54 protein-coding genes are annotated in these 56,284 nt (G+C 71.2%); 24 read left to right on the top strand and 30 right to left on the bottom strand.

The window, feature by feature from the left end; translation table 11 throughout:
• Positions 1–93 precede the first annotated feature (93 nt).
• The gene (locus ACFY0K_RS17520; RefSeq protein WP_390640588.1) at positions 94–1,725 is read left to right on the top strand and encodes a phospho-sugar mutase; all 1,632 of its coding nucleotides are present in this window, start codon (positions 94–96) and stop codon (positions 1,723–1,725) included.
• Positions 1,726–1,870: 145 nt separating this feature from the next.
• The gene (locus tag ACFY0K_RS17515) at positions 1,871–3,055 is read left to right on the top strand and encodes a hypothetical protein (RefSeq protein ID WP_390640587.1); all 1,185 of its coding nucleotides are present in this window, start codon (positions 1,871–1,873) and stop codon (positions 3,053–3,055) included.
• An 82-nt stretch (positions 3,056–3,137) separates the two neighbouring features.
• Here ACFY0K_RS17515 and ACFY0K_RS17510 read toward each other — a convergent pair whose 3' ends face one another.
• Together ACFY0K_RS17510 and ACFY0K_RS17505 are read right to left on the bottom strand one after the other, a co-directional pair.
• The gene (locus ACFY0K_RS17510) at positions 3,138–3,824 is read right to left on the bottom strand and encodes an alpha/beta fold hydrolase (RefSeq protein ID WP_390640586.1); all 687 of its coding nucleotides are present in this window, start codon (positions 3,822–3,824) and stop codon (positions 3,138–3,140) included.
• A 120-nt stretch (positions 3,825–3,944) separates the two neighbouring features.
• Entirely contained in the window at positions 3,945–4,919 is a 975-nt protein-coding gene (locus ACFY0K_RS17505; protein ID WP_390640585.1) for a zinc-binding alcohol dehydrogenase family protein, read from the bottom strand.
• A 103-nt stretch (positions 4,920–5,022) separates the two neighbouring features.
• Between ACFY0K_RS17505 and ACFY0K_RS17500 the strand changes: the two genes are divergently transcribed.
• Positions 5,023–5,361 (top strand): ArsR/SmtB family transcription factor, encoded by a 339-nt coding sequence (locus ACFY0K_RS17500; RefSeq protein ID WP_390640584.1) that lies wholly within the window; start codon positions 5,023–5,025, stop codon positions 5,359–5,361.
• Positions 5,362–5,440: 79 nt separating this feature from the next.
• Here ACFY0K_RS17500 and ACFY0K_RS17495 read toward each other — a convergent pair whose 3' ends face one another.
• Complete coding sequence (locus ACFY0K_RS17495) at positions 5,441–6,082, bottom strand: nucleotidyltransferase domain-containing protein (protein WP_390640583.1); 642 nt, start codon at positions 6,080–6,082, stop codon at positions 5,441–5,443.
• A gap of 111 nt (positions 6,083–6,193) precedes the next feature.
• Between ACFY0K_RS17495 and ACFY0K_RS17490 the strand changes: the two genes are divergently transcribed.
• Complete coding sequence (locus ACFY0K_RS17490; protein WP_390640582.1) at positions 6,194–6,673, top strand: hypothetical protein; 480 nt, start codon at positions 6,194–6,196, stop codon at positions 6,671–6,673.
• A gap of 465 nt (positions 6,674–7,138) precedes the next feature.
• The gene (locus ACFY0K_RS17485) at positions 7,139–7,903 is read left to right on the top strand and encodes an SDR family NAD(P)-dependent oxidoreductase (RefSeq protein ID WP_390640581.1); all 765 of its coding nucleotides are present in this window, start codon (positions 7,139–7,141) and stop codon (positions 7,901–7,903) included.
• Here ACFY0K_RS17485 and ACFY0K_RS17480 read toward each other — a convergent pair.
• The 3 genes from ACFY0K_RS17480 to ACFY0K_RS17470 form a co-directional block, all read right to left on the bottom strand.
• Positions 7,890–8,522, bottom strand: coding sequence for a TetR/AcrR family transcriptional regulator (locus ACFY0K_RS17480; RefSeq protein WP_390640580.1), 633 nt, complete (start codon positions 8,520–8,522; stop codon positions 7,890–7,892). The genes ACFY0K_RS17485 and ACFY0K_RS17480 overlap by 14 nt on opposite strands.
• A gap of 60 nt (positions 8,523–8,582) precedes the next feature.
• Positions 8,583–8,732 (bottom strand): hypothetical protein, encoded by a 150-nt coding sequence (locus tag ACFY0K_RS17475; RefSeq protein WP_390640579.1) that lies wholly within the window; start codon positions 8,730–8,732, stop codon positions 8,583–8,585.
• A 238-nt stretch (positions 8,733–8,970) separates the two neighbouring features.
• On the bottom strand, positions 8,971–9,651 hold the full coding sequence (locus ACFY0K_RS17470) for a PH domain-containing protein (RefSeq protein WP_390640578.1): 681 nt from the start codon (positions 9,649–9,651) through the stop codon (positions 8,971–8,973).
• Positions 9,652–9,855: 204 nt separating this feature from the next.
• Here ACFY0K_RS17470 and deoC point away from each other — a divergent pair, with 204 nt between their 5' ends.
• From deoC to ACFY0K_RS17455, 3 genes are read left to right on the top strand one after another with little or no spacing between them, the layout of a single operon-like run.
• Entirely contained in the window at positions 9,856–10,806 is a 951-nt protein-coding gene (gene deoC, locus ACFY0K_RS17465) for a deoxyribose-phosphate aldolase (RefSeq protein WP_382726449.1), read from the top strand.
• Between the two features lie 20 nt (positions 10,807–10,826).
• Entirely contained in the window at positions 10,827–12,263 is a 1,437-nt protein-coding gene (locus ACFY0K_RS17460) for an aldehyde dehydrogenase family protein (protein WP_351959392.1), read from the top strand.
• A complete protein-coding gene (locus ACFY0K_RS17455) occupies positions 12,256–13,143 on the top strand; it encodes an aldehyde dehydrogenase family protein (RefSeq protein WP_351959391.1) in 888 nt (295 codons plus the stop codon). Before ACFY0K_RS17460 ends, ACFY0K_RS17455 begins: the two co-directional genes overlap by 8 nt.
• 77 nt (positions 13,144–13,220) lie before the next feature.
• Here the strand turns inward: ACFY0K_RS17455 and ACFY0K_RS17450 are convergent, their stop codons facing one another.
• Positions 13,221–13,616 (bottom strand): hypothetical protein, encoded by a 396-nt coding sequence (locus ACFY0K_RS17450; RefSeq protein WP_390640577.1) that lies wholly within the window; start codon positions 13,614–13,616, stop codon positions 13,221–13,223.
• 127 nt (positions 13,617–13,743) lie between these two features.
• On the opposite strand from ACFY0K_RS17450, the gene ACFY0K_RS17445 reads away from it, so the two are divergent.
• Positions 13,744–14,388, top strand: coding sequence for a uridine kinase (locus tag ACFY0K_RS17445; protein ID WP_390640576.1), 645 nt, complete (start codon positions 13,744–13,746; stop codon positions 14,386–14,388).
• A 245-nt stretch (positions 14,389–14,633) separates the two neighbouring features.
• Here ACFY0K_RS17445 and ACFY0K_RS17440 read toward each other — a convergent pair whose 3' ends face one another.
• Positions 14,634–15,371, bottom strand: coding sequence for a SigE family RNA polymerase sigma factor (locus tag ACFY0K_RS17440; RefSeq protein WP_390640575.1), 738 nt, complete (start codon positions 15,369–15,371; stop codon positions 14,634–14,636).
• A gap of 253 nt (positions 15,372–15,624) precedes the next feature.
• Here ACFY0K_RS17440 and afsQ1 point away from each other — a divergent pair, with 253 nt between their 5' ends.
• The 5 genes from afsQ1 to ACFY0K_RS17415 all read left to right on the top strand — a co-directional run bounded on the left by afsQ1 (position 15,625) and on the right by ACFY0K_RS17415 (position 19,437).
• Positions 15,625–16,302 carry a two-component system response regulator AfsQ1 gene (gene afsQ1 / locus ACFY0K_RS17435; protein ID WP_174855921.1) on the top strand — a complete coding sequence of 226 codons (678 nt, stop codon included), beginning with the start codon at positions 15,625–15,627 and terminating at the stop codon, positions 16,300–16,302.
• A complete protein-coding gene (locus ACFY0K_RS17430) occupies positions 16,299–17,873 on the top strand; it encodes an ATP-binding protein (protein ID WP_390640574.1) in 1,575 nt (524 codons plus the stop codon). Before afsQ1 ends, ACFY0K_RS17430 begins: the two co-directional genes overlap by 4 nt.
• Positions 17,873–18,475 carry a hypothetical protein gene (locus ACFY0K_RS17425; RefSeq protein ID WP_390640573.1) on the top strand — a complete coding sequence of 201 codons (603 nt, stop codon included), beginning with the start codon at positions 17,873–17,875 and terminating at the stop codon, positions 18,473–18,475. Before ACFY0K_RS17430 ends, ACFY0K_RS17425 begins: the two co-directional genes overlap by 1 nt.
• A 114-nt stretch (positions 18,476–18,589) precedes the next feature.
• Positions 18,590–19,141, top strand: coding sequence for a VanZ family protein (locus tag ACFY0K_RS17420; RefSeq protein ID WP_390640572.1), 552 nt, complete (start codon positions 18,590–18,592; stop codon positions 19,139–19,141).
• Between the two features lie 95 nt (positions 19,142–19,236).
• Positions 19,237–19,437: a PspC domain-containing protein gene (locus ACFY0K_RS17415; RefSeq protein ID WP_093499458.1), complete on the top strand. Its 201-nt coding sequence runs from the start codon at positions 19,237–19,239 to the stop codon at positions 19,435–19,437.
• A gap of 82 nt (positions 19,438–19,519) precedes the next feature.
• Here the strand turns inward: ACFY0K_RS17415 and ACFY0K_RS17410 are convergent, their stop codons facing one another.
• Complete coding sequence (locus ACFY0K_RS17410) at positions 19,520–19,870, bottom strand: ATP-binding protein (RefSeq protein WP_093499459.1); 351 nt, start codon at positions 19,868–19,870, stop codon at positions 19,520–19,522.
• Between the two features lie 151 nt (positions 19,871–20,021).
• On the bottom strand, positions 20,022–21,179 hold the full coding sequence (locus tag ACFY0K_RS17405; RefSeq protein ID WP_382718766.1) for an adenosine deaminase: 1,158 nt from the start codon (positions 21,177–21,179) through the stop codon (positions 20,022–20,024).
• A 123-nt stretch (positions 21,180–21,302) separates the two neighbouring features.
• On the opposite strand from ACFY0K_RS17405, the gene ACFY0K_RS17400 reads away from it, so the two are divergent.
• Entirely contained in the window at positions 21,303–22,064 is a 762-nt protein-coding gene (locus ACFY0K_RS17400; RefSeq protein ID WP_390640571.1) for an alpha/beta hydrolase, read from the top strand.
• A gap of 85 nt (positions 22,065–22,149) precedes the next feature.
• On the opposite strand, the gene ACFY0K_RS17395 is transcribed toward ACFY0K_RS17400, so the two are convergent.
• Positions 22,150–23,103, bottom strand: a complete 954-nt coding sequence (locus tag ACFY0K_RS17395; protein ID WP_390640570.1) for a LysR family transcriptional regulator — start codon at positions 23,101–23,103, stop codon at positions 22,150–22,152.
• A 62-nt stretch (positions 23,104–23,165) separates the two neighbouring features.
• On the opposite strand from ACFY0K_RS17395, the gene ACFY0K_RS17390 reads away from it, so the two are divergent.
• Entirely contained in the window at positions 23,166–24,440 is a 1,275-nt protein-coding gene (locus ACFY0K_RS17390) for an MFS transporter (RefSeq protein WP_390640569.1), read from the top strand.
• A 210-nt stretch (positions 24,441–24,650) separates the two neighbouring features.
• Positions 24,651–25,664, top strand: coding sequence for a sigma-70 family RNA polymerase sigma factor (locus ACFY0K_RS17385; protein WP_390640568.1), 1,014 nt, complete (start codon positions 24,651–24,653; stop codon positions 25,662–25,664).
• Here ACFY0K_RS17385 and ACFY0K_RS17380 read toward each other — a convergent pair.
• Positions 25,548–25,823, bottom strand: coding sequence for an STAS domain-containing protein (locus ACFY0K_RS17380; RefSeq protein ID WP_390640952.1), 276 nt, complete (start codon positions 25,821–25,823; stop codon positions 25,548–25,550). The genes ACFY0K_RS17385 and ACFY0K_RS17380 overlap by 117 nt on opposite strands.
• 295 nt (positions 25,824–26,118) lie before the next feature.
• Between ACFY0K_RS17380 and ACFY0K_RS17375 the strand changes: the two genes are divergently transcribed.
• Complete coding sequence (locus ACFY0K_RS17375) at positions 26,119–27,039, top strand: AEC family transporter (protein ID WP_390640567.1); 921 nt, start codon at positions 26,119–26,121, stop codon at positions 27,037–27,039.
• Between the two features lie 8 nt (positions 27,040–27,047).
• Here ACFY0K_RS17375 and ACFY0K_RS17370 read toward each other — a convergent pair whose 3' ends face one another.
• The 9 genes from ACFY0K_RS17370 to ACFY0K_RS17330 all read right to left on the bottom strand — a co-directional run bounded on the left by ACFY0K_RS17370 (position 27,048) and on the right by ACFY0K_RS17330 (position 37,777).
• Positions 27,048–27,632, bottom strand: coding sequence for a Uma2 family endonuclease (locus tag ACFY0K_RS17370; RefSeq protein WP_390640566.1), 585 nt, complete (start codon positions 27,630–27,632; stop codon positions 27,048–27,050).
• 95 nt (positions 27,633–27,727) lie between these two features.
• Positions 27,728–29,005: a thymidine phosphorylase gene (locus ACFY0K_RS17365; protein WP_390640951.1), complete on the bottom strand. Its 1,278-nt coding sequence runs from the start codon at positions 29,003–29,005 to the stop codon at positions 27,728–27,730.
• 71 nt (positions 29,006–29,076) lie between these two features.
• Positions 29,077–29,481, bottom strand: a complete 405-nt coding sequence (locus tag ACFY0K_RS17360; protein ID WP_390640565.1) for a cytidine deaminase — start codon at positions 29,479–29,481, stop codon at positions 29,077–29,079.
• Positions 29,478–30,740, bottom strand: a complete 1,263-nt coding sequence (locus ACFY0K_RS17355; protein ID WP_390640564.1) for an ABC transporter permease — start codon at positions 30,738–30,740, stop codon at positions 29,478–29,480. The genes ACFY0K_RS17360 and ACFY0K_RS17355 overlap by 4 nt, the downstream gene beginning before the upstream one ends.
• On the bottom strand, positions 30,740–31,861 hold the full coding sequence (locus ACFY0K_RS17350) for an ABC transporter permease (RefSeq protein ID WP_390640563.1): 1,122 nt from the start codon (positions 31,859–31,861) through the stop codon (positions 30,740–30,742). Before ACFY0K_RS17350 ends, ACFY0K_RS17355 begins: the two co-directional genes overlap by 1 nt.
• Entirely contained in the window at positions 31,858–33,561 is a 1,704-nt protein-coding gene (locus ACFY0K_RS17345; RefSeq protein WP_390640950.1) for an ABC transporter ATP-binding protein, read from the bottom strand. Before ACFY0K_RS17345 ends, ACFY0K_RS17350 begins: the two co-directional genes overlap by 4 nt.
• 327 nt (positions 33,562–33,888) lie before the next feature.
• Positions 33,889–34,938: a BMP family protein gene (locus ACFY0K_RS17340; RefSeq protein ID WP_390640562.1), complete on the bottom strand. Its 1,050-nt coding sequence runs from the start codon at positions 34,936–34,938 to the stop codon at positions 33,889–33,891.
• Between the two features lie 244 nt (positions 34,939–35,182).
• On the bottom strand, positions 35,183–36,214 hold the full coding sequence (locus ACFY0K_RS17335) for a BMP family protein (protein ID WP_390640561.1): 1,032 nt from the start codon (positions 36,212–36,214) through the stop codon (positions 35,183–35,185).
• A gap of 345 nt (positions 36,215–36,559) precedes the next feature.
• On the bottom strand, positions 36,560–37,777 hold the full coding sequence (locus ACFY0K_RS17330) for a M20 family metallopeptidase (RefSeq protein ID WP_390640560.1): 1,218 nt from the start codon (positions 37,775–37,777) through the stop codon (positions 36,560–36,562).
• A 260-nt stretch (positions 37,778–38,037) separates the two neighbouring features.
• Here ACFY0K_RS17330 and ACFY0K_RS17325 point away from each other — a divergent pair, with 260 nt between their 5' ends.
• Entirely contained in the window at positions 38,038–38,694 is a 657-nt protein-coding gene (locus tag ACFY0K_RS17325; protein ID WP_390640559.1) for a class I SAM-dependent DNA methyltransferase, read from the top strand.
• A 25-nt stretch (positions 38,695–38,719) separates the two neighbouring features.
• On the opposite strand, the gene ACFY0K_RS17320 is transcribed toward ACFY0K_RS17325, so the two are convergent.
• The 9 genes from ACFY0K_RS17320 to ACFY0K_RS17280 all read right to left on the bottom strand — a co-directional run bounded on the left by ACFY0K_RS17320 (position 38,720) and on the right by ACFY0K_RS17280 (position 48,248).
• A complete protein-coding gene (locus tag ACFY0K_RS17320; protein WP_390640558.1) occupies positions 38,720–39,808 on the bottom strand; it encodes a glutamate--cysteine ligase in 1,089 nt (362 codons plus the stop codon).
• 205 nt (positions 39,809–40,013) lie between these two features.
• Positions 40,014–41,096 carry a hypothetical protein gene (locus ACFY0K_RS17315; protein ID WP_390640557.1) on the bottom strand — a complete coding sequence of 361 codons (1,083 nt, stop codon included), beginning with the start codon at positions 41,094–41,096 and terminating at the stop codon, positions 40,014–40,016.
• A gap of 15 nt (positions 41,097–41,111) precedes the next feature.
• Positions 41,112–42,245 (bottom strand): SPFH domain-containing protein, encoded by a 1,134-nt coding sequence (locus tag ACFY0K_RS17310; protein ID WP_390640556.1) that lies wholly within the window; start codon positions 42,243–42,245, stop codon positions 41,112–41,114.
• Between the two features lie 153 nt (positions 42,246–42,398).
• A complete protein-coding gene (locus tag ACFY0K_RS17305; RefSeq protein ID WP_390640555.1) occupies positions 42,399–42,905 on the bottom strand; it encodes a carboxymuconolactone decarboxylase family protein in 507 nt (168 codons plus the stop codon).
• 101 nt (positions 42,906–43,006) lie between these two features.
• Positions 43,007–43,411 (bottom strand): IclR family transcriptional regulator C-terminal domain-containing protein, encoded by a 405-nt coding sequence (locus ACFY0K_RS17300; RefSeq protein WP_390640554.1) that lies wholly within the window; start codon positions 43,409–43,411, stop codon positions 43,007–43,009.
• A 78-nt stretch (positions 43,412–43,489) separates the two neighbouring features.
• A complete protein-coding gene (locus tag ACFY0K_RS17295) occupies positions 43,490–44,629 on the bottom strand; it encodes a hypothetical protein (protein WP_390640553.1) in 1,140 nt (379 codons plus the stop codon).
• Between the two features lie 38 nt (positions 44,630–44,667).
• The gene (locus ACFY0K_RS17290) at positions 44,668–45,603 is read right to left on the bottom strand and encodes an N-acetylneuraminate synthase family protein (protein WP_382718802.1); all 936 of its coding nucleotides are present in this window, start codon (positions 45,601–45,603) and stop codon (positions 44,668–44,670) included.
• A 15-nt stretch (positions 45,604–45,618) separates the two neighbouring features.
• Positions 45,619–46,869 (bottom strand): cytidylyltransferase domain-containing protein, encoded by a 1,251-nt coding sequence (locus ACFY0K_RS17285; protein WP_390640552.1) that lies wholly within the window; start codon positions 46,867–46,869, stop codon positions 45,619–45,621.
• 56 nt (positions 46,870–46,925) lie between these two features.
• Positions 46,926–48,248 carry a DUF6716 putative glycosyltransferase gene (locus ACFY0K_RS17280; RefSeq protein WP_390640551.1) on the bottom strand — a complete coding sequence of 441 codons (1,323 nt, stop codon included), beginning with the start codon at positions 48,246–48,248 and terminating at the stop codon, positions 46,926–46,928.
• A gap of 198 nt (positions 48,249–48,446) precedes the next feature.
• On the opposite strand from ACFY0K_RS17280, the gene ACFY0K_RS17275 reads away from it, so the two are divergent.
• The 5 genes from ACFY0K_RS17275 to ACFY0K_RS17255 all read left to right on the top strand — a co-directional run bounded on the left by ACFY0K_RS17275 (position 48,447) and on the right by ACFY0K_RS17255 (position 56,124).
• Positions 48,447–49,424, top strand: a complete 978-nt coding sequence (locus ACFY0K_RS17275; protein ID WP_390640550.1) for a glycosyltransferase family 2 protein — start codon at positions 48,447–48,449, stop codon at positions 49,422–49,424.
• On the top strand, positions 49,421–50,755 hold the full coding sequence (locus ACFY0K_RS17270) for an alpha-2,8-polysialyltransferase family protein (protein WP_390640549.1): 1,335 nt from the start codon (positions 49,421–49,423) through the stop codon (positions 50,753–50,755). The genes ACFY0K_RS17275 and ACFY0K_RS17270 overlap by 4 nt, the downstream gene beginning before the upstream one ends.
• A gap of 305 nt (positions 50,756–51,060) precedes the next feature.
• Entirely contained in the window at positions 51,061–53,748 is a 2,688-nt protein-coding gene (locus ACFY0K_RS17265; RefSeq protein WP_390640548.1) for a glycosyltransferase family 4 protein, read from the top strand.
• 201 nt (positions 53,749–53,949) lie between these two features.
• A complete protein-coding gene (locus tag ACFY0K_RS17260; protein WP_390640547.1) occupies positions 53,950–55,059 on the top strand; it encodes an acyltransferase family protein in 1,110 nt (369 codons plus the stop codon).
• 144 nt (positions 55,060–55,203) lie between these two features.
• Entirely contained in the window at positions 55,204–56,124 is a 921-nt protein-coding gene (locus ACFY0K_RS17255) for a class I SAM-dependent methyltransferase (protein WP_390640546.1), read from the top strand.
• Positions 56,125–56,284 lie beyond the last annotated feature (160 nt).

Raw genomic sequence — 56,284 nt, 5'->3', positions numbered from 1 at the left:
CCCCGACTCACCCACCGCCCGTAGGCGCTACGCGCACCCCCACCGAAGCCGCGGATGCGCCGCAGGCACACCACGAGAGGTTGGACGACGACCGTGCACGACGATCTCATCGCCCGGGCCCGAGCCTGGCAGACCGAGGACCCCGACCCGGACACCCGCGACGAGCTCGCCAAGCTCATCGACTCCGGTGACGTCACCGAACTGTCGGCCCGCTTCAGCGGCACCCTCCAGTTCGGCACCGCAGGCCTCCGCGGCGAACTCGGCGCCGGCCCGATGCGCATGAACCGCGCCGTCGTCATCCGCGCCGCCGCCGGCCTCGCCGCGTACCTGAAGAGCCACGGCCATGCCACCGGCACCGTCGTCATCGGCTACGACGCCCGCCACAAGTCCGCCGACTTCGCCCGCGACACCGCCGCGGTCATGACCGGCGCCGGCCTCAAGGCCGTCGTACTCCCCCGCCCCCTCCCCACCCCCGTCCTCGCGTTCGCCATACGGCACCTCGGCGCGGTCGCCGGCGTGGAGGTCACCGCCAGCCACAACCCGCCCCGCGACAACGGCTACAAGGTCTACCTCGGCGACGGCTCCCAGATCGTCCCGCCCGCGGACGCGGAGATCGCCGCCGAGATCGAGGCGATCACCACCCTCCACGACGTCCCCCGCCCCGACACCGGCTGGGAAACCCTCGACGACACGGTCCTGGACGCCTACCTGGCCCGTACCGACGCGGTCCTGGCCGAGGGCTCCCCCCGCACCGCCCGCACGGTCTACACGGCCATGCACGGCGTCGGCAGGGACACCCTCCTCGCCGCCTTCGCCCGCGCCGGCTTCCCCGCCCCCGTCCTCGTCACCGAACAGGCCGACCCGGACCCGGACTTCCCGACCGTCGCCTTCCCCAACCCGGAAGAGCCCGGCGCGATGGACCTCGCCTTCGCGAAGGCCCGCGAGACCGACCCCGACCTGATCATCGCCAACGACCCCGACGCCGACCGCTGCGCCGCGGCCGTCAAGGACGACGGCGCATGGCGCATGCTCCGCGGCGACGAGGTCGGCTCCCTCCTCGCCGCCCACCTGGTCCGCCGCGGCGCCACCGGCGTCTTCGCCGAGTCGATCGTCTCCTCCTCCCTCCTCGGCCGCATCGCCGAGAAGGCGGGCCTCCCCTACGAGGAGACCCTCACCGGCTTCAAGTGGATCGCCCGCGTCGACGGCCTGCGCTACGGCTACGAGGAGGCCCTCGGCTACTGCGTCGACCCCGACGGCGTCCGCGACAAGGACGGCATCACCGCGGCCCTCCTGATCACCGAGCTGGCCTCGGTCCTCAAGGAGGAGGGCCGTACCCTCCTGGACCTCCTCGACGACCTCGCCGTGGAGCACGGCCTGCACGCCACCGACCAGCTCTCGGTCCGCGTCGAGGACCTCTCCGTCATCGCCGACGCGATGCGACGCCTCCGCGAGCAGCCCCCGACCGACCTCGCGGGCCTCCCCGTCACCAAGGCCGAGGACCTCACCCAGGGCACCGCCACCCTGCCCCCCACCGACGGCCTCCGCTACACCCTCACCGGCGCCCGCGTCGTCGTCCGCCCGAGCGGCACCGAACCGAAGCTGAAGTGCTATCTGGAGGTGGTGGTCCCGGTGGCCGCGCACGCCGACCTCCCGTCGGCCCGCGCCACCGCCACCGCCCTGCTCGCGGCGATCAAGCACGACCTGTCCGCCGCGGCCGGCATCTGACGCCCGCCGGGGTGCCTCTCCGCCAGGGGCACCCCTACGGGTGATTTCGCGACGGCGACCGACCCACCCACCGCGCCCCGCCCCGGCTCCCGGGGAACGGTGATCCGGTACCGCCCGCCGCAGCCGTCGTACTGGAGCCGCCGCCGTGTCCTCGACCGCCCCCGACACCGCCTCCCGCGGGCACATCCCGGGCACCCGACGACCCCGCCTCCCCACCGCGGCCGTGCCCCGCCACGCCCTGCGCCGGGCGGCTCCGGCGCTCGCCGCGTACCTCGCCGTACGCCTCACCGGCCTGGTGTTCCTGACCGTCTGGGCGCACCGGCGCCACCACGGCGTGTGGCCGATGCTGGCCACGCAGTGGGACTCCCGCTGGTACCTCGGCATCGCGGACCACGGGTACACGCACACTCTCGGCACCGCGTACGACCACAACAACCTGGCGTTCTTCCCGCTGTACCCGCTCCTGGTGAAGGCCGTCGCGGTGCTGACCCCGGGCACCCGGGCCAGCACCGGACTGGCCCTCGCGTGGCTGGCGTCCCTGGTCGCCGCCTGGGGGGTCTTCGCGGTGGGCGACCGCCTTGCCGGCCGCCGGGTCGGCGTTCTCCTCACCGTGCTGTGGGCGGCGTACCCGGTGGGCCTGGTCCAGTGGATGGGCTACACCGAATCCCTGTTCACGGCGTTCGCCGCGTGGACGCTGTACGCGGTGCTGACCGAGCGCTGGCTGTACGCGGCGGCCGGCTCGGTCCTCGCCGGCCTGACCCGGCCGACCGGCATCGCCGTGGCCGCCGCGGTCACCGTCACCGCCCTGCTCTCCCTCCGCGCCCGCTTCTCGCCGCGTGCCCTGACGGCTGCCCTGGTGGCCCCGCTCGGCTGGTGCGCGTACGTCGGCTGGGTGGGCGTCAGACTCCACCGCTGGGACGGCTACTTCGCCGTACAGCGGATGTGGCACAACGAGCTGGACGGCGGCGCGGAGACCCTGCGCTGGCTGCGGCACCTGTTCGGGCAGGTCTCGCGCCCGGAGCTGTTCCTGGTCGTGGTGAGCCTGACGATGCTGGCCTCGGTCGTCCTGTTCGGACTGGCCGCGACGGACCGGCAGCCGCTTCCGCTGCTCGTCTTCAGTGCGGTCCTGCTGCTGATCGTGGTGGCCAGCGGCGGCGTCTACTTCCCCCGTGCCCGCTTCCTCCTCCCCGGCTTCCCGCTGCTGCTGCCGGTCGCCGGGTATCTCGCCCGCGCCTCGGCACGCGTGCGCGTCCTCGCCCTGACGGCGGCCGTCGCGGGCTCGGCGTACTGCGGCGCGTACATGCTCCTGGTGTGGCCGAGCGCGCCGTGACCTGACCGCCGAGGCCGCGCTTCATGCCCTGGGCAACCCCCGGACAACCTCGCCCAGGGGGGCGCCGGCCCCTCGGACCCCTTCAGGCCTCCGCCAGGAACGCCGAGACCGCCTCGGTGAACGCCTCGGGCGCCGCGCGGTGGATCAGGTGTCCGACCGGGACCGTGACCAGGCGCCCGCGAGGGATGCGGCGGGCGAGTTCGGCGACGCCGTCCTGGGGGACATGGCTCTGCGGACCGCCGGCGAGCACGAGGGTCTCGGCGGTGATCCGGCCGAGCCGCTCCAGCCACCCGGGGTCGGGCCGGTCGATCTGCCGCCTGACGGCCGGCACCACTTCCCAGTCGAAGCCCAGGGGGCCGTCCGGCCTGGCCGGGGTGACCGGCTCCCGGGGGCGGGGGACCGGCACGTCCTCCAGGACGAGCCGGCTCACCCGCCGCGGACGGTCCGCGGCGAGCAGGTAGGCGACGACCCCGCCCATGGAGTGCCCGATCAGCTCCACCGGTCCGGATCCCAGCGCGTCCAGGAACCGGAACACGTCGTCCCGCATGAGTTCGAGCGAGTACTCCCCCGGCCAGTCGCTGCGGCCATGACCGCGAAGATCGAGGGCGTACACCCTTCGGCTCCGGGCGAGCGCGGGCACCACCGCCGCCCAGTCGGCGGCGTCCTCGCCCAGCGCGTGCAACAGGACGAGCGGCGGGGCAGCCGCGGGACCCCACGTCCGGCAGGCCAGCCGGACCCCGCCGACGCCGATCGCGCGTTGCTCAGCCATGTCCGGAGGATATGCGGACGGCTCCCGCCCCGGCCCGGTGTTCACCAGCGGCCGAACCACCCTCGGTCAGCCGCCCGGCCGCGCGGTTCCGGGCCCGACCGTCGACAGCGGGCGCCGCCGTCAGCCCGCGACCCGCAGCAGGAGCTTGCCGGTGCTGGTGCGGCCGCCCATCAGACGGTGGGCATCCGCCGCCTCCTCCAGGGCGAACTCGGCCGTGACCGGAAGGGTCACCGTGCCGTCCGCGGCCTTCCCGAAGGCCCGGGCGGACAGCTCCCGCAGCACGTCCGGCGCCGTCTGGGCCAGCGTCAGGACGGAGAACCCGGCGACCGACAGGCCCCGCGGATACAGCTCCGGCTGGCCCGCCGTCCAGGCCGGTTCGCCGCTCGCGTTGCCGTAGGAGACCAGGCGGCCGAAGCGGGCCAGGGCCGACAGGCTCGCGCGCAGCGTCCTGCCACCGACGGGGTCGAGGGCCAGGTCGACGCCCCGGCCGCCGGTGGCCTCCCGCACCGGCTCCTCGAAGTCGCCGACGAAGACCTCGTCGTAGCCGTGGTCCCGCGCGTACGACGCCTTCGCCGCGCCCGACACCACGCCGTACACCGCGGCCGCGCCCGCCGCCTTCGCCAGTTGCCCGGCCGCCGTGCCGACCCCGCCGGCGGCGCCCTGCACGAGGACGGTCTCGCCGGGCTGGAGGCGGCCGACGGTGTGGACGAGGGCGTACGCCGTCGGCAGGACGGACGGGAGCGTGGCTCCAGTGCGCAGGTCCGCCCCCGCCGGCAGCGGGAAGACCATGGCCGCCTCCGTCACGACCACGTCCGCGTAGCCGCCGCCCTGCGTCAGCGCGGCCACCTCCTGGCCGACGGCGAGGTCCGTGACACCGGCACCGAGATCCCGGACGCGGCCCGAGACCTCGAGTCCCGGACGGAACGGCAGGCCCGGCACCCGGTAGCCCTCCGAACGGGCCTTGAGGTCGGCGAAGTTCACGCCCGCGTACGCCACGTCGATGCCCACCTCACCGGGGCCCGGTTCGGGGACCGCCGCCTCGACGGTCTTCAGGACCTCCGGACCGCCGTATTCCTGCAACTCGACCGCGCGCACGGCTCACACCCCTCAGCAAGTGTTCAACACGAATCGAACACTCGGGAGTGTATGGTTTTCATCGAACACTCGGCAAGCGGACCACGGCGACGAGGAGGACGGCATGACCGGCACGAGCCCCGGCCACCGGGCCGCCCCCGAGCACACCCACCCCGACGAGGTGCCCGTCCTCACCGCGCTCGCCGCCCTCGCCGACCCGGTACGCCTCACGCTCGTCAGGGAGCTGGCCGCCGGCGCCGACTGGACCCGCAGCTGCGGCAGCTTCGACGTGCCCGTCGGCAAGGCCGCCCTCAGCCACCACTTCGCCGTACTCCGGGCGGCCGGCCTCGTCGAACAGCGGGACGAGGGCCCACGCCGCGTCAACCGCCTCCGCCGCCCGGAGTTCGAGGCCCGCTTCCCGGGCCTCCTCGACCTCGTCCTGCGACCGGAGCCGCACCCGTAGCCGGGAGGGGAACCGATCGGAAAACGTGTCGCGTGCCGTCGGCCCGACCGGGCGTCAAAGGAATCAGGTCGACGACGACTCACCGCTCCGTCAGTTTCGCCGCCCACGGGTGTCCGGGATGTGCGCGCGTCAGCCACGCCCTGAGAGCGTCCCGCCGTGCCCGGCTCAGCAGCGGCAGGACCCCGTCGAAGTCGGCGTGATCCTTGGCCCGCGGCTCCTTCGCCTTGAACAGCAGCACCAACTCCGGTACCAGGTACGGGATGCCGTCCGCCGTCCGTTCGGTGATCGCGTCGTACGGCAGCCGCAGGCTCTCGTCCCGTCGGCAGATCCAGGTGCCGCCCTCGTGCGGCTCGCGGAAGACGTCGAAGAGGAACCGGCCGCTCACCGGATCCCGGGCCCACGTCTGGTGCGTCGCCGCGAGCACCTCCTCTCCCGCCGCTGCCCAGACGCGTCCCGAGCCCACCGCGTCGAACACGTACTCGGGGAAGCGGTCACGAACCTCCGCGAACCCCGCCACGGGTACGGCGATCTCCAGGTCGCCGTGGGGCCGCGACTGCTCCCCGCGGAACAGGTCCAGCGCCCACCCGGCCGCGACGCACCAGGGCACGCCGACCCCGCCCAGCCGGTCCGCGACCTGCTCCGGCCGCCACGGGTCCGCCCAGCGAGCGGTCAGTTCACCGGCGCCGGGAACAGCACCGCCGGGCGGCAGGGAATCAGGCACCACCGCAACGTACCGCCACACATCACAAGATCCTTCACGCCGGATCAGCGCAGGCACGATCACCCGTACGCGCGATGGTGCCTCAGTAAGTTTCGAAGTAATTTCAAAGTCATGAGTGCCGAGAGTGCGGCCGTGAACTTCTCCGAGCTGGTGAACAAGAACAAGCAGACACTTGCCCGGCTCCGGGATTCGCCGAGACTGCTCCTGCACCGCAGGGACGGTGAGGACCTGGTTCTCACCACCGTCGCGCGGGCCGAACAGGACCAGACCGTGGTGTCCGCGGCCACCCGGATGCTGGCCGCGATCGCGCGCCGGGAACCCGGCACCATGGAACTGCTCCTCGACATCCTGCCGGACGCCTTCCCCTGGGTCCGCTTCCTGCCCGAGCCCGATCTCCATGCCTTCGCCGTCGAACTGGTCGACACCATGCGCGCCGCCGACTCGGTCGGCAACAGTGCCTCCGTCGCGCAGTTGCTCATCGCCTGGCAGCACACCGCCGAGATCCACTCCGACCCCGAGCTGCTGGCCGCGCTGACCAGGGATCACGGCGAGGACTACGGCCCGGTCCCGGACCCTCGGGACGTCCCATGACCGCGGGCCGCGGTGACCGCGTCGCGCCACCGGCGCCGGACAGCCACTGGGAAGTCCGCTTCGCCGACGCCGCTTCGGCCAAGGGCTGGGAGAACCTCGCTCAGCAGGCCCGCCAGGACACCTACCGCGCCTGGGTCACCCTGCGCACCGCCCCCCCGGCCAGCCGTCGAGACACCTCGGCACCACCGGCTCAAGGGCGGTCTGGCCCACGGCACCCACCGCGGGCAGACCTGTGAGCAGTGGCAGATCGAGGTGGCCGGCGCCGGCCGCATCTGGTACCTCCTCGACACCGGCCGGGAGACCTGCTGGATCACGTTCGCAGGCACAGGGCACCCGCGCGCCACCGACCGACACTGAAAACCGGCCGGATCCGAGCTTCCGCATTTTCTGGACTTGCCGGTCCATTTCCCTCGGCGCACAGTGGTCCGCACCTGACGACGGACCACGTGACACGGAGGGTTGATCATGACCATGCGGCTGACCGGCAAGACCGCGCTGGTGACCGGTGCGACCAGCAATATCGGGCGGGCGATCGCGGAGGCGTTCGCCGCGGAGGGGGCGCATGTCGTCGTCTCGGGGCGGAGCGCGGAACGAGGGGCGGAGGTGGTCGAGGGGATCAGGGCCCGGGGCGGCCGGGCCGACTTCGTACGGGCCGACCTGGACGGCAGCGCCGCCGCGTCGCGGGCCCTCGCCGAGGAGGCGACGCGGGTGCTGGGCGGTCATGTCGACGTGCTCGTCAACAACGCGGGCGTCTATCCCGGCGACGCGACCCCCGCCACCGACGAGAAGACCTTCGACCAGGTCTACGCGGTCAACGTCAAGGCCCCGTTCTTCCTGACCGCGGCCGTCGCACCCGCCATGGCGGAGGTCGGGGGCGGGGCGATCGTCAACCTGGGGTCCTGGATCGCGCGGCTGGGTGTGCCCGTGGGCGCGCTGTACAGCTCCACCAAGGGGGCGATGGAGACGCTGACCCGGGCGTGGGCGGCGGAGTTCGGGGCGCAGGGGGTGCGGGTGAACGCGATCTCGCCGGGCGTGGTGCTGGCGGCGGACGCCGAGCACGCCGGGGTCGCCGAGGCGATGATGACGGGGACACCGGCGGGCCGGATGGGCACGCCGGAGGAGATCGCGAGCGCGGCGGTGTACCTGGCGGCCGACGAGTCGTCGTTCGTGCACGGGGTCGTGCTCGACGTGGACGGCGGCCGTACCACCGCGGCGGTCATCGCGGCGTAGCCGCCGGGGCGGGGTCCAGGTCGCGTCGCAGGTCCGCGATCCCCTGGTCGAGGGCGGCCCGCAGGTGGGCGGAGCGTCCCGTCGACAGCAGGATGGACGCACCGCCCTGGATCGCGGCGAGCAGGGCGGCGGCCCGCGCGTCGACGTCCACGTCCGCGTCGGTCCCGGGGCCGCTGTTGGCCCGTACGGCGCGGATGCCCGCCGCGAGGCTCTCCTGCCACTGCCGCAACAGCTCGACCACGATCGCCCGCGCGCCCGGCGTCGACCGTCCGACCTGGAGGAACAGCGACCCGAGCGGACAGGTGTCGCCCTGCGTCTCGTAGCGGGCGACCACCACGTCCCGCCACCGCTGCCAGTCCTCCCAGGATTCGAGGCGGCCGAGATACGGCTGCTGGTCCTCCAGCACCTGCTCCGCCTCGAACCGCGCGACGGCGAGCAGCAGCTCGTCCTTGCCGTCCGGGAAGTAGTGGAACAGCTGACTCTTGCTGGTGCCGGACCGGGCCATGACGTCGTCCAGCGTCACCGTGCCGACGCCACGTTCCCGCAGCACCTCGGCGGCCCCCTCGACGATCCGGCGCCGGGTGGCCTTCCCCTTCGCCGTCAGCACCTTGTGCCGCATCGCACCCGCCTCCGCACAGTGGACCGCACAGTCCACTCTAGCTCCACGGGCTCCACGTGCTCAGCCGGCGAGGGCCACGCTGCCGACGGCGCCGCCGACGCTGCTGCTGAGCAGGCCGTTACGGCGCCACAGGTGCAGTCCGACGCCCACCGCGAGCACGGCGAGGCGCGCGTGACGCGCGACCGGCTCAGCGGCAGGTCGCGCAGGCACGGGGCCCCCTCGCCACACGGCACCGACACCCCTTAGGGCGCGGGACCTCCTCGCCACACGGCACCGACACCCCCCTAGAGGCTGCGGCGCCTCCTCGCCCCACGGCACCACCAACCCCCTAGAGGCTGCGGCGCCTCCTCGCCCCACGGCACCACCAACCCCCTAGGGGCGCGGGGAACTGCGCGAACACCCCCACCGGGCCGCACCCGGCCGACCACCCGCGCCCCCCACCACGGCCCTACCCCACCACCAGCAGGATCGCCAGCAGCACCGCCCCCGCCACCGCCGGCGCAGCCACCTCGTACGCCCACCGCACCGTGACCTCACCCTGCGCCGACTCCGCCGGCCCCCTGCTCTCCAGCATCTCCCGCAGGTCGTCCATGACCTTGTCGGTCTCCGCACGCATCGGCCCGTCCGCCTGCTCGGCCGCGGCCTGCCCCCCGAATCCCCCGAAGCCGCCGAACCCCCCGAGCCCGCGTCCGGCGCCCCCGGCCCCCGGCCCGGTCCGCCCGCGCCGCGCGTCCGCCTCCGACTTCGCCTGCTGCCGTGCCGCCTTCTTGCGGCCCCGCAGGGACACCGGGATCGCCCACAGCTGGTACTTCGCGCCGGACTTGACGACCACCTCGTTGGAGAACCCGGACCGCAGCGAGGCGATCTCCCCCCACGGCAGTGTGATCACCCGGAACGGGTTCCGTACCCGCAGCCGGTCCTCGCCCGCGAACACCGCGGGGCGCAGGGTGAATGCGACGACCAGCGGCACGATGAGGATGAGTGCGGCGAGGGCCAGCCAGGGGGTGTGGCCGTGCCCCCGGATCAGCGCGTCGATACCGAGCCAGAGGACGATGACGAGGAGCAGTACGCCACCGATCAGCGCCTGGGGCGAGCGGTAGATGCGGTCCTTGACGAGAGGCGTGGTCATAGCGCCGATTCTGCACCAGACGTTCGCATCGGCGCGGTGGGGGCATCATGGCCGTACGCGAGTGCGGGTCGTACGTGGTCGCTCGCGCGGTTCCCCCGCGCCCCTTCGTCGCCCCTTCGGGGCGCGAGCTCGGCCGCCGCCGAGAAGAACCGTTCCCTCGGGGTGTACAGCCGCTACGCGCGTAGATATGCTCGGCTGGTGACCATGCCCACCACCGCACCCCACGCACTTGCTGACGTCACCGCGTCCGACAGCACGCTGCGCCGCTTCCTCCACGGGCTGCCCGGCGTCGACGCGGTCGGCCTGGAGGCGCGTGCCGCCTCCCTCGGCACCCGTTCCATCAAGACCACCGCGAAGGCGTACGCCATCGACCTCGCCATCTCGATGGTCGACCTGACGACGCTGGAAGGCGCGGACACCCCGGGCAAGGTCCGGGCGCTCGGCGCCAAGGCGGTCCACCCGGACCCGACGGACCGGACGACCCCGGCCACGGCCGCCGTCTGCGTCTACCCCGACATGGTGGCCACCGCGAAGGAGGCCGTCGCCGGTTCGTCCGTCAAGGTCGCCTCCGTCGCCACCGCCTTCCCGGCCGGCCGCGCCGCACTCGACGTCAAGCTCGCCGACGTACGCGACGCCGTGAGCGCCGGCGCCGACGAGATCGACATGGTCATCGACCGGGGCGCGTTCCTCGCGGGGAACTACCTGAAGGTGTACGACGAGATCACCGCCGTGAAGGAGGCCTCGGGCGCGGCCCGCCTGAAGGTCATCTTCGAGACCGGCGAGCTGTCGACGTACGACAACATCCGCCGGGCCTCCTGGCTGGGCATGCTCGCGGGCGCCGACTTCATCAAGACGTCGACCGGCAAGGTCGCGGTGAACGCCACCCCGGCGAACACCCTCCTCATGCTGGAGGCCGTGCGCGACTTCCGGGCGCAGACCGGCGTCCAGGTCGGGGTCAAGCCCGCCGGCGGGATCCGGACCAGCAAGGACGCGATCAAGTTCCTCGTCCTCGTCAACGAGACCGCCGGTGCGGACTGGCTGGACAACCACTGGTTCCGCTTCGGTGCCTCCTCGCTCCTGAACGACCTGCTGATGCAGCGTCAGAAGCTGGCCACCGGCCGCTACTCCGGCCCCGACTACGTGACGGTGGACTGATCACCATGGCCAAGGAAAAGATGACCACCGCATTCGAGTACGCACCGGCGCCCGAGTCCCGCTCCGTCGTCGACATCGCGCCCTCCTACGGCCTCTTCATCGACGGCGAGTTCACGGACGCGGCCGACGGCAAGGTCTTCAAGACGGTCAGCCCGTCGACCGAGGAGGTCCTCTCCGAGGTCGCCCGCGCCGGCGCCGAGGACGTGGACCGGGCCGTCAAGGCCGCCCGCAAGGCGTTCGAGAAGTGGTCCGCGCTGCCGGGCTCCGAGCGCGCCAAGTACCTCTTCCGCATCGCCCGCATCATCCAGGAGCGCAGCCGTGAGCTGGCCGTCCTGGAGACGCTGGACAACGGCAAGCCGATCAAGGAGACGCGCGACGCCGACCTCCCGCTGGTCGCCGCGCACTTCTTCTACTACGCGGGCTGGGCCGACAAGCTCGACCACGCCGGCTACGGCGCGAACCCGCAGCCGCTCGGCGTGGCCGGCCAGGTCATCCCCTGGAACTTCCCGCTCCTGATGCTGGCCTGGAAGATCGCCCCGGCGCTCGCCACCGGCAACACCGTGGTCCTGAAGCCCGCCGAGACGACTCCCCTCTCCGCCCTCTTCTTCGCGGACATCTGCCGCCAGGCGGGCCTGCCCAAGGGTGTCGTCAACATCCTCCCGGGCTACGGCGACGCGGGCGCCGCGCTCGTCGCCCACCCCGACGTCAACAAGGTCGCCTTCACCGGCTCCACCGCCGTCGGCAAGGAGATCGCCCGGACCGTCGCGGGCACCCGCAAGAAGCTCACCCTCGAACTGGGCGGCAAGGGCGCGAACATCGTCTTCGACGACGCACCGATCGACCAGGCCGTCGAAGGCATCGTCACCGGCATCTTCTTCAACCAGGGCCAGGTCTGCTGCGCGGGCTCCCGCCTCCTCGTGCAGGAGTCGATCCACGACGAGCTGCTCGACTCCCTCAAGCGCCGCCTGTCCACGCTCCGCCTCGGCGATCCGCTGGACAAGAACACCGACATCGGCGCGATCAACTCCGCGGAGCAGCTGGCCCGCATCACCGCCCTCGCCGACCAGGGCGCGGCCGAGGGCGCCGAGCGCTGGTCCCCGGCCTGTGAACTGCCCTCCGCCGGCTACTGGTTCGCGCCGACGCTCTTCACGAACGTCACCCAGGCCCACACCATCGCCCGCGACGAGATCTTCGGCCCCGTCCTGTCGGTCCTGACCTTCCGGACGCCGGACGAGGCGGTCGCCAAGGCCAACAACACCCAGTACGGCCTCTCCGCCGGCATCTGGACCGAGAAGGGATCGCGGATCCTGGCGGTCGCGAACAAGCTGCGCGCCGGTGTCGTCTGGTCCAACACGTTCAACAAGTTCGACCCGACCTCGCCGTTCGGCGGGTACAAGGAGTCGGGCTTCGGCCGCGAGGGCGGCCGCCACGGCCTGGAGGCATACCTCGATGTCTGATCGCCTGTCTGTCTTCAAGACCTACAAGCTGTACGTCGGCGGGAAGTTCCCGCGTTCCGAGAGCGGCCGGGTGTACGAGGTGACCGACTCCAAGGGCAACTGGCTGGCCAACGCACCGCAGTCGAGCCGCAAGGACGCCCGGGACGCGGTGGTCGCCGCCCGCAAGGCGTTCGGCGGCTGGGCGGGCGCCACCGCCTACAACCGGGGCCAGGTCCTCTACCGCGTCGCGGAGATGCTGGAGGGCCGCCGCGACCAGTTCGTGCGCGAGGTCGCCGACGCGGAGGGCCTCGGCAAGTCCAAGGCGGCCGCGGTCGTGGACGCGACCGTCGACCGCTGGGTCTGGTACGCGGGCTGGACCGACAAGATCGCCCAGGTGACCGGCGGCGGCAACCCGGTCGCGGGCCCGTTCTTCAACCTCTCCTCCCCCGAACCCACGGGCGTCGTCGCCGTCCTGGCCCCGCAGGAGTCGTCGTTCCTGGGCCTGGTGTCGGTGGTCGCGCCGGTGATCGCGACCGGCAACACCGCGGTCGTCGTCGCCAGCGAGAAGGCGCCGCTCCCGGCCCTGTCCCTCGCCGAGGTGCTCGCGACGTCCGACGTGCCGGGCGGAGTCGTCAACGTCCTCTCCGGCCGTACGGCGGAGATCGCCGCGCCGCTGGCCGCCCATCAGGACGTCAACGCGATCGACCTCGCGGGCGCCGACGAGGTGCTGGCCAAGGAGCTGGAGATCGCGGCGGCCGACAACCTCAAGCGAGTCCTGCGTCCACAGCCTGTGGACGACTGGACGGCGACGCCCGGGACCGACCGCATGACGGCGTTCCTGGAGACGAAGACGGTGTGGCACCCGACGGGGGCACTGGGCGCGTCCGGTTCTTCTTACTGACGCGCACCGCAGCGCCCGAAAGGGGGGTGGGGAACTGCGCGACCAGCAACGGCCGGGCCCGCAGTTCCCCACCACGCTCAGCCCTTCAGGATCCGCCCCGCCACCGGCAACGCCCCGACCGACGGCGCCTGCGCCACCGGGCCCGTCACCATCTTCGACGTCAGCGGCTTGAAGTCGGCCAGCTGCGTGCCCAGCCCGTTGTCCAGCGGGTCGACTCCCGTGCCCGCGAGGGGGTTGGGCTTCAGGCCCGCCACCGGGCCGGTGACGTACGGCAGCATGGCGGTGAGCACCCGTACGCCCGCCTGCGGGTCGATGTGACCGAGCGAGGTGGGGCGGGTGTGGACCACGTCCACCGCGGGCCGGGTGTCCGCGGCCGCCGTCGCGGCGCCCGCGCCGAGCGCCACACCCGCCGTGGCAAGGGCGGTGAGAGCGCGCCGGGCGGTCGGGGTCGGGGGGGACGCGTGTCGGGCCATCAGTGGTGCCACCTTCTGGTGCGCAGGGTAATCATGTCGGCACACAGGGTAGTTGAGGTGTGACTCACGCTCCAAAGCCGACCCGCGGGGTCGGCAGGAGGCCCCCCATACGTCAAACTGGTGTTCCGTGAGCATTCATCCCCCGTCCCCCGCCCGCGTCGTGCTGCTGTGCGGCCCCTCGGGCTCGGGCAAGTCACTGGTCGCAGCCCGTTCCGGGCTTCCCGTCCTGCGCCTCGACGACTTCTACAAGGAGGGCGACGACCCGACTCTGCCGCTGGTGCCGGGGAGTTCGGACATCGACTGGGACCACCCGGAGTCCTGGGACGCGGAGGTCGCGGTCGAGGCGATCGGGCGGCTGTGCGCGACCGGTTCGGCGCCGGTACCGGTGTATGACATAGCACTGAGCGCCCGCACCGGCGCCGAGACGCTGGACATCGGGCGCACCCCGCTCTTCATCGCCGAGGGCATCTTCGCCGCCGAGATCGTGGAGCGCTGCCGTGAACTGGGGTTCCTGGCCGACGCTCTGTGCCTCAGCCGGGGCCCGGTGAAGACGTTCCGGCGCCGGTTCCTGCGCGATCTCAAGGAGGGCCGCAAGTCGGTCCCGTTCCTGCTGCGGCGCGGCTGGCGGCTGATGCGGGCGGAGCGCACGATCGTGTCCCGCCAGGTGGCGCTGGGCGCGTACGCGTGCGACCGGGACGAGGCGCTGGGCCGGATGGCCGCCGCTGCCGTGGGCCGGCAGGGGACGGGGAAGACCACCGCAACCATCAATTGAGGAACCACGACGGCGAGCAACCGCCTCCGCGAGAGCGGCGCCGGTCCAGGCACAAAAGGTGCGGGACTGGACGGACCCCCCGGCCCTCCAGTCCCGCTTCCCCCGTTGCTCCGCCGAACACCCCCGTGTCCCCCGTGGCGGAGCTCCCCCGTGCTTTCCCCCCCCGGGTCCCCCCGGACCCGTTCCCCCGTGGTCCCCCGTCCCCCGGTTCTCCCCCGTCAGGATCCCCCCGGATCCCCTCACCTTCAGGCGACGAGCTCCCCGAAGGCGTCCTCCTCGTCACGGCCGAAGCTGAGGACCTCGTCCTCGCGCAGCCGGCGGAGCGACCGCCAGATGCTGGACTTCACCGTGCCGACACTGATGTCGAGGATCTCCGCGATCTCCGGGTCCGTGCGGCCCTCGTAGTAGCGCAGGACCAGCATGGTGCGCTGGAGTTCGGGGAGCCGGGACAGCGCCTGCCACAGGACCGCGCGCAGCTCGGTGCCGCTCATCGCGTCCGTGTCGCCGGGCGTCTCCGGCAGTTCCTCGGTCGGGTACTCGTTGAGCTTGCGGCGCCGCCAGGCGCTGATGTGCAGGTTGGTCATGGTGCGGCGCAGGTACCCGCCCACGGCCGCCTTGTCGCTGATCCGGTCCCACGCCCGGTACGTCGAGAACAGCGCGCTCTGCAGCAGGTCCTCGGCCTCGTAGCGGTCGCCGGTCAGGTGGTAGGCGGTCGCGTACAGGGAGGCGCGGCGCTCCTGGACGTAGGCGGTGAACTCCGCCTCGGTCAGCGAGCGGCGCTCCCCCGTGTCCTCCCTGTAGGCGGATCCCCCGTGTGCTTCCCCCGTGCAGCTGTCAACCACCGTCATGTAACCGGTGTGCTGACGTCCGGTGCCGCGAGCGCACCCCCGCCCGCTCACGGCACCGGACTTCTCGGAACCCCGGTTCACGTCGTGCAGACGCGTGATCACTGCGCTGGTGCTGTGGCTGATCAGCGTGTTCATCTCGCGCCCCCCGTCGTGGACTTCCGGTAGTTCGGCTTGCTCAGGCCGCTCGCCGTGTTCGCTCGCTTGCCTGTGCCGAAAAGACTGCCGGGCCACCTTCACGGCCGTATCCGCCGACTGTCACAGACCTGTCACAGGGGTCCGGCACAGAACGTCCACAGAGAGTGCACAGGCGGTGACGGTACGGAGCTCTGCGGGGAGCTGCGCGCCGCACAGGTCGTACGACGGGGCCCGCATGGGCCAGAATGAGCCCGTGCCTTCCCTGTTGCTGATCGAGGACGACGACGCCATCCGCACGGCCCTGGAGCTCTCTCTGACGCGCCAGGGGCACCGGGTGGCCACCGCTGCGACCGGTGAGGACGGTCTGAAGCTGTTGCGTGAGCAGCGGCCCGATCTGATCGTCCTCGATGTCATGCTGCCCGGCATCGACGGGTTCGAGGTGTGCCGGCGGATCCGGCGCACGGACCAGTTGCCGATCATCCTGCTGACCGCGCGCAGCGACGACATCGACGTGGTGGTCGGGCTGGAGTCCGGTGCCGACGACTATGTCGTCAAGCCGGTCCAGGGCCGGGTGCTCGACGCCCGGATCCGGGCCGTGCTGCGCCGCGGGGAGCGGGAGTCCAGTGACTCGGCGACCTACGGCAACGTCGTCATCGACCGGTCCGCGATGACCGTGACGAAGAACGGCGAGGATCTCCAGCTGACGCCGACCGAGCTGCGGCTGCTGCTCGAACTGAGCCGGCGGCCGGGGCAGGCGCTGTCCCGGCAGCAGTTGCTGCGGCTGGTCTGGGAGCACGACTACCTCGGTGACTCGCGGCTGGTGGACGCGTGCGTGCAGCGGCTGCGCGCCAAGGTGGAGGACGTGCCCTCGTCCCCGACCCTCATCCGTACCGTGCGTGGTGTCGGCTACCGCCTGGACGCCCCTCAGTGACGGACGTGCAGGGGGGTTTCCGCGGCTGGGCCGCGGATCGCAAGGGAGCCATGTCCCGGCTGCGCTTCACCAGTCTGCGACTGCGGCTCGTCGTCGTCTTCGGGCTCGTCGCGCTGACCGCCGCCGTGTCCGCGTCCGGCATCGCGTACTGGCTCAACCGCGAGGCCGTGCTCACCCGCACCCAGGACGCGGTGCTGCGCGACTTCCAGCAGGAGATGCAGAACCGCGCCGGGGCGCTGCCCGTGCACCCGACGCAGGACGAACTGCAGCGCACGGCCGGGCAGATGGCCAACAGCAGCCAGCGGTTCAGCGTGCTGCTGGTCGGCCGGGACAGCAACGGCAAGACGGTGTATGGCAGTTCGGACGGGCTCAGCGCGTTCGCGCTGGATGACGTGCCGACCTCGCTGCGCAAGGCCGTCGACAGGCAGCAGAAGGTGACCGACAGCAACAAGTCGGCCTACCACCTGTACTGGCAGCGGGTCGTCGACCACGGCACGCCGTATCTCGTCGCCGGCACGCGGCTGATCGGCGGCGGCCCGACCGGCTACATGATGAAGTCCCTGGAGCCGGAAGCGAAGGACCTCAACTCGCTGGCCTGGTCGCTGGGGATCGCCACGGGGCTCGCGCTCATCGGGTCGGCGCTGCTGGCGCAGGCCGCCGCCACGACCGTGCTGAAGCCGGTGCACCGGCTCGGGGTCGCCGCCCGGCGGCTCGGCGAGGGCAAGCTGGACACCCGGCTGCGGGTCTCCGGGACGGACGAACTCGCGGATCTGTCGCGGACGTTCAACGACGCGGCCGAGGCGCTGGAGAAGCGGGTCGACGACATGGCGGCGCGCGACGACGCCTCGCGGCGGTTCGTCGCGGACATGAGCCACGAACTGCGCACCCCGCTCACCGCGATCACCGCCGTGACGGAGATCCTGGAGGAGGAGCTGGAGGCGGAGTCCGGGTCGATGGACCCGATGATCGAGCCCGCCGTCCGGCTGGTCGTCAGCGAGACGCGCCGCCTCAACGACCTCGTCGAGAACCTGATGGAGGTCACCCGCTTCGACGCCGGTACGGCCCGGCTCGTCCTCGACGACGTCGACATCGCCGACCAGATCACCGCCTGCATCGACGCCCGCGCCTGGCTGGACGCGGTGGACCTGGACGCCGAGCGCGGCATCCACGCCCGCCTCGACCCGCGCCGCCTCGACGTCATCCTCGCCAACCTGATCGGCAACGCGCTCAAGCACGGCGGTTCGCCGGTACGGGTGTCGGTGCGGATAGACGGAGACGAACTGGTCGTCGCCGTACGGGACCACGGTCCGGGTATCCCGGAGGACGTGCTGCCGCACGTCTTCGACCGGTTCTACAAGGCCAGCGCCTCCCGGCCGCGCTCCGAGGGCAGCGGCCTGGGCCTGTCCATCGCGACGGAGAACGCCCGCATCCACGGCGGCTCGATCACCGCCGCGAACTCCCCCGAGGGCGGCGCGGTGTTCACCCTCCGACTGCCCCGGGACGCCTCACGGCTGACGGAGGAGAACAAGGACGCCGGGAAGGCCGGGGACACCGGGGAGAAGAGCGCCTGATGCACGTACGAAGACTCCTGGCCGTCGCCGGGCTGGCGCTGGCGCTCTCCGGGTGCGGGATCCGGGCCACCGAGGTGCCGACCGACTTCGGCGGGGCGCCCTCGCGGGTGCCGTGCTCGATGACGCAGCCGGACGTGTCCGCGCAGGACGAGCGCGGGGTTCCGGTGCAGGTGTTCCTGCTGTGCGGTTCGTCGCTGGTGACCGTCGACCGCCAGGTGCGGGTGCCGGACGGGTCGGCGGACGCCAAGCGGCGGGTCATCGTCGCCCAGGGGCTGCTCGACCAGCTCGCCGAGACGCCGTCGGCCGCCGAGAAGGAGGCGGGCTACACGACGTACGTGCGGGGCGGGATGAGCGTGTGGGGGCCGCGGGCCGGGGATCCCGACGACACGCTGCGGCTGAGCACGTCGCCGCCGCAGCTGACGTCGTACGCGCTCGCCCAGATCGTGTGCACGCTGTCCGACTCGGCGGCCGCGGAGGGGGACGGGTCGGTGATCCTGGGCGGGCCGGGTCGGGAGCCGTTGCGGCGGTACGCGTGCACGGACGCGGTGCGGAACGCACCGAGCGGAAACCGCCCGCCGTCCACCGAGGTCGCCTCCGGGTGAGGGGCAGCGCCCCGTAAGCGACGTGACGGGCAGCGCCCCTGCAGGGCGCCGTGTGGCTGAGGCCTCACCGCTGTATCCGGAACCGATCGTGTGCGCGGGCGCGTCTACGGGGGCGTGCAGCGTCAAGGCTCCATCGGCGGCAGCGCCGCGATCCGCGTCCGTGTGGCAGGGGGTGTCCTCCTTGCCGCACACCTCGCGTTCGTCGCCTGGCTGATGCTGCGGCCGCTGGACGTGCCCTGGGTGATGCCCGCCAACCTGCACCCCCTCGCCGGTATCCGCGCCGACCTGGCGCTCGGTGGGTGCGAGGCGGCGCACCGGATCGGTGAGGGGCTCGCGCTGCTCGCGCCGCTGGGTGTGCTGCTGCCGATGACGCACGGCAAGCTCCGGGTCTCGACGTTCGCCTCGCTGTCCAGTTCGGCCGCCGCGGGCGCGCTGATCTCGACGGGCATAGCCCTGCTGCAGACCGGGGTGCCCGGCCGGGTGGTGGACGTCGACTCGATCCTGCTCAACACGGCGGGCGTGGTGATCGCGCATCTGGCGGTGGTGCCCGCGGCACGCGCCCGGCTCCGCCGTCGGGGTGAGCGGCGGCGGCCCGCCGCCCTCCCCCAGGAGGAAGGGGCTCAGGGTCGTACCCCGACGATTCCCAGGGTCGGGATCGCCCCGTAGAGCGACGCTTCGACCCGGTTCGTCTCCGTAGTGTTGAGGGCAGACGAGAGGCCGCAAGGGCCGTCTCGCACCGGACGCTCACGAAGGAGCCGCAGATGTCCAGCCTCGCCCGCCCCACCCATGGCCGCATGATCGGCGGAGTGTGCGCCGCGCTGGCCCGGCGCTTCGGCACCTCCGCGACCACGATGCGGGTGATCTTCCTGCTGTCCTGCCTGCTGCCGGGACCGCAGTTCCTGCTCTACATAGCGCTGTGGATCCTCCTCCCCTCGGAGGAGAAGGCCTCCGCCGCCTGGTGATCAAGCGGTACGGCAACGCCGTTGGGGCGCCCCGGAAACGTCCGGAGCGCCCCAACGGCGTTGCCGATCGGCCGGGGAGAGGTCAGCCGAGCGGAATCCCGTTCACCGGCAGGCCGTGCGTGGGCAGGCCCTTGACCGGCAGGCCGCCGAGGAGGCCCGCGACGGGCTTGGTCGGGCCGCCGGCGACGACCTGCTCGACGGCCGGCTGGACGGCGGTCAGTCCGGCAGCGAGGGCGCTCTGCCCCTGCGCCACGGCCTCGCCGGCACCCGGCAGCGCCTTGGAGACGTTCTCGGCCGGCAGCGTCTTGGTGACGGTGTCCAGGGCCTGGGAGTCCGGGACGGCCGGGGCCGCGTTGGCCGCGCCAGCGCCGACAGCGGCGAAGGCGGCACCGAGGGCGGCGACACCGAGGGTCTTGGCAGCAGACTGCTTCATCGTCAATGCGTCCTTGGAATACGGAGACGGGGATCAATAACACGCTGAGCGGTCCACGACCGTAAACATGCCGGGTGGTCCGCCGCAAACACCGAAATGCGGACGGCCGGTGAAGGCCTGTCCGCATTCCGTGCCCCGCCGAGACGGCCGATCAGCCCTCCGGATCGGCAGAACCGCTGGTGGAAGCGGTCTGCCGGAACAGCCATTCGGATTTCAGCTCCGCATACCCGGGCTTCACAACGTCATTGATCATGGCAAGTCGTTCATCGAAAGGAATGAACGCTGATTTCATCGCATTGACGGAGAACCACTGCATGTCGTCGAGCGTGTAACCGAACGCCTCGACGAGATGCTCGAATTCCCGGCTCATACTGGTCCCGGACATCAGCCGGTTGTCGGTGTTCACGGTGGCCCGGAAGTGCAGCCGGCGCAGCAGCCCGATCGGGTGCCCGGTGTAGGAGTCGGCGGCGCCGGTCTGGAGGTTGGAGCTGGGGCACAGCTCCAACGGGATCCGCTTGTCGCGGACGTACGACGCGAGCCGGCCGAGCTTGACCGTGCCGTCCTCGTGGAGCTGGATGTCGTCGATGATCCGCACCCCGTGCCCGAGCCGGTCGGCGCCGCACCACTGCAACGCCTGCCAGATGGACGGCAGCCCGAAGGCTTCCCCGGCATGGATGGTGAAGTGGTTGTTCTCCCGCTTGAGGTACTCGAAGGCGTCCAGGTGCCGGGTGGGCGGGTAGCCCGCCTCGGCGCCGGCGATGTCGAAGCCGACGACGCCCAGGTCCCGGTAGCGGTTGGCGAGCTCGGCGATCTCCAGGGAGCGGGCCGCGTGCCGCATGGCGGTGAGCAGGGCGCCGACCCGGATCCGCCGGCCGTTCTCCCGTGCCAGGGCCTCGCCCTGCCGGAAGCCCTCGTTGACGGCCTCGACGACGTCCTCGAGGGTCAGCCCCTGCTCCAGGTGCTGCTCGGGGGCGTACCGCACCTCGGCGTAGACGACGCCGTCCTCGGCGAGGTCCTCGGCGCACTCGCGGGCGACCCGGATCAGGGCGTCCCGGGTCTGCATGACGCCGACGGTGTGCGAGAAGGTCTCCAGGTACCGTTCCAGCGAACCGGAGTCGGCGGCCTCGCGGAACCAGATGCCGAGCTTGTCCGGGTCGGTCTCGGGGAGGCCGGGATACCCGGTCTCGCGGGCGAGGTCGGCGACGGTGCCCGGACGCAGGCCGCCGTCGAGGTGGTCGTGCAGCAGAACCTTCGGCGCCCGGCGGATCTGGTCCGGCGTCGGGGTGTTCGCGGTGCTCTGGCTCGTCATTTCCGCACTGTAACTCCTACGCGCGTAGATCGCTCGGTACTCGGAGATTTCCGTTTCCGTCGATACGCAATGGTGACCGCACGGACGGGTCGCGTACACCGCCTCTTCTGACACTGTTCTGTCATGGCACAGCAAGCGACGCCGGCCCGAACGGCCAGCCTGAGCAGGGCAGTCGGCCAGGAGCCGACGACGGTGAGCGGCGCGGTCCTGCTCCTCCCCGGCGGGGAGGAGGTGTCCGCGCGACGGCCGTCCCTCGTATGGGCGACGGCCTTCGTCCGCGCCCTCGGCCGCCGGCTCGCCCGGGACGGCCGGGACGAGGGGCTGGCCGCGCACGTCGTCCACTACCGCTACCGCGGGTGGAACGGCAGTGAGGCGAACCTCGCCGGGGACGCCGGCTGGGCGGCCGACGAGGTCGTACGGCGGTACGGCGACGTCCCGGTGTGCCTGCTCGGCGTGGGGATGGGCGGCCGGGCCGCGCTGCACGCGGGCGGGCACGAGGCCGTCAACTCCGTGGTCTCCATCGCCCCCTGGCTGCCCGAGAACGATGTGGCGGCGCCCGAGGAACCGGTTCGGCAGCTGGTGGGGCGGCGGGTGCTGATCGTGCACGGCACGAACGACGAACGGACCGATCCGGAGCTGTCGTTCCGGCTGGCGGCGCGGGCGAAGAAGGCGAACCGGGAGGTGTGCCGGTTCGAGGTGCACTCGGACGGCCACGGGTTGCATCAGCACCGGGACGAAGTCCTCGCGCTCGCTTCGGACTTCGTGATGGGGGCGTTGTACGGGCGGGCGGTGTCGCGGCCGGTGGAGGATGCGCTTGCCGCGCCGCCGCCGATCGGATTGCGGATGCCGTTGGCTGCGGGGTTCGGTAAGTCGTTGAGACGGTAGGGGGTGGGGGGGCGGTGGTGTTCGGGTGCGGGTGCGTTGTGGTTGAGTGCGCAGTTCCCCGCGCCCCTGGAGGGGCGCGCTGTCGCTAGGTAGGGAGCAAGTTGCCCCTTCTCGACAGCAGGAACTTCTTGAAGGCGGCCACCGGGGGTGTGTCCGGGTGGCCCTCCAGCCATGCCAGGCCGATCTCTCGCACCGCTCTCGGGGCGGTGACCGTCAGTTCCACGACTCCCGGGCGGGGGAAGGCGGGTGGGGGGAGCAGCGCGACCCCCAGCCCGGCAGCGACCAGGCCCCTCAGCGTCTCCGCCTCCTCCCCCTCGAAGGCGACCCTGGGCTTGAAGCCCGCCTCCCTGCACACGTCGTCGGTGATGCGGCGCAGGCCGTAGCCCGGTTCCAGGGTCACGAAGGTCTCGTCGGCGGCCTCGGCGAGGCGGATGCGTTTGCGGGTGGCCAGCGGGTGGTCGGCGGGCACCACCAGGCGCAGCTTCTGTTCGTCGAGGCGGCGGGCGGCCAGGTCCGGGGCGTCCGGTACCGGGGAGGTGAGACAGAGGTCCAGCTCGCCCGCCCGCAGCTTCTCGATCATCGCCTCGCCGTAGTTCTGGACGAGGCTGAAGCGGATCCGGGGATGGTCGACGCGGAAGGCCTGGAGGAGGCCGGGCACGGTCTCCGCGCCCATGGTGTGCAGGAATCCGAAGGCGACCTTGCCCGTGGTCGGGTCGGCGTCGGCGCGCACCTCGTCGGCGGCGCGCCGGACCTCGCCGAGGGCACGCTCGACCGAGGTGAGGAAGGTGCGCCCGGCCGGGGTGAGGGAGACGGTGCGGCCGTGCCGGGTGAAGAGGTCCACGCCCAGGTCCTGTTCCAGCCGGGCCATCGCCCTGGAGAGGGTGGACTGGGGGACGTTCAGCTCCTGGGCGGCCCTGGTGACATGCTCCGTGCGGGCCACGCCGGCGAAGTACGCGAGGCGTGGGGCCAGCAACATCGTCATGTCTTCTGTGTCACTGTCCGGTGACAGGCGCCTCGCTGGCCTCTGCTGATGCTCCATGGGAACGATTATGACGATTCCATGCATTGGACGGATCAAGGAGGGCTCCGTACGTTCGAAGCATGTCTCCCGCCAGTACCGGGGCGTCCACCACCGTGGACGCCGTCCCGTCCGTCCCCGCCCCCGTCGCCGACTCCCGTCTGACCCCGGGCGGTCCCGGCTACCGCCGGATGAGCTTCGCGCTCTTCCTCGCCGGTGTCGCGACCTTCGCCCTCCTCTACTCCACGCAGGCCCTGCTCCCGCTGATCTCGGACGGCTACGGCGTCTCCGCGAGCGACGCGAGCTGGACGGTGGCGGCGGCGACCGGCGGTCTGGCGCTGTTCGTCATCCCGATGAGCGCCCTCTCCGAGCGGTTCGGACGCCGTACGGTCATGACGGCCTCGCTGGCGGTCGCGGTGACCGTCGGACTGCTGGTGCCCTTCGCGCCGTCCCTCGGCGTGCTGATCGTGCTCCGCGGCGTCCAGGGCGCGGCGCTGGCCGGTCTGCCGGCGTCGGCGCAGGCCTATCTGGCCGAGGAGGTCCGGCCGAAGGCGCTGGTCACGGCGATCGGCCTGTTCGTCGCGGGCAACAGCGTGGGCGGGATGAGCGGCCGGGTCATCACCGGCTGGGTCGCGCAGGAATGGGGCTGGCGGGTGGCCGTGGGCACGATCGGCGTCATCGCGGTCGGCTGCGCCGTCGCCTTCCGGCTGCTCCTCCCCGCGCCCCGGCACTTCAAGGCGGGCTCACTGCACCCGCGCCGGCTGCTCGGCACGGTCCGCGACCACCTGGCCGATCCGCTGCTGCGCCGCCTGTACGCGATCGGCGCGCTCTTCATGACCGTCTTCGGCGGCGTCTACACGGTGATCGGCTACCGCCTGACCCAGGAGCCCTTCTCGCTCCCCCAGGGCATCATCGGCTCGATCTTCCTGGTGTACCTGGTCGGCACGGTGTCCGCGTCGACCGCGGGCCGTCTGGTCGGCCGCCTGGGCCGCCGCGGTGCCCTCTACCTGGCCGGCGGCACCACGGCCGGCGGCCTCCTCCTCTCCCTGGCCGACTCGCTCCCCTTGGTCCTGCTGGGCCTGGTCCTGATCACCGCGGGCTTCTTCGCGGGCCACGCGGTCGCCTCCTCCGCCGTCAGCAAGACGGCCACCCACGGCAGGGCCCAGGCCTCCGCCCTCTACCAGTCCGCGTACTACATCGGCTCCAGCGCGGGCAGCACGGTGGGCGCGATGGCGTTCCACGCGAGCGGCTGGGCGGGAACGGTCGGCGTCGGCCTCCTCGCGATCCTCGGCGTGGTGACGATCACGGTCCTCGGCTCAGTGGCAGCCCGCAGGCAGATCCCGGCCAACGCTCACTGAATGTTTTCAGGGGCGCGGGGAACTGCGCGACCAGCCACGACGATCCCGCACCCGCCACGAGACCCCCGCGCCACCCCCTTAGGCACGGCCCCCTCCCCACCTGCACGTTTCCTCACTCCGGGGGCCGTTGTCAGTCCCCTGCGCTAGCTTCAAGTGCTGGAGCGCAACGTCGCGCGAACAGGAACGGCCACAGGGGTGGGTGGACGGAAGATGACCGACGGCACGGCGACGGCGGAGCTGGACGTCGCACTGGAGAAGCACCGGACCGAGCTGACCGGGTACTGCTACCGCATGCTCGGCTCGTCCTTCGAGGCCGAGGACGCGGTCCAGGACACGATGGTGCGGGCCTGGCGGAGCTACGAGAGGTTCGAGGGCCGCTCCAGCCTGCGGTCGTGGCTGTACCGGATCGCGACGAACGTGTGCCTGGACATGCTCACCGCGGGCAACAAGCGGGCCCGGCCGATGGATCTCAGCGAGTCGACGCCGCTGGCCCAGGCCGCGCTCGCGCCCCGGCCCGACAACACCTGGCTGGAGCCGGTGCCGGACGCGCGCGTGCTGCCGACCGTGGACGACCCGGCGGAGGCCGCCGTGGCCAAGGAGTCGATCCGGCTCGCCTTCATGGCCGCGCTCCAGCAGCTGCCGCCCAAGCAGCGCGCGGTGCTGATCCTGCGCGAGGTGCTCGCCTGGAAGGCCACCGAGGTGGCCGAGCTGCTCGGCACCACCGTCGCCTCGGTCAACAGTGCGTTGCAGCGGGCCAGGGCCACGCTGGCCGAGCAGCGGCAGTCGGGCGCCGCCGCCGACGTCTCCGACCCGCTCGACGAGGAGCAGCAGAAGCTCCTGGAGCGCTATGTCGCGGCCTTCGAGGGCTACGACATGACGGCACTCACGGCGCTGCTCCACGAGGACGCCGTCATGACGATGCCGCCGTTCGACCTGTGGCTCACCGGTCACGACGACATCACCGGCTTCATGACCACCCTCGGCTCCGCCTGCGAGGGCTCGCGGCTGTTCCCGGTCCGGGTGAACGGCCTGCCCGGGTTCGCCCAGTACAAGCCCGACCCGGACACCGGCGGCTGGAGCCCCTGGTCCATCCAGGTCCTGGAGATCTCAGACGGCCGGCTGACCGGGTTCCACTTCTTCCTCGACACCAAGCGCTGGTTCCCGCTCTTCGACCTCCCCCTCCACCTGGAGGCGAAGGCCGAGGAAGCGGAGGAGGGAGCGTAGGGCGGGGTCGGGGTCGCGGAGCCGGATCCGCCCTCCGGCCCGCCGGGCCGTCAGCTCAAGGCGGGCCAGCAGGTCGACGGCGCCGAGCCCCGGCGGCCCGAGACCGCCCACCTCGCACACGACAACCCGGCCTTCGCCCGCCGCGAGCAGCTCACGCACGTCGTCGCAGAGCCCCGGCACCTCGTCCCTGGCGACGGGGCCCGACAGCACGAGCACAGCGGGGGTCACGGCATCCACGAGGCGGTAGACCGGCGACGGCCCGACAACTCATCGGTGGGGCACCCCGCCCTCCGCACGGTCGCGAGACGGTCGCGAAGATCACAGGGGCCCCAACGTTGACCTGCACCTGACCAGCCCAGAGGGTTGGCTGTATGCCCCACGGATCAGCAGCGCCCGCTCCACCCGACGGTCTCCTCCCCCGCGACGGTCTCCTCCCCCGCGAGGGGGTCGTCCCGTGCAGGGGGTGCTGAGCGGTTTCGCGGTCATCGCGATCGTCATCGCCGTCGGCTACGTTCTCGGCCGCGGCGGCCACCTGGGGGCGAACGGCCGCGAGGTGCTCACCAAGCTCGCCTTCCACGTCGCCTCCCCCGCCCTCCTCTTCACCACCCTCGCCAGGGCCGACCTGGCGGTGATCTTCTCCAGCCGCCTCCTGGTGACGGCCCTGAGCACGGCCGCGGCGGCGGGCGCCTTCGTGGCGGTGGGCGTCGTACGCCACTGGGGCGTGGGCCGTACGACGATCGGCGCGCTGTGCTCCAGCTACGTCAACTCGGGCAACCTCGGCATCCCGATCGCGGTGTACGTGCTGGGCGACGCGTCACTGGTGGCCCCGGTGCTGCTCTTCCAGGTGGTGATCCTGACCCCGGTCGCGCTCACGATCCTCGACGTGTCCGGCATGGGCGAGAAGGGCCCCTGGTGGCACCGGCTGCTGACGCCGCTCCGCAACCCGATAGCCGTCGGCTCCCTCAGCGGAGTGGCGGTCTCAGGGCTCGGGATCCACGTCCCCGGCCCGGTGATGGACCCCCTGACCCTGATCGGCAACATGTCCGTGCCGGCGGTCCTGCTCGCCTTCGGCATCTCGCTGCGCGGCAGCACCCCGCCGGGCCGGGGCCGCGACCGCCACCCGGTGTTCCTGGCGGTCGCCCTGAAGTCGGTGGGCCAGCCGCTCGCCGCCTGGGCCCTGGCGTCGGCGGTCTTCGGCCTGCGCGGGGCACCCCTGCTGGACGTGACGGTGACCTCCGCGCTGCCGGCCGCCCAGAACCTGTACACGTACGCCAGCACCTATTACGTCGGCGAGGAACTGGCCCGCGACTCGATCCTGCTGTCGACGGTGCTGGCGGTGCCGGTGCTGGTGGTCGTGGCGGCGCTGCTGGGGTGACGTGCCGGTCAGTCGACGGGGAACTCGCCGGTGTCGATCGTGAGGTCGAACGGCTCCGGCAGCTTGATCGGGTCACCGAACTTGACGGCGCTGAGGACTCGGTAGACATCCCCCTTGGGCTCGCCATAGAGCGTCGCGGTGGGGCCACCGGGAGCCCAGCGGTCGACGAGGAGGTAGAGCGGGATGCCCGCGGTGGCGTAGGCGGCCGGCTTGCTGACACGGTCGTGGCGGGCGTTTGCCTTGGAGGTCACCTCGACGACGAGTTCGGCAAGTCCCGCGGGGATATGGCTGTCCACATCCGAATCGGTCTGCCGAGGGGCCACCACAATGTCCGGAATGAACATACCGAGGCGCGACGGCACAGCGATCGACAGCGTCTGGTAGACCCCCCAATCCTCCGGAATCACGGAATACAGGCGACGCTGGATACGCTCCGCGATGTCGTTGTGTCGGTAGGCGGGAGCAGGTGACACGGTGACGATCCCCTCGATGATCTCCACCTTGCTGCCCTCGGGCCATTCCATCTCCTCCCAGAACTGGACGAGTTCGTCCCAGCTCTGCTCGGGGTCGTGGCCCACGGTGAGTGCGCTCATGGCGGTCTCCTTCGGTTGCGTCACCGATCCCAGCATGCCGAACGGGACCGGCGCAGGTCCACCGATCCCGTTCACCCGATCGAGAAATCCCCTGGTCAGGCGATACGTTCCAGCACGACGGGCGACGCCGTGAAGGCCGTACCCGCCGCCGCGACGTCGTACGAACCCTCGACCGCCTGGAGCGCGTACTCGAAGCGCTCCGGGGTGTCCGTGTGCAGGGTCAGCAGGGGCTGGCCCGCCGTGACCGTGTCGCCCGGCTTGGCGTGGAGTTCGACGCCCGCGCCCGCCTGCACCGGGTCCTCCTTGCGGGCGCGCCCCGCGCCCAGGCGCCAGGCGGCGACGCCGATGCCGTAGGCGTCGAGGCGGGTCAGGACGCCGGACGACGGCGCCTTGATCACGTGCTGTTCCTTCGCCACCGGGAGGGCCGCGTCCGGGTCGCCGCCCTGGGCCGCGATCATCCGGCGCCAGACGTCCATCGCCGAGCCGTCGGCGAGTGCCTTCGCCGGGTCGGCGTCCCGGACGCCAGCCGCGTCGAGCATCTCGCGGGCCAGGGCGAGGGTCAGTTCGACGACGTCGGCGGGGCCGCCGCCGGCCAGGACCTCCACCGACTCGCGGACCTCCAGGGCGTTGCCGGCCGTCAGGCCCAGCGGGGTGGACATGTCGGTGAGGAGGGCGACCGTCTTCACGCCGTGGTCGGTGCCGAGGCCCACCATGGTCGAGGCCAGCTCGCGGGCGTCCTCGATGGTCTTCATGAAGGCGCCGGTGCCGACCTTCACGTCCAGGACCAGGGAGCCGGTGCCCTCGGCGATCTTCTTCGACATGATCGAGGAGGCGATCAGGGGGATCGCCTCGACCGTGCCGGTGACGTCGCGGAGCGCGTAGAGCTTCTTGTCGGCGGGGGCCAGGCCGTCGCCCGCCGCGCAGATCACCGCGCCGGTGGTGTCCAGCACCGACAGCATCTCCTCGTTGGAGAGCAGGGCGCGCCAGCCGGGGATCGACTCCAGCTTGTCCAGGGTGCCGCCGGTGTGGCCGAGGCCCCGGCCGGAGAGCTGGGGTACGGCCGCGCCGCAGGCCGCCACGAGGGGCGCCAGCGGGAGCGTGATCTTGTCGCCGACGCCGCCCGTGGAGTGCTTGTCGGCCGTCGGGCGGGACAGCGAGGAGAAGTCCATGCGCTCGCCGGACGCGATCATCGCGGCGGTCCAGCGGGCGATCTCCCGGCGGTTCATGCCGTTGAGGAGGATGGCCATCGCGAGCGACGACATCTGCTCGTCGGCGACCTCGCCGCGCGTGTACGCGTCGATGACCCAGTCGATCTGGTGGTCGCTGAGCTCACCGCGGTCGCGCTTGGTGCGGATGACGGAGACGGCGTCCATGGTGGCCATGGCATTCCCTTCGAGAAGTGCGATGCGTACGGCCCCTCCCAACCGGAAGGGGCCGTACGGGATTACTTGGTGAGATGGGCCGGGCCGAAGGCCTGGGGCAGCATCCCGGAGAGGGGCAGGACGCCCTCCGGGGTGTCCAGGAGGAGGTCCGGGCCGCCGAACTCGTAGAGCAGCTGGCGGCAGCGGCCGCACGGGACGAGGAGGGCGCCCGTGCCGTCCACGCAGGTGAAGTGCGTGAGCCGGCCGCCGCCCGTGCGCTGCAGCTCGGAGACCAGTCCGCACTCGGCGCACAGGCCGAGGCCGTACGACGCGTTCTCCACGTTGCAGCCGGAGACCCTACGACCGTCGTCGACCAGGGCGGCGGCCCCGACCGGGTAGCCGGAGTACGGGGCGTAGGCGTGGGACATGGCCTCCCGCGCCTGGGCCCGCAGGGCCTCCCAGTCGAAGCCGGCGGCCTCGGCGGTCACTTGCCCTGCCCCTTCCGGTACGGCAGGCCGTCCGCCTTCGGCATCCGCAGGGACTGCGCGGACAGCGAGAGGACGAGGAGGGTGACGATGTACGGGGTCGCGGTCACCAGCTGACGCGGCACGTCGTTGGTGGAGGCGTACCAGACGAACATCAGGACCGAGATGACGATCGTGATGACGGCCGGGACGTACTTCCTCTTCCAGGCCAGGTACGCGGCGCCGAACACCAGCAGGATCGCGAGGAGCAGGATCAGCGCGTGGACGTTCACCGTGCCGCCGCGCAGGTTGAGGCTGTCGGTGTAGCCGAACAGGCCGGCGCCGAGGGCGAGGCCGCCCGGCATCCAGTTGCCGAAGATCATCGCGGCGAGACCGATGTAACCGCGGCCGGCGGTCTGGCCGTCCAGGTAGACGTTCGAGGCGACGATGGACAGGAACGCACCGCCGAGGCCCGCGAAGCCGCCGCTGATGATCACCGCGATGTACTTGTACTTGTAGACGTTGACGCCGAGGGACTCGGCCGCGACCGGGTTCTCACCGCAGGAGCGCAGGCGGAGACCGAAGGCCGTGCGCCACAGCACCCACCAGGTGATCGGGACGAGGGCGACCGCGATCACCGTGAGCGGTGAGAGGTCGGTGAGCAGACCGCCGACCAGGCCCGCGATGTCGGAGACGAAGAACCAGTGCTTCTGGTTGAGCGTGTCCAGCCAGTCGGACAGGCCCGGCACACTGAAGGTGCCCAGTGAGTCGATCGGCGGGGACTGCTTGGAGGAGCCGCCCGCGGCGTTCTCGAAGGTGAACTTCGAGAGGTAGCGGGTGGCGCCCAGGGCGAGGATGTTCAGGGCCACACCGGAGACGATGTGGTTGACGTTGAAGGTGACGGTGGCGACGGCGTGCAGCAGGGCGCCGAGCGCGCCGCCGAGGATGCCGAAGACGACGCCGACCCAGGGGCCCCACTGGTAGCCGGCCCAGGCGCCGAACCAGGTGCCGAGGATCATCATGCCTTCGAGGCCGATGTTGACGACGCCCGCGCGCTCGGCCCACAGACCGCCGAGACCGGCGAGACCGATCGGGACGGCGAGGCGCAGCGCGGTGGACATCTGGCCGGTCGAGGTGATGCCCTCGGCGCCGGTGATGATGCGCACGGCCGAGGTGAGGACCAGTACGCCGGCGATGACCAGCAGGAGTACCGGGAGCGACATTCGGCGGCCGCCCTTGCCGGGCTGCTTCGCCTGCGGCTTGGCGATGGTCGCGGTGGACATCAGGCCGCCACCTCCTTCTTGGTGTTCTTGGCGGCGGCCGCGGCGAGCTCCGCGCCGACCTGGCGCTGCTGGCGGCGCAGCCCCCACTGCCGTACGGCTTCGTAGGAGATGACGACGGAGAAGACGATCAGGCCCTGCATGATCGTGGCGATCTCCTTCTCGTACGCCACCGGGGTCGCGTAGTCGAGGGCGGGCGAGGCCTTGTCGAGGAAGGCCCACAGCAGGGCGGCGAAGGCGATGCCGCCGGGGTTGTTCCGGCCGAGCAGGGCGATGCCGATGGCGGTGAAGCCGAGGCCGGCCGGGAAGTCGAGGCTGTAGGTGTGGGAGTCGCCGAGCAGCAGCGGGAGGCCCGCGAGGCCGGAGACGGCGCCGGAGATCAGCATGGAGACGAGAACCATGCGCTTGGCGTCGACGCCGGAGGCGGCCGCGGCGGACTCGGAGGCACCGGTGGCGCGCAGGTCGAAGCCGAAGCGGGTCCGGTTGAGGACGACCCAGTAGCCGATACCGAGGGCGATGGCGACGAAGACCATGCCGTAGATCTCGCCGACGTCGGCGCCCAGGTTGATGCCGGGGAACCAGCCGGACTTCTTCATCACGCCGGTCGTCATGTTGTTGCCGACCTGGACGCCCCACACGTTGGAGAGGGTGACGTAGCCGATGACGCTGGTGGCGATGGCGTTCAGCATGATCGTGGCGACGACCTCGCTGACCCCCCGGGTGACCTTGAGGACGCCCGCGATGCCGGCCCAGAAGGCGCCGGTGAGCATGGCGACCAGGAGCAGCATCGGGATCTGCAGGAAGGCGGGCAGCCCGACGTTGGCGCCGACCACGGCCGTCATCACGGCGGCTAGGCGGTACTGGCCGTCGACGCCGATGTTGAACAGGTTCATCCGGAAGCCGAGGGCGACCGCGATGGCCGCGATGTAGTACATCGCCGCCTGGTTGACGATCAGGACCTGGATGTCGGAGTACGGCAGCTGCTGGAGCATCAGCACGTACGGCTCGAACGGGTTGCGGTTCGAGGCCAGCAGGACGATCGAGGTCAGGGCGATCGCGAGGACGAGCGCGATGACCGGGCCGGCCACCGCGAGGAGCACCCGCTCCTTGTCGAACTTCTTCATCGGGCCTCGTCCTCCGGACCGTCGGCGCCTTCGTCGGTGGTCTCTACGTGTTCCAGGTGGCCGGACGCGGCACCCGTCATGGCGGAGCCCAGCTCCTCCGGGGTGATGGTGGCCGGGTCGGCGTCCGCGACCAGCCTTCCGTCGAAGATCACCCGCAGGGTGTCCGACAGGCCGATCAGCTCGTCCAGGTCGGCGGAGATCAGCAGCACGGCCAGGCCCTCGCGGCGGGCCTCCCGGATGCGGTCCCAGATCTGCGCCTGGGCGCCGACGTCCACACCGCGGGTGGGGTGGGCGGCGATCAGGAACTTCGGGTTGTGGCTCATCTCGCGGCCGACGATCAGCTTCTGCTGGTTGCCGCCGGAGAGGGAGGCGGCGGTGACGTCGATGCCGGGGGTGCGGACGTCGTACTCCTCGACGATCCGGCGGGTGTCGGCCTGTGCGCCCTTGATGTCCAGCCAGAAGCCCTTCGCGTTGGGCTTCTCGGTGACGTGGCCGAGGATGCGGTTCTCCCAGAGCGGGGACTCCAGGAGCAGGCCCTGGCGGTGCCGGTCCTCGGGGATGTAGCCGACGCCGGCCTCGCGGCGCTTGCGGGTGCCCCAGGCGGTGACGTCCTCGCCGAGGAACTCGATCGTGCCCGAGTCGGCGTTGCGGGTGCCGATCAGCGCGTCGATCAGCTCGGTCTGGCCGTTGCCCTCGACGCCGGCGATGCCCATGACCTCGCCGGCGTGGATGGTGAAGGTGACGTCGTCGAGGACGCGCTTGGCGGCGCCGGGGGTGGTGGCCTCGTCGAGGACGTCACCGCGGGCGGTGGCGCCGGACGAGCCGACCGTGGCGGTCTCGGGCTGCGCGCCGACCTCGCCGAGGGAGGGGCCGCCGGCGTAGACGGTGAGGTTCTGCACCGTGACGACGGCCTTGTCGGTGACCGTGGACTCGGCGGTCTCCGGGGTGGGCAGCTCGCTGCCGACCATCAGCTCGGCGAGCTGGCGCGGGGTGGTCTCGGACGGGATCGCCGTGCCGACCGTGGTGCCGCGCCGGATGACGGTGATGTCGTCAGCGACGGACAGCACCTCGCCGAGCTTGTGGGAGATGAAGATGACCGAGAGGCCCTCGGACTTCAGCTCGCGCAGGTTGTCGAAGAGCGCGTCGACCTCCTGCGGGACGAGGACCGCGGTGGGCTCGTCGAGGATCAGGGTGTTGGCGCCGCGGAAGAGGACCTTGAGGATCTCCACGCGCTGCCGGTCGGCGACGCCGAGGTCCTCGACCAGGGCGTCCGGGCGGATGCCGAGGCCGTACCGGTCGGAGATCTCCCTGATCTTCTTCCGGGCGATGCCGCCGATGCCGTAGAGCTTCTCGCTGCCGAGCACGACGTTCTCGAGGACCGTCAGGTTGTCCGCCAGCATGAAGTGCTGGTGGACCATGCCGATGCCGCGTGCGATGGCGTCGGCCGGGGACGAGAAGGAGACCTGCTCGCCGTCGATCGCGATGGTGCCCTCGTCCGGCTTCTGCATGCCGTAGAGGATCTTCATCAGGGTCGACTTGCCGGCCCCGTTCTCGCCCACCAGGGCGTGCACGGTGCCCTTGCGGACGGACAGGTGGATGTCGTGGTTGGCTACGACACCCGGGAATCGCTTGGTGATCCCCGCCAGCTCGACCGCGGCTGTCGTCTCTGCGGTGAGCGGAGGGCTGCTGGACGCGTCGATGGCGCACTCTCCTCGGAAAAGGGGTCGCTCTACGCGCGTAGCGCCCCTGCTTTAAATAGTGCCCGGACCTGACCGAGCTTTTTCGACTCTCGATCCGTTCCGAGCATTCTGCCGCGCGAACGGGGGTTGCCCCTGCCGCCGATCCACCGGACCCGTACCCGAGCTTCCTGACCGAACTCTCGGATCCGCGCCAGGGCCCCGTCCGGGTCCCCGGATCATGGCAGGGGGCGCGGGAAGAACATCCTTCCCGCACCCCGTTCCGTGGCCGTAACGCTGCCATTACAGCGTCTCTTTGACCATGCCTACGACAGGGTCATGACCGCCGGGTCAGGAGGTCTTGACCGTGATCGAACCGTCCTTGATGCCGGCCTCGGCCTTCTTGAGCGCGGCCTGCAGGGCGGCGTTGTTCTTGAAGACCGGGTTGGAGTCGGCCAGGCCGACGCCACCGTTGTTCAGGGAGCCGCGAACGTCGCCGGACAACGGCTTCTTGTCCTTGACGACCGACTTGGCCAGGTCGTACACCGCGCCCTCGACGTTCTTGAGGGCCGAGGTCAGGATGTAGCTCTTGTACTTCGACAGCGCGGCCTGGTTGTACTGGTCGGAGTCGACGCCGATCGCCCACACCTTGTGCGTGGCGGCGGCCTTGATGACGCCCTGGCCGGAGAGACCGGCGGCCGCGTAGACGACGTCGGCACCGGCGCTGATCTGGCCCTCGGCGGCGGCCTCGCCCTTGTCGGGGCTGGAGAAGCCGCCCTCCTGAGGGGTCTGAGTCAGGTACTGGGCCTTGACCGTGACGTTCTTCTTGGTGTCCTTGACACCCTGCTCGAAGCCCGCCTCGAACTTGTGGATCAGCGGGACGTCCACGCCGCCGATGAAGCCGACGGTGTTCGACTTGGTGGTCAGCGCGGCGGTGACACCGGCCAGGTACGAGGACTGCTCCTCGTGGAAGACCATGTCCGCGACGTTGCTCGCCTGGTCCTGGTTGTCGTCGATGATGCCGAAGGTGACCTTCGGGAACTTGGCGGCGGCTTCCTTGACGGCGGGCGCGTAGGCGAAGCCGACGCCTATCACCGGGTTGTAGCCCGACTTGGCCAGGGTCTCCAGACGCTGGACCTTGTCCGCGTCCGACTCGCCGTCCTGCGGCTCGATGTCCCGGCCGGTGACGCCGAACTCCTGGTTGGCCTTCTGGAAGCCGGCGTACGCGGCGTCGTTGAAGGACTGGTCGCCCTTGCCGCCGACGTCGTACGCGAGACCGACGCCCTTGGACGCGCCGGCCTTGCCGGTGGACGAGCTGGACGAGCTGCCGCACGCGGAAACGGTGACGGCAAGGGCTGCGGTTGCAACGCCCGCAACGGCGATTCGGGACACCCGGCGCATGGAACGAGACTCCTTCGTGCAAGCGCCCAAACCAGGCGCTGGTTCCGCGGCAGCGTAACGCGCGTAGACCAGACGGAAAACCCCCAATGTCCGGTCCGTTATCTAGCTGTGGCCACAGTCACCACCAAGGCTACGGACAGCAGTGCGCCCCTTGCAGGAGGCAAGGGGCGCACGGACTGCAACGACGCGCTGGCGGCCGTACCCATAGGTACGGCCGCTCACCCGGCGACTTGTATATGTCGCATTACTTCGTGTTGACGGTGACCTTGCCGTCGATGATGTCCTGCTTGGCCTTGTCGACGGCCGCGACGACCTTGGTCATGGCCTTGTACTTCGGGTTGGTGTCCGCGAAGCCGACGCCGCCGGTCTTGAGGGTGCCCTCGACGACGCCGCTCTCCGGCTTGCCCTCGTAGACCGACTTCACCAGGTCGTACACGGCGCCGCCGACGTTCTTCAGCGCCGAGCCGAGGATGTAGTCCTTGTACTTGGCGAGCGCGCTCTGGGCGTACTGGTCGGAGTCGACGCCGATCGCCCAGACCTTGGCGGTGGCGGCGGCCTGGATCACGCCCTGCCCGGAGAGGCCCGCCGCGTGGTAAATGACGTCGGCACCCGCATCGATCTGCCCCTGCGCCGCGGCCTTGCCCTTGTCGGGGCTGGAGAAGCCGCCCTCCGCAGGCGTCTGGGTCAGATACTGCGACTCGATCTTGATCTTCGGGTTGACCGACTTGGCACCCTGGTCGAAGCCCGCCTCGAAGGTGTGGATGAGCGGTACGTCGACGCCGCCGATGAAGCCTATGTGGTCCTTCTTGGTGGCGGACGCCGCGGCCACACCCGCGAGGTAGGACGACTGCTCCGCGGCGAAGACCATGTCGACGACGTTCTTGGCCGTCACTTCGTTGTCGTCGATGATGCCAAAAGTGATCTTGGGGTACTTGGCCGCGATCTCCTTGACCGCGGGCGCGTACACGAAACCGACACCGATGATTGGGTTGTACCCGGCCTTGGCCAGCTCGTCGAGCCGCTGCACCTTGTCAGCGTCGGTCTCGTTGTCGGCGGGCTCGACGTCCCGGCCGCTGATGCCGAAGTCCTTCTCGGCCTTCTGGAAGCCGGCGTAGGCGGCGTCGTTGAAGGACTGGTCGCCCTTGCCGCCGATGTCGTAGGCGAGGCCTATGCCCTTGCCGTTGTACTTGCCGGACGAGTTGGTGCTGGTCGCACCGCTGTCCGAGCTGGACTTGCCGCACCCGGCGGCCGCGAGGGCGATGACGGCAACGGTCACCGCAGCTTGGGAGAACCGAGTCCTCCGACCCGAGATATGACGCACAGCAAGCACCCCTTCGTCCCCACGGCACCGTCACCGGCCCGCTTCCCCAACCGTCCACCCTCGGTGGCGATTTCGGCGCACAGTAACGCGCGTAGAAGGGGAGGGGAACGGGGTTTCTCCGGGCCGTTATCGAACCGTGCCGACTCCGGGTTACAAGCGGCGGCCGCCGGTTACGACGGGGTGACACAAGGGGGCGAAGGGGTACCGAACGGGCACCCTCTCGCCCCCTGGGGGACTTGCGTGACTTGCGGGGAAGCTGACCGTTTCTCCCGCCGTCTCATACGATCGCCGTCGGTACGACTACATGGTCGCGTCGATCAGGGCGGCGGCCGTGAACAGCTCCACCCCGACGGTGATGGCCCGCTCGTCGGCGTCGAAGTCGCCCTGGTGCAGGTCGCGCACGGTCCGCTCGCCCGGCGTGCGCACCCCGAGCCGCGCCAAGGCGCCCGGCACGTGCTCCAGGTACCAGGAGAAGTCCTCGCCGCCGAGGCTCTGCTCGGTGGTCTCGATGGAGTCGGTACCGCGCCGGGCGGTCATCGCGTCCCGCAGCAGTTCGGTGATCACCGGGTCGTTGACGACCGGCGGCACCCCGCGCACGTAGTTGATCTCGGACTTGGCGCGGTGCATGGTGGCGACCTCGTCGATCGCCGCGTGCACGACGTCCGGCGCGGTCCGCCAGGCCGCCAGGTCCAGGCAGCGCACGGTCCCGGACAGCTCGGCGTGCTGCGGGATCACGTTGGGCGCGTGCCCGCACTCGATCCGGCCCCAGGTCACGGCGAGCCCGCTCCGGCTGTCCACGCGCCGCCCGATGAGGGCCGGCACGTCGACGGCCACCCGGGCGGCGGCGGTGACCAGGTCGGTCGTCAGATGCGGCCGCGCGGTGTGCCCGCCGGGGCCGTCCAGCGCGACCTCGACCCGGTCGCAGGCGCTGGTGATGGCGCCGGCCCTGAGCCCGACCCGGCCCGCGTCAAGGCGGGGGTCGCAGTGCACGGCGATGATCCGCCCCACTCCGTCCAGCACCCCGGCCTCGATGGCGTCGGCGGCACCGCCGGGCAGCACCTCCTCGGCGGGCTGGAAGAGCAGCCGCACCGGCCGCGGCAGCTGCCCCTTCGCGTGCAGCTCGGCGAGAACCAGTCCGGCGCCCAGCACCACTGTCGTATGCACGTCATGCCCGCAGGCGTGCGCCCGGTCCGGCACGGTGGACCGGTACGAGCACTCGGTCTTCATGTCCGGGATGGGCAGGGCGTCGATGTCGGCCCGCAGGGCGAGCACCGGAAGCCCGTCCCCGACCGTCCCGATGTCACAGATGAGTCCGGTCCCCGCCGGGAGGACGCGCGGCCGCAGGCCGGCCTTCTCCAGCCGTTCCTTGATGGCGGCCGTGGTGCGGAACTCCTGGTTTCCTAGCTCCGGGTGCATGTGCAGGTCGCGGCGGAAGGCGACGAGTTCGGCGTGCAGTTCCTCGCTGAGCACGCCGGGGAGCACAGCCCCGGGAAGGTCGGCCTCGGTCTCTAGGGACATCAATTGGTTCACCCTCTGAAGGGTAGGACGCCCGAAGGGTCAACTGACCCGAGATCAACAAAAGTTCAGCCCGTTAGGGGAAGAAAATCTGACCGCGGACGCATGACCTCGGACGTGGCTGGGTAACACGTATGTTTCCTCTTCCACGGATACCACGCCTGGCGACGATCACGCCCGTCCTGTCCACCCACCGAAACGGGACCGGGCCGCAACCGTGACTTCGCCACACGGGCCCCGCCTGCCCGGTAGCGTGCGCGACCGTGACGGACCCGGAGACGACCGACTTCATACAGACCACCCGTACGTCCTACGACACGATCGCCAAGGACTACTCCGCCGCCTTTCCCGGCATCCCGGACCTGCCTGTAGACATGTCCATGATCGCCGCCTTCGCCGCGCTGGTGAAGGCGAACGGCACCGCCCCCGTGGCCGACCTGGGCAGCGGTCCCGGCCACATCACGGCCCACCTGAACGACCTCGGTGTCCAGACCTTCGGCATCGACCTCTCGCCCGCCATGGTCACCCTGGCCCGCGAGGCCCACCCCGCCGTGCGCTTCCACCGTGGCTCCATGACCTCCCTGGACCTGCCCGACGAGACCCTCGGCGGCATCCTCGCCCTCTACTCGATCATCCACATCCCCGACGACCACCTCCCGGCGACCTTCGCAGGCTTCCACCGCGTCCTGGTCCCCGGCGGTCACGTCCTGCTGTCGTTCCAGAAGGGCGAGACGCCCGGCCTCCACCTCACCGAACGCTTCGGCCACGAGATCGACCTGCGCTACCACTGGCGCCCCGCGTACGCGGTGGGCGACATGCTCGCCAAGGCGGGCCTGGACGTGGCGGCGACGCTGATCCGGGAGCCGGTGGGGTCGGAGAAGCGGCCCCGGGCCTTCGTCCTGGCCCGCAAGCCGGGCTGAACGGGCACCGCCCGACGTGCGGGCGTCACTCCTGGGTGCGCTGCACGCAGCCCGTGACGACGTCTCTCAGGCTCCCGGAGCCCGCCAGCAGCTCCCGCTGCTCGTCGGCGCCGCTGCCGCACCGCAGCAGCCGCTCCACGCCCTCCTCCACGGCCGCCAGGTCACCGCTGCCGTCGAGGGCGTCCCGCGCGTGCGCGAGCAGTGACTCCAGTACGTCGGCGGCCGCGCGGGGCCGCATGGTGCCGGGATCGAGCAGTTCGCCGCCGAGCCCGGACCGTGCGGCCCGCCAGCCGGCCAGCCGCTGCAGCCCCACCCCGTGGTCGACGGGCTCCCGCCCGGCCCGCCACTCCCGCGCGGCCGTCTCCACCAGCGCGCGGGCGAGGGTGGCCACGAGCACGGCGGTCCCGGCGCGCAGGCAGACGTCGGCGACCCGGATCTCCACGGTCGGATAGCGCTGGGCCAGCCGGGCGTCGAAGTAGACCATCCCCTCGTCCAGGATGACGCCGGTGGCCACCATGTCCGCCACCAGGCGGTGGTAGCGCTCGGGGGAGCGGAAGAGCTCCACCGGACCGGCGGACGGCCAGCGCGACCACACCCGGCTGCGGTAACTGGCGTAGCCGGTGTCGTTGCCCTGCCAGAAGGGCGAGTTCCCGCTGATCGCGTTGAGCACCGGCAGCCACGGCCGTATGCGGTCGAGGACCGCCACCCCCTCCTCGTCGGACTCCACGGCAACATGCACGTGGCATCCGCACACCAGCTGCTCCCTGGTGGCGATGCCGTACTGCTCGGCCAGCCACTGGTACCGCGGGTTCACACTGATGGAGGGGCTGACGGGCAGCGGCGAGGAGGCGAGCGCGACGACGGCACACCCCAGCTCCCCGGCCAGCCGGGCGGCCTCCTTGCGGCACCGGACGATCTCCTCCCCCAGCTCCGCCATGTCCGCCTGCGGATGGGTGGCGAACTCCAGCATCTGCCCGTAGAGCTCCTTCTCGAACACGTCCTGCCCCGGATCCACCAGCGAGGCCCGCGCCAGCACGGCCGCGGCCGACGCCCTGGGCTCACCCGACGCCGGGTCGACGAGCAGAAGCTCTTCCTCCACTCCGACGGTACGCACGCACACCTGCCCTCCATCCGTGCCGCGCCCGTACGCGGCACGCTGCACCCACCGACTTCCCAGCCGCGCCCACCGGACACCTGCCACTGCGCGCCGCACGTCCTCCGCCCCCGCCGACCGCGGGCCCCGGCCGACCACTGGATCGCCGCCGTCACGCCACCCCCGGCTCACCCCACACGTACGTGCCCCGCTCCCCGAACCGGGCCTAGGTGCGCAGCAGCACCACGAGCAGGACCACCAGGGCGATCAGGAGCGCGGCGCCCACCGATGCCAGGGTGATCTTCAGTGCGCTGTACGGCCGTTCGCCGATGACCTCGCCGGTGCGGGCGTTGACCATCACCGGCCATGCCTTGCCGGCGTGGATGTAGGTCAGGAACCAGACCGGCAGCAGCACCAGCTTGTAGGTGAGGCCGCCGTAGGCGGTGGAGACCGTGTGCACCCGCTGTTCGTCGCCGCCGATGTCCCGCTCGCAGTCGGCGCGGATCACCGGTGCCATCCGCGCCTTGGCCGACTCCAGGCCGGCCTCCGGCTCGACGTCGTACCGGACGGTGCGGAAGCCCGCCAGGTACTCCTCCTGGTAGGGAACCGTCTCCTCCAGCGGCCAGGGGGTCAGCTTGTCCAGTTCCTTCACCGGCACCTGGCCGCTGCCGGGCACCAGTACGTCGTCGAAGAACCGGCCGACCGTCCCGGACGTGTGGTGCCACCGGGTGTGCCGCACCCGCCGGGTGTTGCCCTCGGAGTCCTCCTCCTCCACCCAGTAGTGCTCGCCGCGTTCGCCGGTGTAGTGGGTGGTGGTCTGCGCGTCGTACGTCCAGTGCGGCAGATAGCTGCCGCGGAAGGTCTCCGCCTCGGTGACCTTCTTCAGTTCGTCGGGCGCGAACCAGCGGGACGTGGTCCACTTCGCCAGCGCCGCACGGGCCTGGTCCCGGTCCACTCCGAAGGGCAGGACCGCCTCGGGCACCACGCGTTCGGTGCCGGAGGCGTCGGAGACCAGCGGGGTGGCGCAGAACTGGCACTTGTCGCTGAGCGTGTCGCTCTCGGTGACCGCGTGGCAGCCGGGGCAGGTGTACACCTTCGTCCGGCCGGGCGCGACGGCCCGTCGGGGCAGCGCGGCCAGCTCCTCGATCGGATGCTCGGTCACCTGCCGCGGTACCGGCGTGATGTCCTGCTCGTGCCTGCAGTACGGGCAGCGCAGCGCGTAGGTCCCGGGCGCGTACTCGCTGACCCCGCCGCACGCCTCGCACCGGAACGACCGGTCGGGCGCCGGCACGACGTCCTGGTCCGTCAACTCACTTCTCCGATCTCAGCCCTGCGGAGGCAGCGGCGGCGGGACGTCGGCGAGCAGCGAGGCGAGCTCCGGGACCTGGTCCGCGGGCTGCCAGGCGGCCTGCCCACTGCGCCAGACCAGCGTGGTCCGGGTCAGGTTGCCGGCCGCCACCTGCCCGGCCAGCGCGCCCTCGTCGTACGGGCCCTGCTGCTGTCCGCCGACCGCGATGAACCAGCGGGGCGCGGCGGGCAGCGGCGGCGGGACGTCGGAGGGGGCGGGAGCGGCGGGGGCGGGGACCGGCTGCGGCGGGACCGCGGCAGCGGCCGCACCGGACGTGCTCTGCACGATCCGCTGGCCCAGCGCCATGCCCACACCAAGACCGAGGGCGTCGCCGCCGGTGCCGGGGTTGGCGGCGGCGAGCGGGATCGCGTCGGCCGCCTGGAGCTTGGCGTAGTCGTCGAGGTTGCCGGTGATCGCCATCCGGGAGCGGGTGTCGATCGCCGCCTCTACTTCCGGCGGGACGCTGATGTTCTCGATGTAGAACCGGGGGATGGCGATGCCGGTGGCGGACAGCTCCAGGGTCAGTGCCTTGGCCAGCTGCTGCCCGATGCCGTCCTGCCGGGCGGCGAGGTCGAGCAGCGGCACGCCGGAGGCGCCGAGCGCGGAGCCCAGCTTGGAGACGATCAGCCGGCGCAGGTGCTCGCCGACCTCCTCGGTGCGGAACTGCGGGTCGGTGCCGACGAGTTCGCGCAGCAGCGCGGCGGCGTCCACCACCTGGGCGGCGAAGGTGCCGAAGGCACGGACCCGGACCATGCCGAACTCGGCGTCCCGCAGGATCACCGGGTTCTGGGTGCCCCACTTGAAGTCGGTGAACTGCCGGGTGGTGACGAAGTAGACCTCCGCCTTGAACGGCGACTCGAAGCCGTGCTTCCAGCCCTTCAGGGTGGACAGGACCGGCATGTTCTGGGTCGAGAGGGTGTACGTGCCGGGCTGGTAGACGTCGGCCAGCCGGCCCTCGTTGACGAAGACGGCCACCTGCGACTCGCGCACCACGAGCCGGGCACCCATCTTGATCTCGTTGCCGTAGCGCGGAAAGCGCCACACGATGGTGTCCCGGCCGTCGTCGGTCCACTCGATGATGTCGATGAACTCACCGCGGATGCGGTCCATCAGCCCCACAGCAACCCCCCAGTCCGCGCGGCAACCAAACGATCAGCCGACAGTATGCCCAATACGGTCAGCAGGGCTACGGGCGGGCGCATGCCCCCAACCCGCCCGCAGCTCCTGAGAGGCCTGCCCGGTTACCGCCTCACTTCCACCGCCTCACTTCCACGGTGCGTTGAACGCCCGCCCCGGTGCCGGCTTGGCGATCAGGGCGACCGGGACGAAGAAGTTGACCTGGCCGATCACGAACATCAGGGTGGCGAGGGCCTTCGGTTCGTACACCTCGGCCGCCCGGGCGTAGAGGTCGTCGGGGACCCGTTCGCCGTGCGCCGGAGGCGTCAGCACGGCCTCCGTCAGGGCCAGCGCCGCCCGCTCCGCCGCCGTGAAGTACGGCGAGTCCTGCCACGACGCCACCGACGTGATCCGCTCCTCCGACTCGCCGGCCTTGCGCAGGAACCCGGTGTGCAGGACGGTCAGGTACGTGCTGCCGACGATCTGACCGGCCCGGAGCTGGACCAGGCTGATCGTGGGCCGCGGCACCGAGCCGTTGCCGGTGACCCGGAACAGTGCCGCCGACACGTCCGCCAGCTCGGGGACGAGCTGCGCGGGGTCCTCGGACATCCGCGGGGTCATCGGAACCTCTGCCGTGATCGAACGTGCTTCCATCGCTGTCTCCTCAGTGCGCGCTGTCGTGTCGCTGTCACTGCACCGACGGAGCGGGGCGCGGAAATGTGACCGGCGCAGGGACAGTCGCCGCGGGTCTCGGTTCAGGTCGGCGGCGATGCCGGCCGGGCCTTGCGCAGCGGCGGGAGGAGTCCCTCGATGCCGGCGTGGCCGAGCCGGGTGCCCGGCGCCGAGACGGTGATGGCGGCCACGCACAGTCCGGCGGAGTCCCGGACCGGCATGCCGATCGGGTGCACCTCGGTGACGCCCTCGTCGAAGTTGAGGGCGTATCTCCGAGCCTGGCAGACGGCCAGGTCGGCCAGGAGGGCCGAGGTCGGGGAGGGTGTGGTCGGTGAGGCGGCTGAGACCCCGCGGGTAGCGCATCCGTACCGCTTCGGGGGGCAGTTCGGCGAACAGCGCCTTGCCTCGTTCCGAGCCGGGCGCTCCGCTGGAAATGCCGCGATGTGCCGTCCGGCCAGTGCGGCGCCGTCGTGGCTGGTCGCGCCCACGCGGCGGAGCCGCATATGGAGACAGCCCCGCGCCCCTACGGGGCGCTGCCGAACCGCAGCAGACTTCGACGGACCCGCTCAGGCCGGCCCCGCGACCGCCGCCAGCCGGTGCACGTCCTTCGCCGTGCCCGTGACGCCCGACAGGAACCCCTGCGCCCGCGGGGAGGCGTTCTCCGTCAGCCACGCCGGGTCGATGTCGCAGACGGCCACGCGGACGCCGGTGCCTGCCAGGGCCAGCGGGAGGGTGTGCACGACCGTCGAGGGGAAGCTCAGGATCGTACGGCCGATGGGGCCGCGGCGGGCGATCAGTTCCAGGGGGAGGTCCGGGCGGACTATCTCCAGGCCCGTCTCGGCCGCCAGCCGGTGAAGTTTCTCGGTGCTCTCGCGGCGGTGCGCGAAGTAGCGGGTCGCGCCGTGCGTCTTGGCCAGGGTCTGGACGGCCTCCAGGTAGCGGTCGCCGTCCACGACGCCCGTCTCCACCAGGGAGGTGCCGACCATGTCGGCGCCCTTGGTGATGCGCGGCGGGCCGAAGCGGGCGCGGGTCCAGCCGAAGTCGTTCGCGGTGACCGTCACGCCGGCCGGTGTCTCCGTCACCGGCATGGAGGAGAAGACCTCCACCCGGCGGCGGGCGCTCGGGGTGAGGCGGCGGCGGGCGGAGGAGGAGACCGGCGCGAAGAGCAGGTCCCGGGCGCCGGGACGGCCGCCCTTGCGGTGCCAGCGGACCAGGCGTTCGCCGCGCGCCAGCTGGGCGACGAACTCCATCGTGGCCGTGCCGTCGTCGACCACGACCAGGTCACGGGCGCGGGTGATGGTCAGGAGCAGTTGTACGTAGCGGGAGAACGGGTCTCCCATCACGATGCGGTCGGCCCGGCGGAGGGAGCCCGCCAGGCCGCCGATCGTCTGGAAGGGGGCGGCGGTACCGCCCCGTGCCTCCTCCCAGCGGACCCGGTATCCCTCGTCCCGGGCCAGGTCCGCCATACGGCGCAGCTGGCCCCGGGTCATGGGGTCCGTCGGGGACAGGACGACGATCGTGAGCTCCGCGCCGGGTGCAGATATGCCGGTTGCCGGGCGCCGTACCTGTCCTGGTACGGCCGGCACGGGGTCCGCCGCCCCGCGCAGGGCGTGGACATGCGCCCACTCCAGCACGTTCAGCAGCTGCACCGGACTCTCGACGAACGCGAGTGTGGGGGGGCCGGCGTTCCCGGCGCGGGGGCTCATCGACGTACGACCGTCCCGTCGTCGTAACAGCAGAGGTGTCAGACCTGGACCGGCTCGCCGGCGGCCGCGGCGATCTCCGCCTCGGCGACGACGCCGGTGATGCGGCGCAGCTTCTTCATCGGGCCGAGCTCGGAGTCGTAGACCTTCTTGACGCCGTCGCCGAGGGACTCGGAGATGATGCGGATGTCGCGGACCAGACGCGTGAGGCCCTGCGGCTCCACGGAGGCGGCCTGGTCGGAGCCCCACATGGCGCGGTCGAGGGTGATGTGACGCTCGACGAAGGTGGCGCCGAGCGCGACCGCGGCGAGGGTGGTCTGCAGGCCCGTCTCGTGGCCGGAGTAGCCGATCGGCACGTTCGGGTACTCCTTCTCCAGCGTGTTGATCACGCGGAGGTTCAGCTCCTCGGCCTTCGCCGGGTAGGTGGAGGTGGCGTGGCACATGAGGATGTTCTCGGAGCCGAGGACCTCGACCGCGTGGCGGATCTGCTTCGGGGTCGACATGCCCGTGGAGAGGATGATCGCGCGGCCGGTGGCGCGCAGCGCCTTCAGCAGCTCGTCGTCCGTGAGGGAGGCGGAGGCGACCTTGTGGGCGGGGACGTCGAACTTCTCCAGGAAGGCGACGGCCTCGGTGTCCCACGGGGAGGCGAACCAGTCGATGTTCTTGCTCTTGCAGTACTCGTCGATCTGGCGGTACTCGTCCTCACCGAACTCCACGCGGTGGCGGTAGTCGATGTAGGTCATGCGGCCCCAGGGGGTGTCGCGCTCGATGTCCCACTGGTCGCGCGGGGTGCAGATCTCCGGGGTGCGCTTCTGGAACTTGACGGCGTCACAGCCGGCCTCGGCGGCGACGTCGATCAGCTTGAAGGCGTTCTCCAGCTCACCGTTGTGGTTGATGCCGATCTCGCCGCAGATGTAGACGGGCTTGCCGGGGCCGACCTCACGGGAACCGAACTGGCGCAGGCGGGAGTTGCTCATGACTGTGGGGTGTCCTTACTTCGGGAGGGAATCGAGAGAGGGGCCGAGGATCCAGCTGGCGATCTCTCGGATCGCGCCGTCACCGCCGGGGAGGGTGGTGACCGCGCGTGCGGCGCCGCGTACGACGTCGTGGGCGCTCGCGACCGCCACGGGCCAGCCGGCTACGGCGAAGCACGGGAGGTCATTGACGTCGTTTCCGACGTAGAGCACGCGCTCGGGAGCGATGCCCTGCTCCTCGCACCACTGCTTGAGCGCGAGGTCCTTGCGGTCGATGCCGTGCAGGACCGGAATCTGTAGCTTCCGGGCCCGGGCGGCGACGACCGGGTTCTGCTCCGTGGAGAGGACCAGCATCTTGAGCCCGCTCTTGCGCAGGGCGGCGATGCCGAGTCCGTCGCCGCGGTGCACGGAGACGAACTCCTTTCCATCGGCGTCGATCAGCACCCGGTCGTCGGTCTGGGTGCCGTCGAAGTCCAGTACGACCGCGTCGACGTCGTCGGCGGTCGGCAGCGCGCCGGGGCGGTCCGCGTCGAAGAGCGGGGCCAGGGCGCGGGCGCGGGCCAGCTCGTGCGGGTCGTCGATCTCCAGGACGCGCGCGGGGTCGGTCCGCACCAGTTCGGTGTGGCCGAAGAAGCGGTGCTGGTGCTCGCGGAAGCCGTCGGCGCGCATCGCGTAGGCGGCGCCGGTCTCCAGGAAGTCCTGGGGGCGGTCCTGGCGGCGCGGGCGGAACGACTTGTCGTGGTTGACGCCGAAGCCACCGCTGGCGGCGGCCCCGTCGGCGCCCACCGGCACCGGGGCGTGCACCTCGTCGCGCCAGACGAAGCCGTGGAAGGGGGCCACGGTCAGGGCGGTGTCGGCGCCGTTGTCGACGATCGCGCCGGCCACCCCGTCGATGTCCTCGCGGACGATGAAGGGGCTGGTGCACTGCACGAGCAGCACGACGTCGACCCTGGCGCCGTGCAGCGCCTCATGGGCGTCCATGGCGTGCAGGACGGCGGCCTCGGAGGTGGCGGTGTCGCCGGCGATGGCGGCCGGGCGCAGCACGACCTCGGCGCCGGCCGAGCGGGCGGCGGCGGCGATGGCCTGGTCGTCGGTGGAGACGACCACGTCGGTGACCAGTCGGGAGGCGACGCACTCGCGGACCGCGCGGGCGACCAGCGGGACGCCGCCGACCGGGGCGAGGTTCTTGGCGGGGACGCCCTTCGAGCCGCCCCGGGCGGGGATCACGGCGAGGACGCGGGGCACTACGGCCCCTTCGGGGTGGGACATCGGCTCAGTTCCTTCGGACGCTTGGAGCGGGGCTCCTTGACGCGGGATCCGGTCGCTCACAGCTCTCCCATTCGTCGGATCACGGGGGCCACCCGCTGGACGCCGTGGCGGTAGGCGCCGCGTGCGGCCCGGCGCACGATCTGGCGGACGGGGCCCGGGGCCTTGTCGGCGGCGGGCGCGCCCGGGAGCGGGACGCCGTCGGGGCCGAGGTGGTGGCGGGCCAGGATGCCGGGCAGGTAACCGGAGGCGGTCTCGGGTGTGTAGTACGGGTTCAGCGGCGGCAGCCCGCCCGGCCGTGCCAGCAGCTTCGCGATGCGTTCGCGGGCCGCGTCGAAGGCGGTGGCGTAGCTGCCGTCGGCCGCGACGCCCTGCCGTGAGACCCACTCGGCGTCGGGCACCGGGCGGTGTCCGGCGTCGAGCTGGTCCCAGGAGGCGAGGCAGCCGGAGCCGACGAAGTGGTGGTTGCCGAGCGCCTCGCGGATGCCGAGATCGGTGAGGACCACGGTGGGGATCCGGCGGTGCAGGGACTCCAGGGCGGCCGTCGAGCTCATCGTGACGAGCAGGTCGGTGCGATCGAGTACGTCGCCCATGTGGCCGTAGACCAGCCGGAAGTTGGCGGGCACGTCCCTGCCCTGGACCAGCTTCTGGTACGGCAGTTCCTCGATGTGGGTGGTGTGCTCGCCGGGCTTGGAGCGCAGCTTGAGCAGCACCTCCCGCTCGGGGTGCCTGCGGGCGTGCTCGATCAGCCGGTTGAGCAGGTAGGTCCGGTCCTTGCGGCTGTCCGGGACCGAGGGCTGGGCGGCGAACACCACGGTGTACGGGTCGTGTTCCCCTTCGTACGGCTCTCCGCCGAGGAAGGGCAGCGCGACCTCGGTCACCGACGAGGAGTCGGCGCCGACCCCGTCGTACACCGCCCGGAACCGGTCGGCGTCCTGGCGGGAGTTGGCGAGGACGAGGTCCGCGCCGTGCCGCAGCAGCAGACCGTCGGCGAGCTTCTCGTAGACGACGCCGACATAGCCGGTGACGACGACGGGCCGCTTCTCCCGGCCGGCCCAGGCGCTGCGCAGCCCGTGCAGCATGGCCTGCGTGCCGCCGCCGACGAGGGAGAGGACGAGGATGTCGTACGACTCCTGGTCCATCTCTCTCAGGAACTCGACGGCCGTGACCTCGCGGAGCGAGTCCGCGTGGACGCCGACCTCCTGGAGCTGGCGGGCGGTCGGGGTGGCACGGCCGCGCAGAAGGTAGCCGTCGAGCCGGACGTCCGAATTGTCGGTTTCGTTGGGAATCAGGCGCTTCGCGGTGAGCGCCCCCCACTTCCACCGGGTGTCGGAATCCGCCAGGACGGCCACCCGCAGGGACTTCGTTGCACTTGCTGGCACACCGAAGACGCTAGGAAGCCATTCCGAGGAACTCCCGAACCCGAATCCAACAAAAGGTTAACAACACGTCTCCGGATGGGGAATCAGCTCGGGATAAGCCCTCAAAATTGCCTGGTTCACAGCTTCGCCACGCGTCGTTCACCTGGATTCAAGGAGACAGTCAAGACGGATGACGGGCGCCCGCCTAACGTCCTTCACGTGGTCAAGCTCTCCGTCATCGTGCCGTTCTACAACGTGCAGCAATACGCCCCCGACACCCTGAGGAGCCTGCGTGCGAACGCGCGTGAGGACTTCGAATTCATTCTCGTCGACGACTGCTCGACCGACGGGACACCGGAGATTCTCGCGCGGGCCGAGCGCGAGCTCCCCGGCGCGGTCCATGTCAGACACGAGCTGAACGGAGGGCTGGCCACCGCGCGCAACACCGGCATCGACAAAGCGCGCGGCGAGTACGTGACCTTCCTGGACGGCGACGACTGGCTGGCGCCCGGCTACTACCCCCAGCTGGTCGAGGCGGTCGAGTCGCTGGGCTGCGACTTCGTCCGCACCGACCACGTGCAGTGCACGGGGCGCGCCCGGATCGTGCACCGGGTGCCGGTCGGCCGCCGCAACGTCGTGCTGAACCCGCGGGACGCCATCCTGCCCGCCGACCGGTCCACCTCCGTCGACTACGCCTACGCGTGGGCGGGCGTCTACCACCGCCGTCTGGTGGACAAGGGGCTCGTGCATTTCACGGACGGGCTGCGCACGGCCGAGGACCGGCCGTGGATCTGGAAGCTGCACCGGGAGGCCGGGTCCTTCGCGGCGGTGAACCTGCTCGGCGTCTTCTACCGGCGTGGCGTAGCCTCTTCACTCACACAGATCGGCGACGTCCGTCAGCTCGATTTCATTCGCGCGTTCGACCAGGTGATCGAGGAAACGGCGCAGGACGCCGACGCGAAGGAACTCCTGCCGAAGGCCGTCCGCACGTATTGCGCCATCATTTCCCATCACCTGGGATCCATCGAAAGGTTCGAGCCCGCGGTGGCGAAGAAGCTGAAATCCATGAGTGCGGCCGCACTGCGGCGGATGCCGCAGGACGTGCTGGACGAGGCCCTGGACTCCATGGACCTCCAGCGCGCCACCAAGCTGCGCCGGCTGCGCCGCCGTCCCGCCCCCGCGGGAGCCGCCGCGTGACCACCCAGATCTTCCAGGCGTCCACCCTCTACGGCACGGCCACCCTCGCCGCCGCCCTGGACTCCGGCGCCTTCCGCCCGGCCGACCGGCGCATCCTGCTGGTCTGCAACAACGCGGCGACCCCCGAGACCACCCCGGGCCTGGACGAGGCGCCGGGCTTCGAGCGGCTGCGCGACCGCTTCGACGACGTGATCTCGTACAACGAGACGATCTTCCCGTTCCACCCGGGCGGCTGGGCCCCCCGGGTGGAGGACATGCCCCTGTGGGAACGCTTCCTGCGCCACGAGTGGCAGCTGGGCGACGACGACGTCGAGTTCGCCGTCGAGTCGATCCAGGTCAACCCCTCGCTCAGCCTCACCCAGATCTTCAACGGCGCCCCGGTCACGGTCTACGCCGACGGCCTGATGAGCTACGGCCCGACCCGCAACAAGATCGACCCGCTGGTCGGCACCCGCGTCGACCGGGTCCTCCACCTCGACCTGGTGCCCGGCCTGAAGCCGATACTGCTCACCGAGTTCGGCGTCGACGGCGAGGTCGTGCCGACCGCGGCGTTCACCAAGGTACTGGCCGAACTCGCCCCCAGCGGAGACGGGTTGCCCGAGATCGAGGAACCGGCCCTGCTGCTCGGCCAGTACCTCTCCGCGCTCGACATCCTCACCCCGGAGCAGGAGGAGAACCTGCACGTCCGGATGTTGAAGGGCGCCGTCGAACTCGGCCACACCAAGGTCGTCTTCAAGCCGCACCCCTCCGCCCCGGCCCGGTTCGCCCGCACCCTGGAGCAGGAGGCCGAGAAGCTCGAGGTCGACCTCACCGTCCTGGACACCACGGCCCTGGCCGAAGTGCTCTACCAGCGGATGCGTCCCGCGCTGGTCGTCGGCTGCTTCTCCACCGCACTGCTCACCGCGTCCGCGCTGTACGGCCTGCCGACCGCCCGCGTCGGCACCGACACACTCCTCGACAGGCTCACGCCGTACGAGAACAGCAACCGCGTCCCGGTCACCGTCGTCGACGCACTGGTGCCCGAGCTCACGGACCGCAAGGCCGTCGAGGAACAGCGCCCGCGGATGACCGTGGCGGCGCTCGGCGAGCTCATCCGCGCGGTGAGCTTCGCCATGCAGCCGAAGATCTACCCACAGCTGCGCGCCGAGACCGAACGCTATCTCAGCAAGCACGAGAGCGGTACTGCCAAGCGGTACTTCAAGCGCAAGCGGCTGACCTCCCTCGGTCTGCCCGGCGGTATCCCCGGGCGGCTCGCCTTCATCCCCCGCAACTCCACCGCCCGGCGGGTGGTCCGCCGCGCCCGGGCGCTGCAGAAGGCCGTCAAGCGCTGACAGGCGGTGCCGCGGAGCACCCGGAAAGAGGCGCCGTCACGCGCCCACAACCTGTGACGAAACTGTCGATTCCCCCAGCCCCCCGTTTTCACAAGGTATGAAAACCCTGTGAGAACGGGGGGCTTCTTACTTGCCCGCCCCTCGCTTTTGCCCTGCCGCACAACCCGATGTCTCCCAGAGTTCACCCAAGGTTCCCAAACGGTTCGACCCCTGGCCGAACGAGGTCGTATTTCATTCACTCACATGAAGATTCGGGTGTGATCACGGTAAAAACGTGACCGCCCCACTGCAGATTGATTGCGTCCATGCGTATCGCTGTGTTTGTCGAGAACCGCAACGGCGTCGGTCTCGCCTCGGAGATCATGAAGGCGCCGGGAGCCGAGGCGCACTCCTTCCACTTGGTCACGGCAGACCGGGACGGCGATGTCGCCGGATGGATCGAGCAGGAGGCGGCGGCCCGCTTCGACGACCTCAAGGTGCACAATCTGTTCCAGGTCGAGGAGCCGATCAGCGGTGACGAGTTCCTGGAGGAGGTCGGCCACCGCATCCGCGCATACTCCGAGCAGGAGCGCGTCGACCGCCTGGTGTTCTTCAACGACCAGTCGCAGCGCGGCCGCCGGGTGGCCGGCGAGCTGCGCGACACGCTGCCGCTGGTCCTCGTACAGGACGGGCACCTGGACTTCCACTTCAAGCGCACCGACCCGGGCCTGCGCGACCAGAACTGGTACTACGGCTCCTCCTCCCCCGCCGCCGTCTGCGTGTGGGGCCCGGCGACCGCCCACCACCTGATGTTCCGCTCCCCGGACAGCAGCGTGCCCGTCCACATCACCGGCGCGCTCGGCCACAGCGACGACCCGCAGCTGCTGCGCGCGGCCCGCTCCACCACCCACCGGCACACCAAGGGCTCCGGCGAGCCGCTGCGCATCGTCGTCCTCGACCAGCCGCTCAGCGACCAGCGCAAGCTCTCCAGGAAGGACCACCGGGAGCAGCTCACCGAGCTGTGCGAGGCGCTCACCGGCTTCGGCGAGGTGGAGATCAAGCCGCACCCCTCCACGCTCCGCGGCCACCTCGACTGGCTGCAGACCCTGCCGGACGTGACCGTGCTCGACGAGAGCGCGCTCCTGGACGCCGAGTCCCTCGACGGCTACGACCTCGCGATCACCTTCTTCTCCACCACCTACCTGCAGACGCTGCGGGCCGGCACGCCGCTGATCCTGTTCAGCCCGCCCGCGCTGAACATCGTCTTCCCGACGATCAACCACCCCCTGCTGCGCAACGTCGGCACGGTCGGCGAGCTCGTGGACGTCACCGCCGAACTGCAGCGCGCGGGCAAGTTCACGCCCAACGCGCACGGTGAGCCCGTCGAGCACTTCATCACCTTCCACGACGACGTCCCCTCCCGCGTGCTGCGCCGTATCGAGGAGGCCGAGGTCCCGGCCGCGCGGCCCGTGCCCCGCCGGCCCGCACCCGTCGAGGAGGCGGCCAAGGGCTCGCGTGCGGACCGCGCCCTGCGCGCCGTCGAGGAGCGGCTCAACCGGCCGCGCTCGCTGGCCGTGCTGGGCCTCGGGTTCTCCTACGTCACCGGTGTGGCGATCCCCGTGCTCACCTACACCCAGGCGCTGCTCGCCCAGAACCCGGTCGACATCCGCTACTTCGACCTCGGCGTCTACACGCGTACCGAGGACGTGCTGGCCGACCTGGCGGACACCGAGGTCGTCCTGATCAACAGCCTCGCCCCCTTCTGGCGTTCACCGCTGGCCAACGAGCTGACGGAGGCGCTGGTCGCCCTGGGCCGCTCCGTGGTGGTGTACGCGCACGAGACCGAGTACGTCATGAACTTCGAGGGCGAGCAGCACGCGCTGCGGCACGCCGAGATGGTCAAGGTGCTGCCCAAGGTCAAGGTGCTGTGCGTCTCCACCGCGCAGGCCGACATGTTCCGGCAGCTCGGCGTGAGCGACCCGGTCGTCGTCTACAACACCGTCCCGCAGGACACCCACCGCACCCTGGCCCGGCGGACGCCCGGTGAGCGGCCGCGGATCGTGATGGTCGGCTCGATGCAGGACCGCAAGGGCCTCGACCTGTTCTCGCGGGTCGCGGAACTCGCCTACACGCAGGGCCTGCCGTGGGAGTTCGCGTGGATCGGCCACAAGACCTGGCGGATCAGTTCCTCGACGCTGCTGTCCGACCGCGTCGAGTGGATGGGAGCGCTCTCCCGCGACCGGGTGCGCGAGGAACTCGCCGCCTCGGACGTGTTCTTCCTGTCCAGCATGGACGACCCGATGCCGCTCTCGGTGGTGGAGGCGGTGCAGCAGCGGCTGCGTACGGTCACCTACCACCGGGTGGGCTCCCGCGAGGTGCTGGAGGGGGTGCCCGGCTACCGGTCCTTCGCCGAGTACACGCCCGCGGCGGCCCTGGACGCGCTGCGGCAGGTGCTCGCGGAGGAGGTGGCGGAGGACGAGTACCAGGACGTCGAGGAGCTGTTCGACATCTCCGCCTTCACCGCCCGGATGACGACCGCGCTGAACCTGGCGGGCCCCGAAGGCGTCGCACGCGCCCTGCCCGCCGCCGTCGCGGCCGACGTCCCCGAGGGGCAGGAGCCGGACGGTGAGACGGCGTACGCCGAGGGCCCGTTCTCCGCGGTGCTCTCCCGGCACGCCAAGTACCTGAACGAGGACTTCGCCCGGCACTTCACGGCAGGCCGGCAGGACGAGGCGCTGCGCGTGGGCTGGGAGATCCTGCGCCGCAGGCAGCCGGTGGACGTGCTCATCGGCATGGCCGAGATACGGGCCTCGCGCGGCGAGACCGACGGGGCGCTCCGGCTGCTGTCCGCCGCGGCCATCGCGGGCGGCGACCGGGGCCGGGTGTGGTCGGAGATCTCCCGCGTGGCCGGGGACCTCGGCGCCCGGGGCAGGGCGATACGGCAGCTGGCCCGCAAGGAGTCGATCCGTATCGAGCTGGCCAACCGCTCGGCCCGGCTGCTGAAGTCCGACTGAGCCCGCGCACGACCCGTCGTTCGCCGGCCGATCGCATGGCCGGCGAACGAACAAATAAATACCGTCATATGAATTGTCGGCGTCGCCGCCTGTGGCATTCCGGTGATTCACCCAGGTGACGGCCGTGCACCTCCTTCTTACCGGCGATGTCCGAGCCGATCGGATGATTAAAGGCCTGTCCCCGGGTAGGCGTCCCGGACCATGCCACTCGCATCTCCCCCACTGCCGTCGCCGCCTGCGCGGATCACGGCCGTCCCGGCCCCACCCGGACGGCCCCGCCCCCGCCTGCTCGCCCTCGACGGACTACGGCTCGCCGCCGCGCTGATGGTCTGCCTCTACCACTACGCAGGCCGCGGCGGCGTCGTCTCCGCCTCCTGGCACCAGAACCCGGACCACGTCTTCCCGACCCTGTCCAGGGCGGCCGTCTACGGCTGCCTCGGCGTCCAGTTCTTCTTCGTCATCAGCGGCTTCGTGATCTGCATGAGCAGTTGGGGCCGCTCCCTCGGCGACTTCTTCCGCTCCCGCGTCGCCCGCCTCTACCCCGCGTACTGGGTCGCGCTCGCGCTGATCACCGTCGCGTCCGTGGCACTGCCCGCGGTGGTGCACCCGGTGCGGCTCGACGAGTTCCTGGTCAACCTGACCATGCTGCAACAGCCGCTGGGGGTGCCCCGCGTGCTCGGCGTCTGCTGGACCCTCTGGGTCGAGGTGCGCTTCTACGCCCTGTTCGCGCTCCTGGTGGTCCTGCCGGGCGTCACCTACCGCAGGGTGGTGCTGTTCTGCTCGGTGTGGACCATGGCCGCCGTCCTGTCCACCGCGACCGGAGGCGCCTGGGCCGAGCTGGTCGTGATGCCCGCGTACGCGCCGTACTTCGTCGGCGGCCTGGCCCTCTACCTCGTCCATCGCTTCGGCAACGGGTTGCTGCCCTGGGGGATCGTGGCGCTCTCCTGGATCCTCGGCATGCGCACGGCGACGCAGGGCCTGTGGCACGCGGGCTCGCCCCGTGACCCGTACGTCGTGATGCTCCTCGTCACCCTCGCCTTCGCCGCCGTCGCCGCGGTGGCGGCGGGCTGGACGCGCTGGGCGGCCTGGCCCTGGCTGACCACCGCCGGGGCGCTGACGTATCCCTTCTACCTGATCCACGAGCACCTGGGCTGGTTCGTGATCCGGGTCCTGCACCGGGCGTGGGGGCTGCCGCCGTGGCCGACGCTGGCGGTGACGGTCCTCGCGATGCTGGGGCTCGCCTGGCTCATCCACCGGTTCGTGGAGACTCCGCTCGGACCGCGCCTGAAGCGGGCCCTGAAGAACGCCTGACGCTGATGTTGGCCCGCCGTTCATCTCTGCTTGGGTTTCGGATCGGCATGGCGGGCAGGCACCTTGGAACCTTGCCTGTGCACAGGTTTTCCGCAGGGATTCCACAGACCGCCGTTCCGTGTACCGAGGGAGTGCCTTCTCCGCATGGCGATAACCACCCAGGAAACGACCCGACCGCCCCGCCGTCTCGACGACGTCCCCGGCTGGTTCCCGGTGCTCGACCAGGTGCTCTTCGAATGGTTCCTGCGCCGCCAGGAGGAGGCCGGAACGCGCGGCGACCTCCTCGAGGTCGGGACCTACATGGGAAAGAGCGCGATCTTCACGGCCCGGCACCTGCGGGCCGGCGAGACGTACACGGTCTGCGACCTCTTCGAGGGCGACGCCCCGGACGACGCGAACCGGGCCGAGTCGACGAAGTCCTACAGCAAACTCACCCGAAGCATCTTCGAGCAGAACTACCTCGCCTTCCACGAGGAGCTCCCCCGCGTACTGCAGGGCCCCAGCTCCGTGGTCCCCACCGAGGTCGCGCCCGGCTCCTGCCGGTTCGTACATGTCGACGCCTCGCACCTGTACGAGCACGTGCACGGTGACATAAAGGCGGCGCGCGAACTGCTCGTGCCCGACGGCATCGTGGTCCTCGACGACTTCCGCTCCGAGCACACGCCCGGTGTCTCCATAGCGGCCTGGGAGGCCGTCCTCAACGGCGGACTGAACCCGATCTGCCTCAGCACCCAGAAGCTGTACGGCACGTGGGGCGACCCCGAGCCGGTGCAGGAGGCGCTGATGGAGATGATCAAGCAGCGGACCGACTGCCACCTGAGCACCCAGACGGCGGCGGGGCACCGGATCGTCCGGCTGAAGTCCAAGGGGATGCGGGCACCGGAGTTCCCGCCGTCGCGGTACGCGGACGTCCCGGAGGAACCGGAGCCCGCGCCCGCGCCCCCGGCCCCGGCCCCGCCGGCCGCCCCCGCCGCTCCGCGCCGCCGGCCCAGCAGGGTGCGGCGTGTCGCCCGGGACCTCCTGCCACCGGTGCTCACCCGGGCCATCCGGAAGGCGATGCATTGACCTGCTCCTCGCCCTGAACGGCGAGGATTCCGGCCTTCCGGACCGGGGGCCGGGGGGGGGGGGGGGGGGCGCCCGCGGGCGCGGGGCGGGGGGGGGGGGGGTGTTGGGGGGGGGGGGGGGGGTCGGCCGGGCCCCCGCGCTCCTGCCCGAACAGCCCCCG

The sequence above is a fragment of the Streptomyces sp. NPDC001507 genome (assembly GCF_042894765.1).
Taxonomy (GTDB): domain Bacteria; phylum Actinomycetota; class Actinomycetes; order Streptomycetales; family Streptomycetaceae; genus Streptomyces.
Note: the sequence above shows the minus strand (reverse complement) of the source record. Positions and strands in the feature narration are given on the sequence as shown.

Coding starts and splice junctions, on each gene's coding strand:
- ACFY0K_RS17510 (WP_390640586.1), bottom strand. CDS start 3,824: ATGGCTGAGCAACGCGCGATCGGCGTCGGCGGGGTCCGGCTGGCCTGC.
- ACFY0K_RS17500 (WP_390640584.1), top strand. CDS start 5,023: ATGACCGGCACGAGCCCCGGCCACCGGGCCGCCCCCGAGCACACCCAC.
- ACFY0K_RS17490 (WP_390640582.1), top strand. CDS start 6,194: ATGAGTGCCGAGAGTGCGGCCGTGAACTTCTCCGAGCTGGTGAACAAG.
- ACFY0K_RS17485 (WP_390640581.1), top strand. CDS start 7,139: ATGACCATGCGGCTGACCGGCAAGACCGCGCTGGTGACCGGTGCGACC.
- ACFY0K_RS17480 (WP_390640580.1), bottom strand. CDS start 8,522: ATGCGGCACAAGGTGCTGACGGCGAAGGGGAAGGCCACCCGGCGCCGG.
- ACFY0K_RS17470 (WP_390640578.1), bottom strand. CDS start 9,651: ATGACCACGCCTCTCGTCAAGGACCGCATCTACCGCTCGCCCCAGGCG.
- deoC (WP_382726449.1), top strand. CDS start 9,856: ATGCCCACCACCGCACCCCACGCACTTGCTGACGTCACCGCGTCCGAC.
- ACFY0K_RS17460 (WP_351959392.1), top strand. CDS start 10,827: ATGACCACCGCATTCGAGTACGCACCGGCGCCCGAGTCCCGCTCCGTC.
- ACFY0K_RS17455 (WP_351959391.1), top strand. CDS start 12,256: ATGTCTGATCGCCTGTCTGTCTTCAAGACCTACAAGCTGTACGTCGGC.
- ACFY0K_RS17450 (WP_390640577.1), bottom strand. CDS start 13,616: ATGGCCCGACACGCGTCCCCCCCGACCCCGACCGCCCGGCGCGCTCTC.
- ACFY0K_RS17440 (WP_390640575.1), bottom strand. CDS start 15,371: ATGAACACGCTGATCAGCCACAGCACCAGCGCAGTGATCACGCGTCTG.
- ACFY0K_RS17425 (WP_390640573.1), top strand. CDS start 17,873: ATGCACGTACGAAGACTCCTGGCCGTCGCCGGGCTGGCGCTGGCGCTC.
- ACFY0K_RS17415 (WP_093499458.1), top strand. CDS start 19,237: ATGTCCAGCCTCGCCCGCCCCACCCATGGCCGCATGATCGGCGGAGTG.
- ACFY0K_RS17410 (WP_093499459.1), bottom strand. CDS start 19,870: ATGAAGCAGTCTGCTGCCAAGACCCTCGGTGTCGCCGCCCTCGGTGCC.
- ACFY0K_RS17405 (WP_382718766.1), bottom strand. CDS start 21,179: ATGACGAGCCAGAGCACCGCGAACACCCCGACGCCGGACCAGATCCGC.
- ACFY0K_RS17400 (WP_390640571.1), top strand. CDS start 21,303: ATGGCACAGCAAGCGACGCCGGCCCGAACGGCCAGCCTGAGCAGGGCA.
- ACFY0K_RS17395 (WP_390640570.1), bottom strand. CDS start 23,103: ATGGAGCATCAGCAGAGGCCAGCGAGGCGCCTGTCACCGGACAGTGAC.
- ACFY0K_RS17390 (WP_390640569.1), top strand. CDS start 23,166: ATGTCTCCCGCCAGTACCGGGGCGTCCACCACCGTGGACGCCGTCCCG.
- ACFY0K_RS17385 (WP_390640568.1), top strand. CDS start 24,651: ATGACCGACGGCACGGCGACGGCGGAGCTGGACGTCGCACTGGAGAAG.
- ACFY0K_RS17370 (WP_390640566.1), bottom strand. CDS start 27,632: ATGAGCGCACTCACCGTGGGCCACGACCCCGAGCAGAGCTGGGACGAA.
- ACFY0K_RS17365 (WP_390640951.1), bottom strand. CDS start 29,005: ATGGACGCCGTCTCCGTCATCCGCACCAAGCGCGACCGCGGTGAGCTC.
- ACFY0K_RS17355 (WP_390640564.1), bottom strand. CDS start 30,740: ATGTCCACCGCGACCATCGCCAAGCCGCAGGCGAAGCAGCCCGGCAAG.
- ACFY0K_RS17350 (WP_390640563.1), bottom strand. CDS start 31,861: ATGAAGAAGTTCGACAAGGAGCGGGTGCTCCTCGCGGTGGCCGGCCCG.
- ACFY0K_RS17340 (WP_390640562.1), bottom strand. CDS start 34,938: ATGCGCCGGGTGTCCCGAATCGCCGTTGCGGGCGTTGCAACCGCAGCC.
- ACFY0K_RS17330 (WP_390640560.1), bottom strand. CDS start 37,777: ATGTCCCTAGAGACCGAGGCCGACCTTCCCGGGGCTGTGCTCCCCGGC.
- ACFY0K_RS17310 (WP_390640556.1), bottom strand. CDS start 42,245: ATGGACCGCATCCGCGGTGAGTTCATCGACATCATCGAGTGGACCGAC.
- ACFY0K_RS17305 (WP_390640555.1), bottom strand. CDS start 42,905: ATGGAAGCACGTTCGATCACGGCAGAGGTTCCGATGACCCCGCGGATG.
- ACFY0K_RS17295 (WP_390640553.1), bottom strand. CDS start 44,629: ATGAGCCCCCGCGCCGGGAACGCCGGCCCCCCCACACTCGCGTTCGTC.
- ACFY0K_RS17290 (WP_382718802.1), bottom strand. CDS start 45,603: ATGAGCAACTCCCGCCTGCGCCAGTTCGGTTCCCGTGAGGTCGGCCCC.
- ACFY0K_RS17285 (WP_390640552.1), bottom strand. CDS start 46,869: ATGTCCCACCCCGAAGGGGCCGTAGTGCCCCGCGTCCTCGCCGTGATC.
- ACFY0K_RS17265 (WP_390640548.1), top strand. CDS start 51,061: ATGCGTATCGCTGTGTTTGTCGAGAACCGCAACGGCGTCGGTCTCGCC.
- ACFY0K_RS17260 (WP_390640547.1), top strand. CDS start 53,950: ATGCCACTCGCATCTCCCCCACTGCCGTCGCCGCCTGCGCGGATCACG.
- ACFY0K_RS17255 (WP_390640546.1), top strand. CDS start 55,204: ATGGCGATAACCACCCAGGAAACGACCCGACCGCCCCGCCGTCTCGAC.